48 protein-coding genes and 2 tRNA genes are annotated in these 49165 nt (G+C 51.5%); 30 read left to right on the forward strand and 20 right to left on the reverse strand.

Going from position 1 to position 49165, the window contains the following annotated elements; translation table 11 throughout:
* The first annotated feature begins 64 nt into the window (after nucleotides 1-64).
* The 6 genes from nanR to nanQ all read left to right on the forward strand — a co-directional run bounded on the left by nanR (nucleotide 65) and on the right by nanQ (nucleotide 5539).
* The gene (nanR, locus tag BEB54_RS19175) at nucleotides 65-856 is read left to right on the forward strand and encodes a transcriptional regulator NanR (protein WP_105276810.1); all 792 of its coding nucleotides are present in this window, start codon (nucleotides 65-67) and stop codon (nucleotides 854-856) included.
* A gap of 121 nt (nucleotides 857-977) precedes the next feature.
* Entirely contained in the window at nucleotides 978-1871 is an 894-nt protein-coding gene (nanA, locus tag BEB54_RS19180; protein WP_000224714.1) for an N-acetylneuraminate lyase, read from the forward strand.
* A 108-nt stretch (nucleotides 1872-1979) separates the two neighbouring features.
* Complete coding sequence (nanT, locus tag BEB54_RS19185) at nucleotides 1980-3470, forward strand: sialic acid transporter NanT (RefSeq protein ID WP_000108455.1); 1491 nt, start codon at nucleotides 1980-1982, stop codon at nucleotides 3468-3470.
* A 46-nt stretch (nucleotides 3471-3516) separates the two neighbouring features.
* A complete protein-coding gene (locus BEB54_RS19190) occupies nucleotides 3517-4206 on the forward strand; it encodes an N-acetylmannosamine-6-phosphate 2-epimerase (RefSeq protein WP_096983152.1) in 690 nt (229 codons plus the stop codon).
* A complete protein-coding gene (gene nanK / locus BEB54_RS19195; RefSeq protein WP_105276809.1) occupies nucleotides 4203-5078 on the forward strand; it encodes an N-acetylmannosamine kinase in 876 nt (291 codons plus the stop codon). Before BEB54_RS19190 ends, nanK begins: the two co-directional genes overlap by 4 nt.
* Complete coding sequence (gene nanQ / locus BEB54_RS19200; protein ID WP_000979880.1) at nucleotides 5075-5539, forward strand: N-acetylneuraminate anomerase; 465 nt, start codon at nucleotides 5075-5077, stop codon at nucleotides 5537-5539. The genes nanK and nanQ overlap by 4 nt, the downstream gene beginning before the upstream one ends.
* A 59-nt stretch (nucleotides 5540-5598) precedes the next feature.
* On the opposite strand, the gene BEB54_RS19205 is transcribed toward nanQ, so the two are convergent.
* The 3 genes from BEB54_RS19205 to gltB all read right to left on the reverse strand — a co-directional run bounded on the left by BEB54_RS19205 (nucleotide 5599) and on the right by gltB (nucleotide 12801).
* Nucleotides 5599-6726: a PDDEXK nuclease domain-containing protein gene (locus BEB54_RS19205; protein WP_105276808.1), complete on the reverse strand. Its 1128-nt coding sequence runs from the start codon at nucleotides 6724-6726 to the stop codon at nucleotides 5599-5601.
* Nucleotides 6727-6909: 183 nt separating this feature from the next.
* Nucleotides 6910-8328, reverse strand: coding sequence for a glutamate synthase subunit GltD (gene gltD / locus BEB54_RS19210; RefSeq protein ID WP_105276807.1), 1419 nt, complete (start codon nucleotides 8326-8328; stop codon nucleotides 6910-6912).
* Nucleotides 8329-8340: 12 nt separating this feature from the next.
* A complete protein-coding gene (gene gltB / locus BEB54_RS19215; protein WP_105271883.1) occupies nucleotides 8341-12801 on the reverse strand; it encodes a glutamate synthase large subunit in 4461 nt (1486 codons plus the stop codon).
* A gap of 674 nt (nucleotides 12802-13475) precedes the next feature.
* Between gltB and BEB54_RS19230 the strand changes: the two genes are divergently transcribed.
* The 4 genes from BEB54_RS19230 (at nucleotide 13476) to mtgA (ending at nucleotide 18445) form a co-directional block, all read left to right on the forward strand.
* Nucleotides 13476-14405: a TIGR01212 family radical SAM protein gene (locus BEB54_RS19230; RefSeq protein ID WP_032185237.1), complete on the forward strand. Its 930-nt coding sequence runs from the start codon at nucleotides 13476-13478 to the stop codon at nucleotides 14403-14405.
* 95 nt (nucleotides 14406-14500) lie between these two features.
* Entirely contained in the window at nucleotides 14501-16837 is a 2337-nt protein-coding gene (gene arcB, locus BEB54_RS19235) for an aerobic respiration two-component sensor histidine kinase ArcB (protein WP_105276806.1), read from the forward strand.
* A gap of 229 nt (nucleotides 16838-17066) precedes the next feature.
* Nucleotides 17067-17720 (forward strand): isoprenoid biosynthesis glyoxalase ElbB, encoded by a 654-nt coding sequence (gene elbB / locus BEB54_RS19240; RefSeq protein WP_001352908.1) that lies wholly within the window; start codon nucleotides 17067-17069, stop codon nucleotides 17718-17720.
* A complete protein-coding gene (gene mtgA, locus BEB54_RS19245) occupies nucleotides 17717-18445 on the forward strand; it encodes a monofunctional biosynthetic peptidoglycan transglycosylase (protein WP_105276805.1) in 729 nt (242 codons plus the stop codon). The genes elbB and mtgA overlap by 4 nt, the downstream gene beginning before the upstream one ends.
* Here the strand turns inward: mtgA and yrbL are convergent.
* The 12 genes from yrbL to BEB54_RS19305 form a co-directional block, all read right to left on the reverse strand.
* Entirely contained in the window at nucleotides 18442-19074 is a 633-nt protein-coding gene (gene yrbL / locus BEB54_RS19250; RefSeq protein WP_032185196.1) for a PhoP regulatory network protein YrbL, read from the reverse strand. The genes mtgA and yrbL overlap by 4 nt on opposite strands.
* A gap of 212 nt (nucleotides 19075-19286) precedes the next feature.
* The gene (gene npr / locus BEB54_RS19255) at nucleotides 19287-19559 is read right to left on the reverse strand and encodes a PTS phosphocarrier protein NPr (protein ID WP_000216791.1); all 273 of its coding nucleotides are present in this window, start codon (nucleotides 19557-19559) and stop codon (nucleotides 19287-19289) included.
* A complete protein-coding gene (rapZ, locus tag BEB54_RS19260; protein WP_000243741.1) occupies nucleotides 19556-20410 on the reverse strand; it encodes an RNase adapter RapZ in 855 nt (284 codons plus the stop codon). Before rapZ ends, npr begins: the two co-directional genes overlap by 4 nt.
* A 45-nt stretch (nucleotides 20411-20455) precedes the next feature.
* The gene (gene ptsN / locus BEB54_RS19265; protein ID WP_000183679.1) at nucleotides 20456-20947 is read right to left on the reverse strand and encodes a PTS IIA-like nitrogen regulatory protein PtsN; all 492 of its coding nucleotides are present in this window, start codon (nucleotides 20945-20947) and stop codon (nucleotides 20456-20458) included.
* Between the two features lie 117 nt (nucleotides 20948-21064).
* Nucleotides 21065-21352, reverse strand: a complete 288-nt coding sequence (hpf, locus tag BEB54_RS19270; protein WP_001176599.1) for a ribosome hibernation promoting factor — start codon at nucleotides 21350-21352, stop codon at nucleotides 21065-21067.
* 22 nt (nucleotides 21353-21374) lie between these two features.
* Nucleotides 21375-22808, reverse strand: coding sequence for an RNA polymerase factor sigma-54 (gene rpoN / locus BEB54_RS19275; protein WP_000809051.1), 1434 nt, complete (start codon nucleotides 22806-22808; stop codon nucleotides 21375-21377).
* A 47-nt stretch (nucleotides 22809-22855) separates the two neighbouring features.
* A complete protein-coding gene (gene lptB / locus BEB54_RS19280) occupies nucleotides 22856-23581 on the reverse strand; it encodes an LPS export ABC transporter ATP-binding protein (protein ID WP_000224099.1) in 726 nt (241 codons plus the stop codon).
* Nucleotides 23582-23587: 6 nt separating this feature from the next.
* On the reverse strand, nucleotides 23588-24145 hold the full coding sequence (gene lptA, locus BEB54_RS19285) for a lipopolysaccharide ABC transporter substrate-binding protein LptA (protein ID WP_032303842.1): 558 nt from the start codon (nucleotides 24143-24145) through the stop codon (nucleotides 23588-23590).
* Complete coding sequence (gene lptC / locus BEB54_RS19290; protein ID WP_032303841.1) at nucleotides 24114-24689, reverse strand: LPS export ABC transporter periplasmic protein LptC; 576 nt, start codon at nucleotides 24687-24689, stop codon at nucleotides 24114-24116. The genes lptA and lptC overlap by 32 nt, the downstream gene beginning before the upstream one ends.
* A complete protein-coding gene (gene kdsC, locus BEB54_RS19295; RefSeq protein WP_000030014.1) occupies nucleotides 24686-25252 on the reverse strand; it encodes a 3-deoxy-manno-octulosonate-8-phosphatase KdsC in 567 nt (188 codons plus the stop codon). Before kdsC ends, lptC begins: the two co-directional genes overlap by 4 nt.
* A 20-nt stretch (nucleotides 25253-25272) precedes the next feature.
* On the reverse strand, nucleotides 25273-26259 hold the full coding sequence (kdsD, locus tag BEB54_RS19300) for an arabinose-5-phosphate isomerase KdsD (protein ID WP_001295557.1): 987 nt from the start codon (nucleotides 26257-26259) through the stop codon (nucleotides 25273-25275).
* A 13-nt stretch (nucleotides 26260-26272) separates the two neighbouring features.
* The gene (locus BEB54_RS19305; protein WP_032185194.1) at nucleotides 26273-27250 is read right to left on the reverse strand and encodes a calcium/sodium antiporter; all 978 of its coding nucleotides are present in this window, start codon (nucleotides 27248-27250) and stop codon (nucleotides 26273-26275) included.
* A 209-nt stretch (nucleotides 27251-27459) separates the two neighbouring features.
* Between BEB54_RS19305 and mlaF the strand changes: the two genes are divergently transcribed.
* The 7 genes from mlaF (at nucleotide 27460) to murA (ending at nucleotide 32290) form a co-directional block, all read left to right on the forward strand.
* Nucleotides 27460-28269 (forward strand): phospholipid ABC transporter ATP-binding protein MlaF, encoded by an 810-nt coding sequence (mlaF, locus tag BEB54_RS19310; RefSeq protein ID WP_000438245.1) that lies wholly within the window; start codon nucleotides 27460-27462, stop codon nucleotides 28267-28269.
* 7 nt (nucleotides 28270-28276) lie between these two features.
* Nucleotides 28277-29059, forward strand: a complete 783-nt coding sequence (gene mlaE / locus BEB54_RS19315) for a lipid asymmetry maintenance ABC transporter permease subunit MlaE (RefSeq protein ID WP_000925795.1) — start codon at nucleotides 28277-28279, stop codon at nucleotides 29057-29059.
* A gap of 4 nt (nucleotides 29060-29063) precedes the next feature.
* Entirely contained in the window at nucleotides 29064-29615 is a 552-nt protein-coding gene (gene mlaD / locus BEB54_RS19320) for an outer membrane lipid asymmetry maintenance protein MlaD (RefSeq protein WP_001296448.1), read from the forward strand.
* 18 nt (nucleotides 29616-29633) lie between these two features.
* On the forward strand, nucleotides 29634-30269 hold the full coding sequence (gene mlaC, locus BEB54_RS19325) for a phospholipid-binding protein MlaC (protein WP_000476484.1): 636 nt from the start codon (nucleotides 29634-29636) through the stop codon (nucleotides 30267-30269).
* Complete coding sequence (gene mlaB / locus BEB54_RS19330; protein WP_072794418.1) at nucleotides 30269-30562, forward strand: lipid asymmetry maintenance protein MlaB; 294 nt, start codon at nucleotides 30269-30271, stop codon at nucleotides 30560-30562. Before mlaC ends, mlaB begins: the two co-directional genes overlap by 1 nt.
* 159 nt (nucleotides 30563-30721) lie before the next feature.
* Nucleotides 30722-30976: a BolA family iron metabolism protein IbaG gene (ibaG, locus tag BEB54_RS19335; RefSeq protein ID WP_000429656.1), complete on the forward strand. Its 255-nt coding sequence runs from the start codon at nucleotides 30722-30724 to the stop codon at nucleotides 30974-30976.
* A 54-nt stretch (nucleotides 30977-31030) separates the two neighbouring features.
* Nucleotides 31031-32290, forward strand: a complete 1260-nt coding sequence (gene murA / locus BEB54_RS19340; protein WP_105276804.1) for a UDP-N-acetylglucosamine 1-carboxyvinyltransferase — start codon at nucleotides 31031-31033, stop codon at nucleotides 32288-32290.
* A gap of 47 nt (nucleotides 32291-32337) precedes the next feature.
* Here the strand turns inward: murA and sfsB are convergent, their stop codons facing one another.
* Nucleotides 32338-32616 (reverse strand): DNA-binding transcriptional regulator SfsB, encoded by a 279-nt coding sequence (gene sfsB, locus BEB54_RS19345; protein ID WP_000445413.1) that lies wholly within the window; start codon nucleotides 32614-32616, stop codon nucleotides 32338-32340.
* A gap of 228 nt (nucleotides 32617-32844) precedes the next feature.
* The gene (ispB, locus tag BEB54_RS19350; RefSeq protein ID WP_001047336.1) at nucleotides 32845-33816 is read right to left on the reverse strand and encodes an octaprenyl diphosphate synthase; all 972 of its coding nucleotides are present in this window, start codon (nucleotides 33814-33816) and stop codon (nucleotides 32845-32847) included.
* 258 nt (nucleotides 33817-34074) lie between these two features.
* On the opposite strand from ispB, the gene rplU reads away from it, so the two are divergent.
* From rplU to cgtA, 4 genes are all read left to right on the forward strand, one after another.
* Nucleotides 34075-34386: a 50S ribosomal protein L21 gene (gene rplU, locus BEB54_RS19355; protein WP_000271401.1), complete on the forward strand. Its 312-nt coding sequence runs from the start codon at nucleotides 34075-34077 to the stop codon at nucleotides 34384-34386.
* A gap of 20 nt (nucleotides 34387-34406) precedes the next feature.
* A complete protein-coding gene (gene rpmA / locus BEB54_RS19360) occupies nucleotides 34407-34664 on the forward strand; it encodes a 50S ribosomal protein L27 (RefSeq protein ID WP_000940595.1) in 258 nt (85 codons plus the stop codon).
* 126 nt (nucleotides 34665-34790) lie between these two features.
* Complete coding sequence (locus tag BEB54_RS19365) at nucleotides 34791-35756, forward strand: DMT family transporter (RefSeq protein WP_000813040.1); 966 nt, start codon at nucleotides 34791-34793, stop codon at nucleotides 35754-35756.
* A gap of 15 nt (nucleotides 35757-35771) precedes the next feature.
* Nucleotides 35772-36944 (forward strand): Obg family GTPase CgtA, encoded by a 1173-nt coding sequence (cgtA, locus tag BEB54_RS19370; protein WP_000673561.1) that lies wholly within the window; start codon nucleotides 35772-35774, stop codon nucleotides 36942-36944.
* A 40-nt stretch (nucleotides 36945-36984) separates the two neighbouring features.
* Here cgtA and dacB read toward each other — a convergent pair whose 3' ends face one another.
* Nucleotides 36985-38418: a serine-type D-Ala-D-Ala carboxypeptidase gene (gene dacB, locus BEB54_RS19375; RefSeq protein WP_105276803.1), complete on the reverse strand. Its 1434-nt coding sequence runs from the start codon at nucleotides 38416-38418 to the stop codon at nucleotides 36985-36987.
* Between the two features lie 247 nt (nucleotides 38419-38665).
* Between dacB and greA the strand changes: the two genes are divergently transcribed.
* On the forward strand, nucleotides 38666-39142 hold the full coding sequence (gene greA / locus BEB54_RS19380; RefSeq protein WP_001148001.1) for a transcription elongation factor GreA: 477 nt from the start codon (nucleotides 38666-38668) through the stop codon (nucleotides 39140-39142).
* A 155-nt stretch (nucleotides 39143-39297) separates the two neighbouring features.
* Here the strand turns inward: greA and yhbY are convergent, their stop codons facing one another.
* On the reverse strand, nucleotides 39298-39591 hold the full coding sequence (gene yhbY / locus BEB54_RS19385; protein ID WP_001054420.1) for a ribosome assembly RNA-binding protein YhbY: 294 nt from the start codon (nucleotides 39589-39591) through the stop codon (nucleotides 39298-39300).
* A gap of 125 nt (nucleotides 39592-39716) precedes the next feature.
* On the opposite strand from yhbY, the gene rlmE reads away from it, so the two are divergent.
* The 7 genes from rlmE to BEB54_RS19420 all read left to right on the forward strand — a co-directional run bounded on the left by rlmE (nucleotide 39717) and on the right by BEB54_RS19420 (nucleotide 47390).
* Entirely contained in the window at nucleotides 39717-40346 is a 630-nt protein-coding gene (gene rlmE / locus BEB54_RS19390; RefSeq protein ID WP_000145975.1) for a 23S rRNA (uridine(2552)-2'-O)-methyltransferase RlmE, read from the forward strand.
* Nucleotides 40347-40445: 99 nt separating this feature from the next.
* Nucleotides 40446-42380, forward strand: coding sequence for an ATP-dependent zinc metalloprotease FtsH (gene ftsH, locus BEB54_RS19395; RefSeq protein ID WP_001107467.1), 1935 nt, complete (start codon nucleotides 40446-40448; stop codon nucleotides 42378-42380).
* Nucleotides 42381-42469: 89 nt separating this feature from the next.
* A complete protein-coding gene (folP, locus tag BEB54_RS19400) occupies nucleotides 42470-43318 on the forward strand; it encodes a dihydropteroate synthase (protein WP_000764731.1) in 849 nt (282 codons plus the stop codon).
* Entirely contained in the window at nucleotides 43311-44648 is a 1338-nt protein-coding gene (gene glmM, locus BEB54_RS19405; protein ID WP_000071137.1) for a phosphoglucosamine mutase, read from the forward strand. Before folP ends, glmM begins: the two co-directional genes overlap by 8 nt.
* A 227-nt stretch (nucleotides 44649-44875) precedes the next feature.
* On the forward strand, nucleotides 44876-45208 hold the full coding sequence (secG, locus tag BEB54_RS19410) for a preprotein translocase subunit SecG (RefSeq protein WP_001295556.1): 333 nt from the start codon (nucleotides 44876-44878) through the stop codon (nucleotides 45206-45208).
* Between the two features lie 13 nt (nucleotides 45209-45221).
* A tRNA-Leu gene (locus BEB54_RS19415) sits at nucleotides 45222-45308 on the forward strand.
* Between the two features lie 456 nt (nucleotides 45309-45764).
* Nucleotides 45765-47390 (forward strand): phosphoethanolamine transferase, encoded by a 1626-nt coding sequence (locus BEB54_RS19420; protein ID WP_077760079.1) that lies wholly within the window; start codon nucleotides 45765-45767, stop codon nucleotides 47388-47390.
* Nucleotides 47391-47397: 7 nt separating this feature from the next.
* Here BEB54_RS19420 and argG read toward each other — a convergent pair whose 3' ends face one another.
* Nucleotides 47398-48741, reverse strand: coding sequence for an argininosuccinate synthase (argG, locus tag BEB54_RS19425; protein WP_033869850.1), 1344 nt, complete (start codon nucleotides 48739-48741; stop codon nucleotides 47398-47400).
* A gap of 347 nt (nucleotides 48742-49088) precedes the next feature.
* Between argG and BEB54_RS19430 the strand changes: the two genes are divergently transcribed.
* Nucleotides 49089-49165 (forward strand) — tRNA-Met (locus BEB54_RS19430).

Consider the following 49165-nt stretch of genomic DNA (forward strand, 5'->3'; position numbering starts at 1 on the left):
TCCCCCTACTTTCAATCCTGTGATAGGATGTCACTGATGATGTTAATCACACTGACCTTACAGAATGGGCCTTATGAACGCATTTGATTCGCAAACCGAAGATTCTTCACCTGCAATTGGTCGCAACTTGCGCAGCCGCCCGCTGGCGCGTAAAAAACTCTCCGAAATGGTGGAAGAAGAGCTGGAGCAGATGATCCGCCGCCGTGAATTTGGCGAAGGTGAACAATTACCGTCTGAACGCGAACTGATGGCGTTCTTTAACGTCGGGCGTCCTTCTGTGCGCGAAGCGCTGGCAGCGTTAAAACGCAAAGGTCTGGTGCAAATAAACAACGGCGAACGTGCCCGCGTCTCGCGTCCTTCAGCGGACACCATCATCGGCGAGCTTTCCGGCATGGCGAAAGATTTCCTTTCTCATCCTGGCGGAATTGCCCATTTCGAACAATTACGTCTGTTCTTTGAATCCAGCCTGGTGCGCTATGCGGCTGAACACGCCACCGATGAGCAAATCGATTTGCTGGCAAAAGCACTGGAAATCAACAGTCAGTCGCTTGATAACAACGCGGCATTCATTCGTTCAGACGTTGATTTCCACCGCGTGCTGGCGGAGATCCCCGGTAACCCAATCTTCATGGCGATCCACGTTGCCCTGCTCGACTGGCTGATCGCCGCACGTCCAACCGTGGCTGATCAGGCTCTGCACGAGCATAACAACGTTAGCTATCAACAGCATATTGCGATCGTTGATGCGATCCGCCTCCACGATCCCGATGAAGCCGATCGCGCGTTGCAATCGCATCTCAACAGCGTCTCTGCTACCTGGCACGCCTTCGGTCAGACCACCAACAAAAAGAAATAATGCCACTTTAGTGAAGCAGATCGCATTATAAGCTTTCTGTATGGGGTGTTGCTTAATCGATCTGGTATAACAGGTATAAAGGTATATCGTTTATCAGACAAGCATCACTTCAGAGGTATTTATGGCAACGAATTTACGTGGCGTAATGGCCGCACTCCTGACTCCTTTTGATCAACAACAAGCACTGGATAAAGCGAGTCTGCGTCGCCTGGTTCAGTTCAATATTCAGCAGGGCATTGACGGCTTATATGTCGGGGGGTCGACCGGTGAAGCCTTTGTACAAAGCCTTTCCGAGCGTGAACAGGTACTGGAAATCGTCGCCGAAGAGGCGAAAGGCAAGATTAAACTCATCGCTCATGTAGGTTGCGTCAGCACTGCTGAAAGCCAACAACTTGCGGCATCGGCTAAACGTTATGGCTTCGATGCCGTCTCCGCTGTCACGCCGTTCTACTATCCTTTCAGCTTTGAAGAACACTGCGATCACTATCGGGCAATTATTGATTCGGCGGATGGGTTGCCGATGGTGGTGTACAACATTCCGGCGTTAAGCGGCGTTAAACTGACCCTGGATCAGATTAACACTCTGGTTACGTTGCCTGGTGTCGGCGCGCTGAAACAGACCTCTGGCGATCTCTATCAGATGGAGCAGATCCGTCGTGAACATCCGGATCTGGTGCTCTATAACGGTTACGACGAAATCTTTGCTTCTGGTTTGTTGGCGGGCGCTGATGGTGGTATCGGTAGTACTTACAACATTATGGGCTGGCGTTATCAGGGTATCGTGAAGGCGCTGAAAGAAGGCGATATCCAGACCGCGCAGAAGCTGCAAACCGAATGTAATAAAGTCATTGATTTACTGATCAAAACGGGCGTATTCCGCGGCCTGAAAACTGTCCTTCACTATATGGATGTCGTTTCTGTGCCGCTGTGCCGCAAACCGTTTGGTCCGGTCGATGAAAAATATCTGCCAGAACTGAAGGCGCTAGCCCAGCAGTTGATGCAAGAGCGCGGGTGAGTTGTTTCCCCTCGCTCGCCCCTACCGGGTGAGGGGAAATAAACGCATCTGTACCCTACAATTTTTATACCAAAGCGTGTGGGCATCGCCCACCGCGGGAGACTCACAATGAGTACTACAACCCAGAATATCCCGTGGTATCGCCATCTCAACCGCGCACAATGGCGCGCATTTTCCGCTGCCTGGTTGGGATATCTGCTTGACGGTTTTGATTTCGTTTTAATCGCCCTGGTACTCACCGAAGTACAAGGTGAATTCGGGCTGACGACGGTACAGGCGGCAAGTCTGATCTCCGCAGCCTTTATCTCTCGCTGGTTCGGCGGCCTGATGCTTGGCGCTATGGGCGACCGCTACGGGCGTCGTCTGGCAATGGTTACCAGTATCGTTCTCTTCTCGGCCGGGACGCTGGCCTGCGGCTTTGCGCCAGGCTACATCACCATGTTTATTGCTCGTCTGGTCATCGGCATGGGGATGGCGGGAGAATACGGCTCCAGCGCCACCTATGTCATTGAAAGCTGGCCAAAACATCTGCGTAACAAAGCCAGTGGCTTTCTGATTTCCGGCTTCTCGGTGGGTGCCGTCGTTGCCGCTCAGGTCTACAGCCTGGTGGTTCCGGTCTGGGGCTGGCGAGCGCTGTTCTTTATCGGCATTTTGCCAATCATCTTTGCTCTCTGGCTGCGTAAAAACATTCCGGAAGCGGAAGACTGGAAAGAGAAACACGCAGGTAAAGCACCAGTACGCACGATGGTAGACATTCTTTACCGTGGTGAACATCGCATTGCCAATATCGTAATGACGCTGGCGGCGGCTACTGCGCTGTGGTTCTGCTTCGCTGGTAACCTGCAAAATGCCGCAATCGTCGCTGTTCTCGGGCTGTTATGTGCCGCAATCTTTATCAGCTTTATGGTTCAGAGTACGGGCAAACGCTGGCCAACGGGCGTAATGCTGATGGTGGTTGTGTTATTTGCTTTCCTCTACTCATGGCCGATTCAGGCACTGCTGCCAACGTATCTGAAAACCGATCTTGCTTATGACCCGCATACTGTCGCCAATGTGCTGTTCTTTAGTGGCTTTGGGGCGGCTGTGGGTTGCTGTGTCGGCGGCTTCCTCGGTGACTGGCTGGGAACCCGCAAAGCGTACGTTTGTAGCCTGCTGGCCTCGCAACTGCTGATTATTCCGGTATTTGCGATTGGTGGCGCAAACGTCTGGGTGCTCGGTTTGTTACTGTTCTTCCAGCAAATGCTTGGACAAGGGATCGCCGGGATCTTACCGAAACTGATTGGCGGTTATTTCGATACCGACCAGCGTGCAGCGGGCCTGGGCTTTACCTACAACGTTGGCGCATTGGGCGGCGCACTGGCCCCAATCATCGGCGCGTTGATCGCTCAACGTCTGGATCTGGGTACTGCGCTGGCATCGCTTTCGTTTAGCCTGACGTTCGTGGTGATCCTGCTGATTGGGCTGGATATGCCTTCTCGCGTTCAGCGTTGGTTGCGCCCGGAAGCGTTGCGTACTCATGACGCTATCGACGGCAAACCATTTAGCGGTGCCGTGCCGTTTGGCAGCGCTAAAAACGATTTAGTCAAAACCAAAAGTTAATCCTGTTGCCCGGTCTTCTACCGGGCCTTTCGCTAAGGGAAGATGTATGTCGTTACTTGCACAACTGGATCAAAAAATCGCTTCTAACGGTGGCCTGATTGTCTCCTGCCAGCCGGTTCCGGACAGCCCACTCGATAAACCTGAAATCGTCGCCGCCATGGCATTAGCGGCAGAGCAGGCGGGAGCGGTTGCCATTCGTATTGAAGGTGTGGCAAATCTGCAAGCCACGCGTGCGGTGGTGAGTGTGCCGATTATCGGGATTGTGAAACGCGATCTGGAGGATTCTCCGGTACGCATCACGGCATATATTGAAGATGTCGATGCGCTGGCGCAGGCAGGCGCGGATATCATCGCGATTGACGGCACCGACCGACCGCGTCCGGTGCCTGTTGAAACGCTACTGGCACGTATCCACCATCACGGTTTACTGGCGATGACCGACTGCTCAACGCCGGAAGACGGCCTGGCATGCCAAAAGCTGGGAGCCGAAATTATTGGCACTACGCTTTCTGGCTATACCACACCTGAAACGCCAGAAGAGCCGGATCTGGCGCTGGTGAAAACGTTGAGCGACGCCGGATGTCGGGTGATTGCCGAAGGGCGTTACAACACGCCTGCTCAGGCGGCGGATGCGATGCGCCACGGCGCATGGGCGGTGACGGTCGGTTCTGCTATCACACGTCTTGAACACATTTGCCAGTGGTACAACACAGCGATGAAAAAGGCGGTGCTATGACCACACTGGCGATTGATATCGGCGGTACTAAACTTGCCGCCGCGCTGATTGGCGCTGACGGGCAGATCCGCGATCGTCGTGAACTTCCTACGCCAGCCAGCCAGACACCAGAAGCCTTGCGTGATGCCTTATCCGCATTAGTCTCTCCGTTGCAAGCTCATGCGCAGAGAGTTGCTATCGCTTCAACCGGAATTATTCGCGACGGCAGCTTATTGGCGCTAAATCCGCATAATCTTGGTGGATTACTACACTTTCCGTTAGTCAAAACACTGGAGCAGCTTACCGATTTGCCGACCATTGCCATTAACGACGCGCAGGCCGCAGCATGGGCAGAGTATCAGGCGCTGGAAGGCGATATAACCGATATGGTGTTTATCACCGTTTCCACTGGTGTTGGCGGCGGTGTAGTGAGCGGCGGCAAACTGCTTACCGGCCCTGGAGGTCTGGCGGGGCACATCGGGCATACGCTTGCCGATCCGCATGGTCCAGTCTGCGGCTGTGGACGCATAGGTTGCGTGGAGGCGATTGCTTCTGGTCGCGGCATTGCGGCGGCAGCGCAAGGGGAGTTGGCTGGTGCGAATGCGAAAACTATTTTCACGCACGCCGGGCAGGGCGATGAGCAGGCGCAGCAACTGATTCACCGCTCCGCACATGTGCTGGCAAGGCTGATCGCTGATATTAAAGCCACAACTGATTGTCAGTGCGTAGTGGTCGGTGGCAGCGTTGGTCTGGCAGAAGGGTATCTGGCGTTGGTGGAAACGTATCTGGCGCAGGAGCCAGCGGCATTTCATGTTGATTTACTGGCGGCGCACTACCGCCATGATGCAGGTTTACTTGGGGCTGCGCTGTTGGCCCAGGGAGAAAAATTATGATGATGGGTGAAGTACAGTCATTACCGTCTGCTGGGTTACATCCTGCGTTACAGGACGCGTTAACGCTGGCATTAGCTGCCAGACCGCAAGAAAAAGCGCCGGGTCGTTACGAATTACAGGGCGATAATATCTTTATGAATGTCATGACGTTTAACACTCAATCGCCCGTCGAGAAAAAAGCGGAATTGCACGAGCAGTACATTGATATCCAGCTGTTATTAAACGGTGAGGAACGGATCCTGTTTGGCATGGCAGGCACTGCGCGTCAGTGTGAAGAGTTCCACCATGAAGATGATTACCAGCTTTGCAGCGCCATTGAGAATGAGCAAACCATCATCCTGAAACCGGGAATGTTCGCCGTGTTTATGCCTGGAGAACCGCATAAGCCGGGATGCGTTGTCGGCGAACCTGGTGAGATTAAAAAGGTGGTAGTGAAGGTTAAGGCTGATTTAATGGCTTAAAACTTAGTTCGTTTTAAAGATTCTGCAGACACTGTCTGCAGAATTCGAAACCGCTGAAATTAACGGCGTCTATAGCCTTCCTCTAGCACCGCCTGTGTTCGAACGAGTTCATCCGCGAGTCGTTTTTCATCAGGTAGTTGCATCTTATATTCGCTTGCCAGAACGGTGTTAGGCAAACCAGCCAGTGCATAATGTGCTTCTCCGACTCCTTTTTCTGCACAGAGAACCAGACCGATGGGCGGATTTTCATCCGGTAGCGTCCAGTGCTCTTTGGCGTAGTTGAGATACATATTCATCTGTCCGGCATCGCTATAGCTGAATTTGCCCACTTTTAGATCGACGATTAGCAGGCAGCGTAAACGGCGGTGGAAAAACAGCAGATCGACACGAAACCAGTTGTCATCAATGCGTAACCTTCGCTGTCGACCAACAAAGGCAAAATCATCCCCAAGTTCCAGCATGAAATCCATCAGGTGGTTGATCAGCGCCTCCTCAAAATCGGATTCTGAGTATTCATCTTTCAATTCCAAAAATTCGAGCACAAAGGGATCGCGTATCGCCTGTTGCGGAAGAATATGCGTCTCGGCAGGGGCGTGTTGTTGCAGCATGGCTGATTTGTCATGTGACAGCAGTGTTCGTTCATAAAATTGGGTCGCAATTTGCCGCTCTAGCTGGCGGACAGACCAACCACAGCGGAGTGTCTCTTTCTCATAAAAGCTGCGGGCGTCAGCGTTTTTAACGGAAAGTAGACGGACGTAGGTGGACCAGGGCAGGGGGAAAGATTTGGCAGACAGCGTCTGCCAAATCTTTGCCGATGGGAATTCTGCAGACGGTGTCTGCGGAATTCCCAATGGTGTTAATTCGCCAGACACTGTCTGGCGAATTTCAACATGTTGAAAAAAGAGGTAAAAAAGCCTCATTTGGCGTAAGTTTTTTGCAGAGAACCCACGCTTATACCTTAGACTTAAATCCTTTGATAGTCGCTTGATTAGCTGCGCACCATACGCAGCTCTGGCCTCGCCACCTTGTTCAAATTCGACAATTCGTCGGCCAATTTCCCAGTATGTCGCGGTCATCAGCGCGTTAACGCTACGTACCGTTTCCGTTCGGGCGCTATCGACCAGATGAATAATGCCGTCGTGGATTTGCTGGTAGCCTGCTGTGGTTCCTTCTGAGAGCGATTCCATTATCTTTCCCTTTATATGGCGCAGTGTTGAATAATGGAATCAGCTATACGCCGGGCATCTGCCGGTAACAATCCAGATGTGCGTATTACATTGGTTTTCTTCAGATTATGCGAGGCGCTTTCCAGAACGAAAGGAGAATTTCAGCGCCGACTCTTTTCTGAGGAGGCGGCGCTGGGACAGAGCTTAAACTTCCAGCCAGTTCATAATGCCGTCTGCCGCCTTACGACCTTCAGCGATTGCGGTAACGACCAGATCGGAACCACGGACGATATCGCCGCCAGCAAAGATTTTCGGGTTACTGGTCTGGAAGGCGTTGTCGTTGCTTTCCGGGGCGATGATGCGGCCTTGCGAATCCAGCTCGACGCTGTGTTTTGCCAGCCATTCCATGCTGTGTGGGCGGAAACCAAACGCCATGATCACCGCATCTGCCGGAACGATATGTTCGGAACCTGCAACGATCTCCGCGCGGCGACGACCTTTGGCGTCCGGTTCACCCATTTCGGTGCGCACCATTTTCACGCCGCTGACTTTGCCGTTGCCGTTCACTTCAATACCCAGTGGCTGGACGTTGAATTTGAACTCAACACCTTCTTCCCGCGCGTTTTTCACTTCGCGGCGGGAACCCGGCATGTTCTCTTCATCACGACGATAGGCACAGGTGACGTGTTTCGCCCCCTGGCGCACAGACGTGCGTACGCAGTCCATCGCGGTATCGCCACCGCCAAGTACCACCACGCGTTTGCCTTCCATGCTGACGAACGGTTCTTCGCGGGTTTCGCCAAAGCCCATTAACTGTTTGGTGTTGGCGATGAGGAACGGCAGCGCTGCGTACACGCCATCGGCGTCTTCGTTTTCCAGTCCGCCGCGCATTGACTGATAAGTCCCGACGCCAAGGAACACCGCATCGTAATCACTCAGCAGATCGTCCAGCTGCACGTCGCGGCCCACTTGGGTATTGAGTTTGAATTCAATACCCATGCCGGTGAAGATTTCACGGCGGCGCGTCATTACCTCTTTTTCCAGCTTGAAAGCCGGAATACCGAAGGTCAGCAGGCCGCCGATTTCCGGGTGACGGTCGAAGACGACCGCTTTCACACCGTTGCGTGTCAGGACATCCGCACACGCCAGACCCGCCGGGCCTGCACCGATAATCGCCACTTTTTTACCGGTCTGTTTCACGCCAGACATATCCGGACGCCAGCCCATTTCGAACGCTTTATCATTGATATAACGCTCAATGTTGCCGATGGTCACCGCACCAAACTCATCGTTCAGGGTGCAGGAACCTTCGCACAGACGGTCTTGCGGGCAGACACGTCCGCAAACTTCCGGCAAGGTATTGGTCTGATGCGACAGTTCTGCCGCTTCAAAAATACGCCCCTCGTTGGCGAGCTTCAGCCAGTTCGGGATGTAGTTGTGTACCGGGCATTTCCACTCGCAGTATGGGTTGCCGCACGACAGGCAGCGGTCAGCCTGCGCTTTGGCCTGGCCTTCGGAAAACGGCTCGTAAATTTCAACAAACTCAATTTTGCGGATCTTCAGCGGTTTCTTTGGCGGATCAACGCGCTGCAGGTCGATAAATTGATAAACATTCTGACTCATTGTTACTACCCCTTACTGCGCCTGCACGCGCAACTCTGCTGCGCTACGACTACGGTGACCCAGCAGTGCTTTTACATCACTGGACTTCGGTTTAACCAGCGCAAATTTCGTGGCGAAGGTTGACCAGTTCGCCAGAATCTCTTCACCACGCTGGGAACCGGTATGCTGAACATGCTCGGTGATAAGACCACGCAGATGCTCTTCATGGATCGCCAGGGAGTCAACGCTTAAGACCTCGACCAGTTCCGGGTTAACGCGTTTGCGGAAATCGCCGCTTTCATCGAGAACGTAAGCGAAGCCGCCGGTCATGCCCGCGCCGAAGTTAACGCCGGTTTTACCCAGAATACAGACAATACCGCCCGTCATATATTCACACCCGTTGTCGCCAATACCTTCAACCACGGTAATCGCACCGGAGTTACGCACGCCGAAACGTTCACCCGCGCGGCCTGCGGCATACAGACGACCACCGGTCGCGCCATACAGGCAGGTGTTGCCGATAATACTTGCTTCATGGCTGCGGAAGGCTGAGCCAACCGGAGGGCGAATGGCGATTAAGCCGCCCGCCATGCCTTTACCGACATAGTCGTTGGCATCACCGGTCAGGTACAGTTCCACGCCGCCCGCGTTCCACACACCGAAGCTCTGGCCTGCGGTGCCGTTGAAGTACGCTTTAATCGGATCGGCTGCCAGCCCCTGATCGCCGTGCGTCTGGGCGATATAGCCCGAAAGCGATGCACCCACGGAACGGTCGGTGTTGCGAATATCGAACCAGAAGGTTTTGCTCTGACGCTCATCGACAAACGGTTTCGCCTGTTGCAGCAACTGCGCGTTTAGCAGGCCATTATCAAACGGCGGGTTGTTTTCGGTGCAGTAAAGTGCCTTACCAGCCTTAGGCTCGGCAGTCTCCAGCAGCTTCGACAGCGCCAGTTTCTGCTGTTTGGCGGTGAAACCGTCCAGCTCTTTGAGCAGGTCGGTACGGCCAATCAGATCCACCAGGCGCGTTACGCCCAGTTGCGCCATCAGCTCGCGGGTTTCACGGGCGATAAATTCAAAGTAGTTGGTCACTTTGAACGGCAAGCCGTGATAGTGGTTCTTACGCAGTTTGTCATCCTGAGTTGCTACACCGGTGGCGCAGTTGTTCAGGTGGCAGATTCGCAGGTATTTACAGCCGAGCGCCACCATCGGGCCAGTGCCGAAGCCGAAGCTTTCTGCGCCGAGAATCGCCGCTTTGATGATATCGACACCCGTTTTCAGGCCGCCATCGACCTGCAAACGGATCTTATGACGCAAGCCGTTGGCAACCAGCGCCTGTTGTGTTTCAACAAGCCCCAGTTCCCACGGGCAGCCTGCGTATTTCACCGATGAAAGCGGACTTGCGCCAGTGCCGCCGTCATAGCCTGCGATGGTGATTAAATCGGCATAAGCTTTCGCTACACCTGTGGCGATGGTACCAACGCCCGGTTCGGACACCAGCTTCACGGAGATCATCGCTTTCGGGTTAACCTGCTTGAGGTCGAAAATGAGCTGCGCTAAGTCCTCGATAGAGTAGATATCGTGGTGCGGCGGCGGGGAGATCAGCGTCACTCCGGGCACCGAATAGCGCAGTTTGGCAATGTAAGGAGTGACTTTATCACCCGGCAACTGACCGCCTTCGCCCGGCTTCGCGCCCTGGGCTACTTTAATCTGAATGACGTCAGCATTGACCAGGTACGCCGGAGTAACGCCGAAGCGACCAGAAGCCACCTGCTTGATGCGCGACACTTTGTTAGTGCCGTAGCGCGCCGGATCTTCACCACCTTCACCGGAGTTCGAGTTACCGCCGATGCTGTTCATCGCTTCCGCCAGCGCCTCGTGGGCTTCCGGGCTTAATGCGCCGATAGACATCGCGGCGGTATCGAAGCGTTTAAACAGTTCGCTTGCCGGTTCAACATCGGCAATGTTGACTGCGTTTTCACCCGGCGTAATTGCCAGCAGATCGCGCAGCGTGGTTGCCGGACGCTCATTAACCAGCTTCGCGTATTCCTGATAGTCGCTGTACTCGCCGCTTTGTACCGCCTGTTGCAGTGTGCGCACGACGTCCGGGTTGTAGGCGTGGTATTCGCCACCGTGCACGTATTTCAGCAAGCCGCCCTGGCTGATGGGCTTACGCGCCAGCCAGGCACGTTTCGACAGATTCAGCAGATCCTGCTGGAAGTCTTCAAAGCTTGCCCCACCAATGCGGCTAACCGCGCCCTGGAAGCACAGGCCCACTACATCATCGTGCAGACCGACCGCTTCAAACAGTTTCGAGCAGCGGTAAGACGCGATGGTGGAGATGCCCATTTTGGACATGATTTTGTACAAGCCTTTGTTGATGCCGTTACGGTAGTTGAGCATCACGGTACGATAATCTTTGGCAATCGCGTGGGTGTCTACCAGGCGGCCCAGCGTTTCATAGGCAAGGTATGGATAAATAGCCGTCGCGCCGAAGCCCAGCAACACGGCGAAGTGGTGCGGATCGCGGGCGCTGGCGGTTTCGACGATAATGTTGGCATCGCAACGCAGGCTTTGATCGACCAGACGGGTCTGGATCGCGCCAACCGCCATCGGGGCCGGAACCGGCAGGCGATCTTTAGCGATATTCCGGTCAGAAAGCACCAGCAGCACGGTGCCGCTACGCACCATCTGTTCTGCTTTGTCGCACAGCTCTTTGACCGTCGCTTCGAGCGTGGTTTTAGTGACGTCAAAGGTGATATCCAGCGTATTTGCGCGGTAGTGCTCCTCTTTCATCGTCGTGAGCTGTTTGAAATCGGAGTAGAGCAGAATCGGCGATTTAAAGCTTAAACGGTGCGCCTGGCCTTCTGCTTCACAGAAGACGTTCATTTCACGCCCGATGCTGGTGGCGAGCGACATAACATGCGCTTCACGTAGCGGGTCGATTGGCGGGTTAGTGACCTGCGCAAACTGCTGGCGGAAGTAGTCGTAAATAATGCGCGGCTGGCTGGAGAGCACGGCGAATGGGGTATCATCGCCCATCGAACCGACGGCTTCCTGGCCGTTTTCGCCCAGCACGCGGATCACAGAGTCCAGCTCTTCCGCGCTGTAATTAAACTGCTTCTGGTAGCTGGCAAGCGTGTCGTCGTCCAGTTCGCGGCTACCCACTTCTTCATCAGGCAGATCTTCAAACGGCACCAGGCGGCGGACGTTTTTCTCCATCCACTCTTTATAAGGGTGGCGGCTTTTCAGATCGTCATCGGTTTCTGCCGAGTGCAGAATGCGCCCACCGCGGGTGTCGATCACCATCAGTTCGCCAGGGCCAACGCGGCCTTTTTCCACCACTTCGTCAGGTTGGTAATCCCAGATACCCACTTCAGAGGCGCAGGTGATGAGCTTATCTTTGGTGATGACATAGCGCGCCGGACGCAGACCGTTACGGTCGAGGTTACAGGCGGCGAAGCGACCATCGGACATCACGATGCCCGCCGGACCATCCCACGGCTCCATATGCATGGAGTTAAAGTCGAAGAACGCGCGCAGTTCCGGGTCCATATCCGGGTTGTTCTGCCAGGCGGGTGGCACTAACAGACGCATGGCGCGGATGATATCCATCCCGCCAGCCAGCAGCAGTTCCAGCATGTTATCCATCGAACTGGAGTCAGAGCCGGTTTCGTTGACGAACGGTGCGGCGTCGTGCAGGTCAGGGATTAGCGGTGTCTGGAATTTATAGGTACGCGCACGCGCCCATTGGCGGTTACCGGTGATGGTGTTGATTTCACCGTTATGCGCCAGGTAGCGGAACGGTTGCGCCAGCGGCCAGCGCGGCACGGTGTTAGTGGAGAAGCGCTGGTGGAACAGGCAAATGGCCGATTCCAGACGCAGGTCCGCAAGATCCAGGTAGAAGCGCGGCAGATCCGCCGGCATACACAGACCTTTATAGATGTTCACCAGATTCGACAGGCTACAGACGTAGAAGTCTTTGTCAGCTTCGAGACGCTTTTCAATGCGGCGGCGGGCGATAAACAGACGGCGCTCCATATCGCGCGGACGCCAACCTGCCGGGGCGTTCACAAAAATTTGCTCAATGCGTGGCAGAGAGGAGAGGGCGATTTCACCCAGCACGCCTTCGTTAGTGGGGACATCACGCCAGCCGACAATCGACAACGTTTCGCGTTGCAGCTCTTCTTCAACGATGCGGCGTGCGGTCGCGGCGAGTTCAGGATCTTTATTCAGGAAAAGCATCCCGACGGCGTAGTTTTTCGCTAAACGCCAGCCTCGCTCCTGCGCAACAATGCGAAAAAAGCGATCCGGTTTTTGTAACAGCAAGCCGCAACCGTCACCGGTTTTACCATCGGCGAGAATCGCGCCACGGTGCTGCATGCGGGCCAGTGCGTGTATTGCAGTACGCACTACCTTGTGGCTAGGTTCGCCTTCTATGTGGGCGATCAGGCCGAAACCACAGTTATCCCTCTCAAGGGATTTATCGTACAACATATCGTGAACCTCCCCCAGGCTCTGCGGGAACCCCACTTCCGAACCGCTGCGCACGGGCACAGAAAGAGCGTGGCGACGGGGTTTGCGTTTCATACGCGCGCCTCGCATTCGCCCCCTTGTTGTCCTTTTCGCATCGATTAATACGGTGAAGAGGGGATCTCAATTACTGCATAAATATGATGAGCAGGCTGCTCATCCAGAAAGCTTCCAGCGGATTTCCAACTTATCGGGAAAGCTGATACAGGTCAAATGGCAAGCTTATTGGTACAGAAATGTGCTTTAGCGCAAAATTCTTTATTAATTTATTGAAATTAAAAAGGATTTGTTAATTAAGTTGAAAAGAGGCGTCGTTAGGGAAACAGTCAATTCCTGACTGTCATAAAGGCATGTTAACCCTTATCCTGCCTTGAACTGACGAGAAAGGCAGTATTTTATACTGCATTAATTGGTAATGACGTTTCATGCTACTGTTTTTGCCTAAAATCCATAACCTGATAAAAAAATCTGACACAAGATAAGCAAAAGTGATTTATGTGATTATGAATGAAATTTCGGTAATTTTGATTGATTATGCAGTTGATAAAGGCAGGCCGGGACGATTGATCCAGGTCATCGCCGAATTGAGCTAAAAATGGCAGGCTTTGGCCTCTTTTCAAGGCGCGGTCTATCAGATTATGCAGTTACAGAAATTAGTCAATATGTTTGGTGGTGATCTCACCCGTCGTTATGGGCAAAAGGTGCATAAGCTGACGCTGCACGGCGGTTTTAGCTGCCCTAACCGTGACGGTACCATCGGGCGTGGTGGCTGCACATTCTGTAATGTTGCCTCGTTTGCCGATGAAGCGCAGCAGCATCATTCCATTGCCGAGCAACTGGCGCACCAGGCGAATTTAGTTAACCGCGCTAAACGCTATCTGGCCTACTTTCAGGCGTATACCAGCACCTTTGCGGAAGTTCAGGTGCTGCGTTCTATGTATCAGCAGGCGGTGAGCCAGGCCAATATTGTCGGTTTGTGTGTTGGTACCCGCCCGGACTGCGTGCCGGATGCGGTGCTGGATCTGCTTTGCGAATATAAGGACCAGGGCTACGAAGTGTGGCTGGAGCTGGGGCTACAAACCGCCCACGACAAAACGCTGCATCGCATCAATCGCGGTCATAATTTTGCCTGCTATCAGCGCACGACGCAGCTGGCGCGTGAGCGCGGGCTGAAGGTGTGTTCTCACTTAATTGTCGGCCTGCCTGGCGAAGGGCAGACTGAATGTTTGCAAACGCTGGAGCGAGTGGTTGAAACCGGCGTGGACGGCATAAAGCTGCATCCGCTACATATAGTAAAAGGCAGCATTATGGCGAAAGCCTGGGAAGCGGGGCGTTTGAACGGTATTGAACTGTACGATTACACGCTCACTGCCGGAGAAATGATTCGCCATACGCCACCGGAAGTGATCTACCACCGCATTTCCGCCAGCGCCCGTCGCCCAACGTTGCTTGCTCCGCTGTGGTGCGAAAATCGATGGACGGGAATGGTCGAGCTGGATCGCTATCTGAATGAACATGGCGTACAGGGATCGGCGCTGGGACGTCCGTGGCTACCTCCAACGGCGTAGGCCATTGAGGGGAATTCCGCATTTCTCACACAATTTATAACGTAACTGTCAGAATTGGGTATTATTGGGGCAGGTTGTCGTGAAGGAATTCCCTAATGAAGCAAATTCGTCTGCTGGCGCAGTATTATGTTGACCTGATGATGAAGTTAGGTCTGGTGCGCTTCTCAATGTTGCTGGCGCTGGCCCTCGTCGTTCTTGCCATTGTGGTACAAATGGCAGTGACCATGGTGCTGCATGGTCAGGTCGAAAGCATTGATGTTATTCGTTCTATCTTCTTTGGTCTGCTGATTACGCCGTGGGCGGTCTACTTTCTATCGGTGGTCGTCGAGCAACTGGAGGAGTCACGACAACGTCTGTCACGGCTGGTGCAAAAACTGGAGGAGATGCGCGAGCGCGATTTGAGCCTCAACGTTCAGTTAAAAGATAATATTGCCCAGCTAAATCAGGAAATTGCCGTTCGTGAAAAAGCAGAAGCCGAACTGCAGGAAACCTTTGAACAACTGAAAATTGAAATTAAAGAGCGCGAAGAGACACAAATTCAGCTCGAGCAGCAATCCTCATTCTTACGTTCCTTCCTTGATGCTTCACCCGACCTGGTTTTTTATCGTAACGAAGATAAAGAGTTTTCCGGCTGTAACCGCGCGATGGAGCTGCTGACCGGAAAAAGCGAAAAACAACTGGTTCACCTGAAACCTGCTGATGTTTACTCACCGGAAGCCGCTGCGAAAGTCATTGAAACCGATGAAAAAGTGTTCCGTCATAATGTGTCACTGACCTATGAGCAGTGGCTGGATTATCCCGACGGACGCAAAGCCTGCTTTGAAATCCGTAAAGTGCCGTACTACGACCGCGTGGGTAAACGTCACGGTTTGATGGGCTTTGGTCGCGACATTACCGAGCGTAAGCGGTATCAGGATGCACTTGAACGCGCCAGCCGCGACAAAACGACGTTTATTTCCACCATCAGTCACGAATTGCGTACACCGCTGAACGGTATCGTCGGCCTGAGCCGCATTCTGCTGGATACCGAACTCACCGCCGAGCAGGAAAAATATCTCAAAACCATCCATGTTTCTGCCGTCACGCTGGGGAATATCTTCAACGATATTATCGACATGGATAAGATGGAACGGCGCAAGGTCCAGCTTGATAATCAGCCGGTTGATTTCACCAGCTTCCTTGCCGATCTGGAAAATCTCTCCGCATTGCAGGCGCAACAGAAAGGATTGCGCTTTAATCTGGAGCCGACGCTGCCATTACCGCATCAGGTCATTACCGACGGGACGCGTTTACGGCAGATCCTGTGGAACCTCATCAGTAACGCCGTCAAATTTACCCAGCAGGGCCAGGTTACCGTGCGCGTGCGCTACGATGAAGGCGATATGCTGCATTTTGAAGTGGAAGATTCCGGCATTGGCATTCCGCAGGATGAGCTGGATAAAATTTTCGCCATGTATTACCAGGTGAAAGACAGTCACGGCGGTAAGCCCGCCACTGGCACCGGTATTGGTCTGGCCGTTTCTCGTCGTCTGGCGAAAAATATGGGCGGCGATATTACGGTTACCAGCGAACAGGGCAAAGGTTCCACCTTTACGTTGACGATCCACGCACCGTCGGTAGCAGAAGAGGTTGATGATGCGTTTGATGAAGACGATATGCCTTTACCGGCGCTGAATGTGCTGCTGGTGGAAGACATTGAACTGAACGTGATTGTCGCACGCTCTGTGCTGGAAAAATTAGGTAACAGCGTTGATGTCGCCATGACCGGCAAGACGGCGCTGGAGATGTTTAAACCGGGCGAATACGACCTGGTGTTGCTGGATATTCAGTTGCCAGATATGACCGGGCTGGATATCTCTCGTGAACTGACGAAGCGTTATCCGCGCGAGGATTTACCGCCGCTGGTGGCCTTAACCGCTAACGTGCTGAAAGACAAACAAGAGTACCTCAATGCTGGAATGGATGATGTGCTGAGTAAGCCGCTTTCTGTTCCGGCGCTAACCGCGATGATCAAGAAATTCTGGGATACCCAGGATGATGAGGAGAGTACGGTGACGACAGAAGAGAACAGTAAATCAGAAGCATTGCTCGATATTCCCATGCTGGAACAGTATCTCGAACTTGTAGGACCGAAGCTGATCACCGATGGGTTAGCGGTGTTTGAGAAGATGATGCCGGGATATGTCAGCGTGCTGGAGTCAAATCTGACGGCGCAGGATAAAAAAGGCATTGTTGAGGAAGGACATAAAATTAAAGGTGCGGCGGGGTCAGTGGGGTTACGCCATCTGCAACAGCTGGGTCAGCAAATTCAGTCTCCTGACCTTCCAGCCTGGGAAGATAACGTCGGTGAATGGATTGAAGAGATGAAAGAAGAGTGGCGTCACGACGTAGAAGTACTGAAAGCGTGGGTAGCAAAAGCTACTAAAAAATGACCCCGGCTAGACCGGGGTGCGCGAATACTGCGCCAACACCAGGGAAATCTTGGCTGCGCCGTAAATTATTATGATGAGTTACAAGGGCACAGCACTGTTTTTCAGGCCGCACGCAGTTAAGATAGCAAAACTTAAATGATTTGTTACATGAATCAGTTAAATGTGTGATGCGTAGCATTTTTATTAAAAAAATTAATGTGTTTCAGTCAATTGCGAAAGGATGATCACAATGAAGAAAATTGGCGTAATTCTGAGCGGATGCGGCGTCTATGACGGTTCTGAAATTCATGAAGCGGTGTTGACGTTGTTAGCTATTTCACGCAGCGGTGCGCAGGCGGTCTGCTTTGCACCGGATAAGCAGCAGGTTGATGTTATCAACCATTTAACTGGCGAAGCGATGACGGAAACGCGCAATGTGCTGATTGAAGCGGCACGAATAACGCGCGGTGAAATCCGTCCTCTGGCTCAGGCCGATGCCGCTGAACTGGATGCGTTGATTGTGCCGGGGGGGTTTGGCGCGGCGAAGAATTTAAGCAATTTTGCCAGTCTTGGTAGCGAATGCACCGTTGACCGTGAATTAAAGGCGCTGGCACAAGCGATGCATCAGGCCGGAAAACCGCTTGGTTTTATGTGTATTGCCCCGGCGATGCTGCCGAAAATTTTCGATTTCCCGCTGCGTTTGACCATCGGTACTGATATCGATACCGCAGAAGTGCTGGAAGAGATGGGCGCGGAGCATGTGCCGTGTCCTGTCGATGATATCGTGGTTGATGAAGACAATAAGATTGTCACCACCCCGGCATATATGCTGGCGCAGAACATTGCAGAAGCGGCGAGCGGCATTGATAAGCTGGTTTCCCGCGTGCTGGTTCTGACTGAATGAGTAAAAGCCGCTTAACGGTGTTAAGTTTCGTTCGCCGTTTTCTTCTACGGTTAATGGTTGTCCTCGCCGTTTTCTGGGGCGGGGGCATCGCGTTGTTTAGCGTTGCGCCTGTTCCTTTCTCAGCGGTAATGGCCGAGCGACAAGTCAGCGCCTGGCTGCATGGCAATTTTCGTTACGTGGCACATTCTGACTGGGTCAGTATGGATCAAATCTCGCCGTGGATGGGACTGGCGGTGATTGCCGCAGAAGATCAGAAGTTTCCTGAGCACTGGGGCTTTGATGTCGCTTCCATTGAGCAAGCCCTGGCGCACAACGAGCGCAATGAAAACCGTATTCGCGGTGCTTCAACGATTTCTCAGCAGACAGCCAAAAATCTCTTTTTATGGGATGGGCGTAGCTGGGTTCGAAAAGGGCTGGAAGCTGGATTAACGCTGGGGATAGAAACAGTCTGGAGCAAAAAGCGTATCCTGACGGTTTACCTGAATATCGCCGAATTTGGCGACGGTGTGTTTGGCGTCGAAGCTGCGGCACAACGTTATTTCCACAAACCCGCGAGCAAACTTACCCGGTCGGAAGCTGCGTTACTGGCTGCCGTATTACCTAATCCACTGCGTTTCAAAGTCTCCGCGCCATCGGGCTATGTGCGTAGCCGTCAGGCGTGGATTTTACGGCAGATGTATCAGTTAGGCGGTGAGTCGTTTATGCAACAACACCAGCTGAATTAAGCTTCGCGCGAAGTGAGGGCCAGCGTTTTGCTCTCACGTGGTTGCAGATCTTTCTGTAGGGCAATAGCCAGTGCCGGCTGGGCGATAAACCGTTTCCATAACCGCTCTTGCTTTCGCTGACAACACCACTTTGACCAGGTCGCCAGTGGAATCAACGTGCTTTCACCAATGTTGTCGCAGACGACGGGGATAACCTCTGACTCACTGATGCGGTGACAGAGGATATTCTGCGGCTTCAACGACATCGTCACGATATGGTTATCCTGCAAATAACGTTTCAGCTGTTTCAGTAACTGGCGCAGCTGTGCAACGTCTTCTTCGTAACGGCATTGTTCTGCAAATTCGGTCAGCGTAACGGAGGGCTTACCGTCGAAATCGGCAATCACATCGTAGACATAACCCGTTCCGCAATCCGTCTCCACGGTACCGTGATAGCGCGGTATTCCACTCCAGTCTTTTAACCGGCGACCAAGATGCGCGTAATACTTTAACTCACGGCGGATCTCTTTATCACCACCATCACCACGGTGGTAGACAATCTTGATACAGCGTTGGGCATCTTCCGGATGCGCATAACATTTCCGATGTCTTCCGGTGCCCAGGGGATTTTTTTCAGATAAGCGAATCATACCATCTCCTGGAAATATTTTCTGACGATCTCCAGTATGGTCGAATAACTTAAACAAAACCTAAACAATGCCTCTTAAGGTTTTCTTAAGGTTCTTCTGAAAGTGAAAAGCGCACAAAATGTACAATTTCCGTCATTAATAACGATTTCAGTACGCGCTTTTTTTATTGTCGGGGGGAGCTTGAAGGGATTTGTATGTCAAAGTGATGAAAATTAATCTTCATCAAAACCAGAGTTAAAGAGAGCGATAACGGCGGCCAGTGCTTCCTCTTCCTGTGGACCGGTCGCTTCGACTTCAATCTGCCGTCCTTTGGCAGAATCCAGCATCAGCAGCGCAATAACGCTGTTGGCTTCAGCTTCAGTGCCTTCATCGTTACGTAACAGCACTTCAGCGTCAAAACCCTGCATTAATTCAAACAGCTTCATTGCAGGCCGGGCATGCATGCCCAGCTTGTTTGTGATTTCAACAGTTTGCTTGACGGTCATGGTTTACGTTTTTCCAGCGTACGATGGCGTGACTGGACGTTTTTACCGCGTGAACGGAAGTAGTCTGCCAACTGCTCTGCAATATACACCGAACGGTGCTTCCCGCCAGTACAACCAATGGCGACCGTCAGGTAGCTACGGTTGTTGGTTTCCAGCATAGGTAACCATAGCTCAAGATAGCTTCGCGTCTGGTAAATAAAATTGTGTACTTCTGTGTGGCGGTCGAGGAACGCGGCGACAGGCTTATCAAGACCTGTCATCGGACGCAGTTTTGGATCCCAGTGCGGGTTCGGCAAGAAGCGCACGTCAAAGACGTAATCTGCATCGATAGGGATACCGTGTTTGAAGCCGAAAGACTCAAAGACCATGGTCAGTTCGCGTTCACGTTTACCCAGTAAACGGGTACGCAACATTTCTGCCAGCTCGTGAACGGACATTTCTGAGGTATCGACAATCAGATCCGCTCGCGAACGCAGTGGTTCCAGTAGATCGCTTTCTTTGTCGATAGCACTTTCCAGCGACAGGTTTTTGCTGGAAAGCGGATGCAGGCGGCGCGTGTCACTGTAACGACGAATTAAGGTATTACGGTCGGCATCCAGGAACAGGAGTTGCGGTGAGAAAGCGTCAGGTAGGTTACTCATCGCCTGTTCGAATATTTCTGGTGACTCCGGCATATTACGAACATCAATGCTGACGGCGGCAGAAATCTCGCGATCGGCCAGAGTTCGAGCCAGATCGGGTAACAACACTACGGGGAGGTTATCCACGCAGTAAAAACCCATATCTTCCAGCGCACGAAGGGCGACAGATTTACCTGAACCTGAACGTCCGCTGACGATCATCAGTACCATGTACTGTTTCTCCTCACAACGTCTAAAAGAGACATTACCGAATAACTACGCTTCATCCGGAGTACCTTCGGTATCCGTAATGATTTGATACAGCTCTTCATCGCTCTGGGCTGCGCGTAAACGGCGGCAGATGGTTTTATCCGCCAGACGTTTCGCCACCAGCGACAGAGTATGCAGGTGCGTTTTGGTTTGGTCAGCCGGAACCAGCAACGCAAACAGTAAATCTACTGGTTGGTTGTCAATGGCATCGAAAGCTATGGGCGTTTCGAGCTGAACGAAAACGCCAACGGCGCGCAGAGTATCTTCTTCCAGTTTGCCATGCGGAATGGCTATACCATTGCCGATACCGGTACTGCCCATTTTTTCCCGCGTCAGGATAGCTTCAAAAACCACCTGAGGCGGCAGGCTAAGTTGTTTCGCCGCCAGCTCGCTGATGATTTCCAGGGCGCGTTTTTTGCTCTGACAGTGGACGCGGCTTCGCGTACATTCCCTGTTAAGAACAGTGCTAAGCTGTAGAGTTGTATCATTATTTGTCATAATTTCACCTAAGAACCTGCTCACTCAAACGGTGGAACAGGTTCGGAGCATTAACTGTACAAATGGCCCGTTGTGCCGCACAACAGGCCGCCATGCACATGCTAATTGCCCGGACAATTAGTGTTGTTTCAGTTTATCTTTATGTTTGGTCAACTGGCGTGCCAGCTTATCAATTAAGCCATCAATGGCAGCGTACATGTCCTGACCTTCCGCGCTGGCATGAATTTCACCACCGTTTACATGCAGTGTTGCATCTGAGGTATGGGTGACTTTCTCCACTTTCAGAACAACATAGACCTGGTTGATTCGGTCAAAATATTGCTCAAGTTTGGCAAATTTAGCAGTAACAAATTCGCGCAGTGCCTCGGTGATCTCGACGTTATTTCCGGTAATGTTGAGCTGCATAGTGTCTTCCTTATCGGTTGGGTCAAACGAGCTGTTTACGCTGGTTTGACGGCGGAATGGATAAAGACTCTCGGTACTTCGCAACAGTGCGGCGTGCCACCATGATACCTTGTTCTGACAGCAAAGAGGTTAACTTGCTGTCGCTTAGCGGTTTCGCTGGGTTTTCCGCCGCGATTAATTTCTTCACCAGCGCACGAATTGCCGTTGAGGAAGCTTCGCCGCCGCCCTCGGTATTGACGTGACTGGAAAAGAAATACTTCAGTTCAAAAATGCCTCGTGGACTATGCAGGTATTTTTGCGTGGTCACGCGAGATATCGTCGATTCATGCATTTCGACAGCCTGGGCGATATCGGCCAGTACCATCGGTTTCATATATTCTTCGCCTTGCTCAAAGAAGGCTTGCTGCTGTTCAACGATACAGCGACTCACGCGTAGTAGCGTATCGTTACGGCTTTCCAGACTCTTGATCAACCATTTGGCATCCTGCAGATTGCTGCGGATAAACTGGCTGTCACCGTCGTTGCGCGCGTTATTGCACATCGAAGCGTAGTGTTGGTTAATTTGCAGACGCGGAATGCTGTCGCTGTTGAGTTCTACCGTCCAGTGACCGTTATGCTTACGCACCAGTACATCTGGAATAACATACTCCGGTTCACCAGTCTGGATCGACTGTCCGGGGCGTGGATCGAGCGACTGGATCAGATTGACGGCTTCTTTCAGCACATCTTCTTTCAGTCGCGTGACGCGCATTAAGGTGCGGAAGTCGTGATTGGCTAACAGATCGAGATGATCGCTAATGATCAGTCTCGCCTCTTCCAGCCACGGCGTAGTTTTGTCGAATTGGGAGAGTTGGATCAGCAGGCAGTCACGCAGATCTTTCGCCGCTACGCCGACCGGATCAAACCGTTGGATCCGCTTCAGGACGGCTTCAACTTCATCGATGTCGATTTCTTCATCGCCCATACTTTCGAGAATATCTTCCAGCGGAACAGTCAGATAACCGGTGTCATCAACGGCATCGACGATAGAGGTAGCAATAGCGCGGTCTGTGTCGGAAAACGGTGTCAGCTCGACTTGCCACATCAGGTAATCTTGCAAGGTCTGCGTTGTTTCGCCCTGATAGACCGGCAGCTCGTCGTCAATGTAGTCACCGCTGGTGCCGGAGGGTGTACCAGCGGTGTAAATGGTGTCCCAACTGGCATCGAGCGGCAGCTCTTCCGGCATCTCTTTTTGTTCGAGTGCGTCGGCGGTGTCCAGTGTTTCACTGTCTTGCGTTTCGCGGGTGTCGATTTCTTCATGAGTGTCGATTTGCTCAAGCAGCGGATTACTCTCCAGCGCCTGCTGTAGCTCCTGCTGAAGTTCCAGCGTCGACAACTGCAACAGACGAATAGCCTGTTGGAGCTGTGGCGTCATCGCCAGTTGTTGGCTAAGCCTGAGTTGCAAACCTTGCTTCATGTTCAGAATCGTACTCTCCTGATAAAACGTCGCAAACTTCTACCCTATCAGAGTCTGAAGTCTTCCCCAAGGTATACACGCTTAACATGTTCGTCTTGTAAGATTTCTGTAGGCGTGCCGTGGGCGATCAAATGCCCCTGACTGACGATATAAGCGCGTTCACAAACCGCCAGCGTTTCACGCACGTTATGGTCGGTGATCAGCACGCCCAGGCCGCTGTCGCGCAAGTGCTCAATGATGCGTTTGATGTCGATAACCGAGATCGGGTCAACCCCGGCAAACGGTTCATCAAGCAGAATAAATTTCGGATTCGCAGCCAGTGCACGGGCAATTTCTACACGGCGACGTTCACCCCCGGAGAGTGACTGCCCCATGCTGTCACGCAGGTGTTCGATGTGAAACTCTTCCATCAGCTCGTTCGCGCGGTCTTCACGTTGTTCAGCAGACAAGTCGTCACGAATTTGCAGTACCGCCATCAGGTTATCGTAAACGCTGAGGCGACGAAAAATGGAGGCTTCCTGCGGCAGATAGCCGATACCGCGGCGCGCGCGCGCATGCAGAGGCAGCAGACTGATATCGTCATCATCAATAATGATATTGCCCGCATCGCGCGGCACAATGCCAACAACCATGTAGAAAGTGGTGGTCTTACCGGCACCGTTTGGCCCCAGCAGACCGACAATTTCCCCGGAGTTGACGGTCAGGCTAACGTCTTCTACCACGCGGCGGCCTTTATAGGCTTTTGCAAGGTTCTTTGCAGTTAATGTTGCCATAACGAATTAATTACCCTTCTTCTGTGCCGGGGTCTGGCCTTTGTTGTTTTTGTCCTGCAGCTGCGACGGCACCAGAACGGTGGTTACGCGCTTGCCTTTGTCGCTGAACGCCTGCATTTTCTGCTCTTTCACCAGGTAAGTGATCTTATCACCCTTAATGTTGCTATCGACCTGCTGCAGATAAGCATTACCCGTCAGAACGACAAAATCTTTTGCCAATTCGTAGTGCATCTGGGAAGCGTGACCTTCAACGGGTTTACCGTTGTCCTGCATCTGGTAGAACGTTGCCGGTTTACCGTAGCCGTCAATCACTTCTTTACCTTGTTCGCCGCCCGGACGGGTAACGACCACTTTGTCGGCATTAATTTTGATGGTGCCCTGGGTGACGATGACATTACCGGTAAAGGTAACCACGTTGCCTTGCATATCAAGAGATTGCTGGTCCGATTCAATGTGGATCGGCTGATCAGTGTCTCCGGTTACGGCAAATGCCGGAATGGTGGCGGCCAGAAGTGAGCTGGCAAGCACAAGATTAAGGCTGAGTTTGTTTGTTTTGAATTTCATAGGATGTTCTAACCTTTTCAATCAGCTCGGCGTTCTTGCTGCGTAAGTTGCCGCGCATTTTCAGACCGCTGGAGTTAAATGTTGTTCCGTATAACGTGACAAGGTCTTCAGAGGTAACATCCTGCGTCACCAGATTGATCTGCGCGTTATCCGTCGTGATTCTGCGAAGTTGAGAGTCCGGCACGAGTGCGTTGACTTCAACGTGTCCATATAAATAGAGCATCCGGTCATTGGTCAGCTTGGCTTTATCTGCTTTTACGGACCATGTCGGGATTTTATCCTTATCAAACGTGGTAAGTACCGGCTGCGTAAACCACGAAACGGCCTGATCGGAATAATATTCAACGTGTTGAGCAATCAATCGATAGCTTAGTGCCCCTTCTGGGTTATAGACGAGCGTGTCCGTATGCTCGCTTTTATAGGTGGGATCATTATTGTTGATGACCACCTGGGCGGTATCGTCTTTTTCGGCCATATTAATGCCGATCATCACCAGAACCGCCAGTGATAGCACAATGATAACCCAACGTCTGGCTTTACTCATATCGATTGCCCTTTGGCTTCATCCAGTTTGCCCTGCGCCAGGAGTAATAAGTCGCAAACTTCTCGCACTGCGCCACGACCGCCAGCAATGCGCGTCACGTAATCGGCGCGCGGGAGCAACAGTGGATGCGCATCGGCCACGGCGATGCTTAAACCCACTTTTTCCATTACCGGCCAGTCAATGAGATCATCGCCGACATAAGCCACATTTTCCGGGGCAATTGCCAGTTTTTCCAGCAGATCGCTAAAGGCGATCAGTTTGTTTGACTGCCCCTGATACAAGTGAGTGATCCCCAATGTGGCACAACGATCTTCTACCAGTTTAGCCTTTCGCCCGGTAATGATAGCGACTTCAATATCAGAGGTGAGCGCACAACGAATGCCATAACCGTCACGAACGTTGAACGCTTTCAGCTCTTCGCCATTATTGCCCATATAAATCAGGCCATCTGACAGTACGCCATCAACGTCGAGGATCAGCAGACGAATGTTCTCTGCTTTTGCCATAACGTCGGCGCTGACAGGGCCGTAACAGGTCGCAAGCGACGCACCTGCTTTGCTCATTGTTGTTTATCCTTGAATCTTTACACTACGCCTGCACGCAGTAAATCATGCATATGTAACACACCGAGTAAATGGTCGCCATCGGCAACCATCACGGAGGTGATATGGCGGGACTGCATTAAGTTCAGTGCCTCAACGGCCAGAATGCCAGGGCGTACACGTATTCCCCCCGGCGTCATCACATCGGCAATACTTAACTGACGAACATCCACACCCATATCGAAGACACGGCGTAAATCACCGTCGGTAAAGATGCCTTCAATCATCATATTGTCATCGCAAATGACCGTCATACCAAGATTTTTGCGGGTAACTTCCAGCAACGCGTCGCGCAGGCTGGCCGTTTTCTTAACATGCGGGATCTCATCGCCCGTATGCATAATATCGTTTACGCGCAGCAGAAGTTTACGACCCAGTGCGCCGCCGGGGTGTGAGAGCGCAAAATCTTCAGCAGTAAAGCCGCGTGCTTTTAACAGCGCGACAGCGAGCGCATCGCCCATAACCAGCGTGGCGGTCGTGCTGCTGGTCGGTGCCAGCCCTAACGGACAGGCTTCTTTCGCTACTTTAACACACAGATGCACATCTGCGGCGCGCGCCATGCTGCTCTCCGGGCGACCGGTGATGCAGATTAACGGCACGTGAAGACGCTTAAGCACTGGAATTAAGGCCGTGATTTCGCTGGATTCACCGGAGTTAGAGATAGCAATCACCACGTCCTGCGGGGTGACCATACCCAAATCACCATGAGCAGCTTCACCTGGATGGACGAAAAATGAAGGTGTACCAGTGCTGGCAAACGTTGCCGCCATTTTGCGCCCAATATGCCCCGATTTCCCCATCCCCATGACGACAACTTTCCCTTTACACCAGAACATCTTTTCACAGGCAAGCGTGAAATTCTGATTGATGTATTGATCAAGCTCCGCCAGGCATTCACGTTCAATCGCCAGGACTTCTTTACCTGCTTGCTGAAAGTCAAAACCCGGTTGTAACTCTACGTGCGACATAATGCGTTTCCAGTTATTCAACGAGTATTGGCGATAACCAGTACAACATCGCCAGCCATACGATAAATCCGCCAGTTAATAATACCCCTACACCACGGCCCGGTTGCGGGGAGCGCCGCCAGCACAGCAACGCAAAAATAATGCTCACCAGCAACATCACGCTGTAGTCACGACTGTACGCCAGTGGATCAATCTCTCCAGGCGTTATCAGCGCGGGTAAACCCAACACGATGACAATATTAAAAATGTTTGCGCCAATGATATTCCCGACAGCAATGTCGTTTTCACCTTTGCGAACCCCCGCGATTGCGGTTGCCAGTTCTGGCAGACTGGTTCCGATAGCGATTGCCGTCAGACCCATCGTCAACTCGCTGATGGCAAAGTAATTCGCCAGCACCGTGGCGTTATCAACCACCATCCGCGTGGCCACTGGCATGATGATCAGCGCAATGCCGAGCCATAAAAACGCGACGGGCAATCCGCCTTCACGCGGCAGCTCTGCAAGCTGCTCTCTGGTCAGGCTGTCAGTCCCCTGACGTTCAGCCAGACGTGCAAGTTTAACAATGAACAGCAGCCATAGCACAGCCAGAAAGAGGAGAAAGATACCATCGCTGCGACTAAGTTGTCCGTCATAGAGTACGGAACCGGCCACCACACTGACCAACAACATTAAGGGTAATTCGCGGCGCAGAACATCGGAATGGACGGTAAAAGGACGTACCAGCGCAGCCAGACCGAGGATCAGCAAAATATTGATAATGTTTGATCCGAGGGCTACACCAACGGCTAAATCGCGTTGTTCGTGCAGTGATGCGGCAAGCGAAACGATGATTTCTGGTAACGATGTGCCAATACTGACCACCGTCATGCCGATGATCAGTGGCGGTATGCCAAAGGATCGGCAAAGAATGGACGCGGCAAATACCAGGCGGTCGGCACTGTAAACGACCAAAAGTAAACCAACAATTAACAGTGCCGTAGCTAAAAGCATCTAACGTCCTTTCTTCAGGTATACTCGCCGGTCCGCTGAAGATTTTCAGAAAGCCGTAACGGATTCTTAATTTTGACTTTATGCGGCTAAAAAGTAAAACAAATGCCAGCTTTCGCTAACCACGGCGAGTAATATTCTGTAAATATGTTGGGTTCAAGGTTAAATTGAGCGCCATGCTTAGAAAATCAACGCAAGACGAAGGGTGAATTATGGAGCAGTCTGTGGCGAATTTAGTCGATATGCGCGATGTCAGTTTTACGCGTGGCAATCGCTGCATCTTCGATAATATTTCCCTGACCGTGCCGCGAGGGAAGATCACGGCGATCATGGGACCATCGGGCATCGGTAAAACGACGCTACTCCGTCTGATTGGCGGGCAAATCGCACCAGATCATGGTGAGATCCTTTTCGATGGTGAGAATATTCCGGCGATGTCTCGTTCGCGCCTGTATACAGTGCGCAAACGGATGAGCATGTTATTTCAGTCCGGGGCGTTGTTCACTGATATGAACGTATTTGACAACGTTGCCTATCCACTGCGCGAACATACCCAACTTCCCGCACCTTTATTGCATAGCACAGTGATGATGAAGCTGGAGGCCGTGGGGCTGCGCGGAGCGGCTAAACTGATGCCTTCTGAACTTTCCGGAGGGATGGCGCGGCGTGCAGCGCTGGCGCGAGCAATTGCGCTGGAGCCGGATCTCATCATGTTTGATGAACCCTTTGTTGGGCAAGATCCCATCACCATGGGCGTACTGGTGAAGCTGATTTCTGAGCTGAACAGCGCGCTGGGCGTGACTTGTGTGGTGGTTTCTCACGATGTGCCGGAAGTGTTAAGTATTGCGGATCACGCCTGGATCCTAGCGGACAAAAAAATTGTCGCTCATGGCAGTGCTCAGGCGTTGCAGGCGAATCCTGATCCGCGCGTACGTCAGTTTCTGGACGGGATAGCTGACGGGCCTGTTCCGTTCCGCTATCCTGCCGGCGATTATCACGCTGATCTTTTACCAGGGAGTTAAGCCACTCATGCTGTTAAATGCGCTGGCGTCGCTCGGACATAAAGGGATTAAAACCCTGAGAACGTTCGGGCGGGCCGGGTTAATGTTATTCAATGCGCTGGTCGGCAAACCGGAATTTCGCAAACATGCGCCGCTGCTGGTGCGCCAGCTCTATAATGTCGGCGTCCTGTCGATGCTGATTATTGTGGTTTCTGGCGTGTTCATCGGAATGGTGTTGGGGCTGCAAGGTTATCTGGTTCTGACCACTTATAGTGCGGAAACCAGTCTGGGTATGCTGGTGGCGTTATCACTACTGCGTGAACTGGGGCCGGTGGTTGCCGCGTTGTTGTTTGCCGGACGTGCCGGTTCGGCGTTAACCGCAGAAATCGGCCTGATGCGCGCTACAGAGCAACTCTCCAGTATGGAGATGATGGCGGTGGATCCGTTGCGTCGGGTTATTTCTCCCCGTTTCTGGGCTGGGGTTATTTCATTGCCACTGCTGACGGTCATCTTCGTCGCCGTGGGGATCTGGGGCGGATCACTGGTCGGCGTCAGTTGGAAAGGCATTGATAGCGGGTTCTTCTGGTCGGCAATGCAAAATGCCGTCGACTGGCGTATGGATCTGGTCAATTGTCTGATTAAGAGCGTGGTGTTCGCCATCACGGTGACGTGGATTTCGTTGTTTAACGGCTACGACGCCATCCCGACGTCTGCCGGGATTAGCCGGGCAACCACTCGCACCGTTGTCCACTCGTCTCTGGCTGTTCTGGGGCTGGATTTTGTGCTGACCGCATTGATGTTTGGGAATTGAGTTCATGCAAACGAAAAAAAATGAAATTTGGGTGGGTATCTTTTTATTAGCAGCACTGCTGGCGGCGCTGTTTGTTTGCCTGAAGGCGGCGAACGTGACGTCCATACGTACTGAACCGACCTATACGCTTTATGCGACGTTCGATAACATTGGCGGCCTGAAAGCGCGCTCTCCGGTCAGCATTGGTGGCGTTGTTGTGGGCCGGGTGGCGGATATTACGCTGGACCCGAAAACCTATCTGCCACGCGTAACGCTGGAAATTGAACAACGTTATAACCACATTCCTGATACCAGTTCGCTGAGCATCCGTACTTCCGGCCTGCTGGGGGAACAATATCTGGCATTAAACGTCGGTTTTGAAGACCCGGAACTGGGGACTGCTATCCTGAAGGATGGCGATACAATCCAGGACACTAAGTCTGCGATGGTGCTGGAAGATCTCATTGGTCAGTTCCTTTACGGTAGTAAAGGCGATGACAATAAGAATAGTGGCGATGCGCCAGCTGCTGCGCCAGGTAATAATGAAACCACTGAACCTGTGGGTACAACGAAATAATTTCAGGAGAACCGACGCATGTTTAAACGTTTAATGATGGTCGCTTTGCTGGTGATTGCACCGCTGAGTGCGGCAACCGCGGCAGACCAGACCAATCCGTATAAGCTGATGGACGAGGCGGCGCAGAAAACGTTCGATCGCCTGAAGAATGAGCAACCGCAAATTCGGGCCAACCCGGATTATCTGCGTACCATTGTTGATCAGGAACTGCTGCCATACGTACAGGTGAAATACGCCGGTGCGCTGGTGCTGGGTCAGTATTACAAGAGTGCGACCCCAGCTCAACGTGATGCTTACTTTGCCGCTTTCCGTGAGTACCTGAAGCAGGCTTACGGTCAGGCGCTGGCGATGTATCACGGTCAAACCTATCAGATTGCGCCAGAACAGCCGCTGGGTGATAAAACCATTGTGCCTATTCGCGTGACCATTATTGACCCGAATGGCCGCCCGCCGGTGCGTCTGGACTTCCAATGGCGTAAAAACTCCCAGACGGGCAACTGGCAGGCTTACGACATGATTGCAGAGGGTGTCAGCATGATCACCACCAAACAAAATGAGTGGGGGACGCTGCTGCGTACCAAAGGTATCGACGGCCTGACTGCGCAACTGAAATCGATTTCTCAACAGAAAATCACTCTGGAAGAGAAAAAGTAATGAGCGAGTCACTGAACTGGATGCAGACGGGTGACACGCTGGCGTTATCCGGAGAGCTGGATCAGGACGTTCTGCTACCGCTTTGGGAAATGCGTGAGGAGGCGGTGAAGGGGATTACCTGCATCGATCTTAGCCGTGTATCCCGCGTTGATACAGGTGGACTGGCGCTGCTGCTCCATCTTATCGATCTGGCGAAAAAGCAGGGCAACAATGTGACGCTTCAGGGGGTAAACGACAAAGTGTATACCCTGGCGAAATTGTATAATTTGCCTGCTGATGTTCTGCCTCGTTAAATTTTTTCAGGCCGGATAAGGCGTTAACCGCCTGTCCGGCAAACCTGCCTGCAAGTTGAGCCTTGTCTGATTTATCAGCGAGGCTTTTTGCTTATTTATGCCAGCGCAACTTTGCTCTAAGATGTTTCGCTGGTTTATTAACTGATGATTGAAGATCCCATGGAAAATAATGAAATTCAGAGCGTGTTGATGAACGCTCTCTCCCTCCAGGAAGTCCACGTTTCCGGCGATGGCAGCCACTTTCAGGTTATTGCCGTGGGTGAGTTGTTTGACGGCATGAGTCGGGTTAAAAAACAGCAGACGGTCTATGGCCCGCTGATGGAATATATTGCGGATAACCGCATTCATGCTGTGTCGATCAAAGCGTATACCCCTGCGGAGTGGGCGCGCGATCGCAAACTGAACGGCTTTTGAGCTATGGGCGATTCGCCGGTAGCGGATATGAATTGTTAACTGAGAACAAACTAAATGGATAAATTTCGTGTTCAGGGGCCAACGAAGCTCCAGGGCGAAGTCACAATTTCCGGCGCTAAAAATGCTGCTCTGCCTATTCTTTTTGCCGCACTACTGGCGGAAGAACCGGTAGAGATCCAGAACGTCCCGAAACTGAAAGACGTTGATACATCAATGAAGCTGCTAAGCCAGCTGGGTGCGAAAGTAGAGCGTAATGGTTCTGTGCATATTGATGCCCGCGAGGTTAATGTATTCTGCGCACCTTACGATCTGGTTAAAACCATGCGTGCCTCTATCTGGGCACTGGGGCCGCTGGTAGCGCGCTTTGGGCAGGGGCAAGTTTCACTGCCTGGCGGTTGTACGATCGGTGCGCGTCCGGTTGATCTACACATTTCTGGCCTCGAACAATTAGGCGCGACCATCAAACTGGAAGAAGGTTACGTTAAAGCTTCCGTCGACGGTCGTCTGAAAGGCGCACATATCGTGATGGATAAAGTCAGCGTTGGCGCAACGGTGACCATCATGTGTGCTGCAACCCTGGCGGAAGGCACCACGATTATTGAAAACGCAGCGCGTGAACCGGAAATCGTCGATACCGCGAACTTCCTGATTACGCTGGGTGCGAAAATTAGCGGTCAGGGCACCGATCGTATCATCATCGAAGGTGTGGAACGTTTAGGCGGCGGTGTCTATCGCGTGCTGCCGGATCGTATCGAAACCGGTACTTTCCTTGTGGCTGCGGCGATCTCTCGCGGCAAAATTATCTGCCGTAACGCACAGCCAGATACTCTTGACGCTGTGCTGGCGAAATTGCGTGACGCTGGAGCGGACATTGAAGTCGGCGAAGACTGGATTAGCCTGGATATGCATGGCAAACGGCCGAAAGCTGTTAACATACGTACCGCGCCGCATCCGGCATTCCCGACCGATATGCAGGCCCAGTTCACACTGCTGAACCTGGTGGCAGAAGGCACCGGATTCATCACCGAAACGGTCTTTGAAAACCGCTTTATGCACGTACCAGAGCTGAGTCGTATGGGCGCGCATGCCGAAATTGAAAGTAATACCGTTATTTGTCACGGTGTGGAAAAACTTTCTGGCGCACAGGTTATGGCAACCGATCTACGTGCTTCAGCAAGCCTGGTGCTGGCTGGTTGTATTGCGGAAGGGACAACGGTGGTTGATCGTATTTATCACATCGATCGTGGCTACGAACGTATTGAAGACAAACTGCGCGCTTTAGGTGCAAATATTGAGCGTGTGAAAGGCGAGTAATCGTCCGAGAGCTGGCAGCCCCGTTCGCGGGGCTACCGCCAGACCACTCATTTTTTCGGTTTAGTGTAGCTACGCATCAACTGCGTTCTGTCGATAAACTCATGGGTCTGCGGATCATGGTAGCGTGATGGCCAGATAACCCAGGGGTCAGTTCCCAGTGCTTTCGCAATAATCATCTCTCCTTTTGGCCATGGGCGCGATAATGCGTTCGCCAGCGTTGAGGAACTCAAACCATTTCTGCGAGATTCCGCCGCCATTGACGTTCCTTTCTTGCGTAAACCCGCAATGATGTCAGCGGGATGCCAGTCAATGAAATTACTTTCCATCTTTCCTCACTCCTTAAGTTAGTCGCTTTCATTCAGAACACTTCTTCTGTCGAGCATCACTATACTCCTGATGGCCTATTGCTCTAAAAAGTTCCTGTAAAGAGTGTGAATATTCAGAATATATAAAGATACATACACTGGTTTTTCAGGCGTTATTACGCTGAATAAGTGTTTTTATGGAACTTATTGGAATCATCCCGCGCACTGCGCGGGATGAGGGGGAGGGGATTAACGATCGCGTTGAACAGCGATGTGCGCGAGGCCGATGAGTGCTTCTCGCCACGGGGTGTCCGGGAGCACCTGTAACGCTGCGATGGCTTTGTCTGCTTCTTCCTCGGCACGCTGACGCGTCCATTCAAGAGAGCCACAAGCGTTCATTGCTTCCAGAACCGGTTCCAGAAGATGACGACCGTTACCCTGTTCGATGGCGGTACGAATCATCTGTGCCTGTTCTGGTGTGCCATGATGCATTGCATGCAGCAGCGGCAGCGTCGGTTTACCTTCGTTCAGATCGTCGCCGACGTTTTTACCTAACTGTTCGCCATCGGCATTGTAATCGAGTAAATCGTCGATCAACTGGAAAGCGGTGCCGAGATAACGCCCATAATCCTGCAGGCCTTTCTCCTCCTCCGGCGTACAGCCAGCCAGAATCCCGGAACACTGCGCGGCAGCCTCAAACAGACGCGCGGTTTTGCTATAGATAACGCGCATGTAGTTTTCTTCAGTGATGTCCGGATCGTTAACGTTCATCAGTTGCAGAACTTCACCTTCTGCGATGACGTTTACGGCTTCTGACATGACTTCCAGCACTTTGAGCGAACCGAGGCTGGTCATCATCTGGAACGCGCGGGTATAAATAAAATCGCCTACCAGCACGCTGGCGGCATTGCCAAATGCGGCGTTGGCGGTAGCTTTACCCCTGCGCATATCTGATTCATCCACAACGTCGTCGTGCAGCAGAGTCGCCGTGTGGATAAACTCGATCAGGGCAGCAATGGTGACATGCGCATTTCCCTCATAGCCAACAGCTCGTGCAGCCAGTACAGCAATCATCGGACGAATACGTTTACCGCCGCCGCTGACGATGTAATAGCCTAACTGATTGATCAGTTGGACGTCGGAATTAAGCTGCTCGAGAATTGCCGCATTAACACCCGCCATATCTTGCGCGGTTAACTCATTGATTTTTTCTAAATTCATCGCAAAAGCCGGGCTTTTCGCCCCGATTACCTTACTGTGAACAAAGGCAACTTAGGGTTTATGGTTAGGAATATAGGGTGATTGTACTGAAAAAATGGCACAGATAAACGTTACCGTACAAGTTGTGTTTTTTTTCTTCGTGTATTGACTGTAGCACTTGTCAAAGGCGTGCGTTTTGCGTAATATTCGCGCCCTATTGTGAATATTTATAGCGCACTCTGAATCATTGAAAAGGTGTGCGCGGAAGCGGAGTTTTATATGTACGCGGTTTTCCAAAGTGGTGGTAAACAACACCGAGTAAGCGAAGGTCAGACCGTTCGCCTGGAAAAGCTGGACATCGCAACTGGCGAAACTGTTGAGTTCGCTGAAGTGCTGATGATCGCAAACGGTGAAGAAGTCAAAATCGGCGTTCCTTTCGTTGATGGCGGCGTAATCAAAGCTGAAGTTGTTGCTCACGGTCGTGGCGAGAAAGTTAAAATCGTTAAGTTTCGTCGTCGTAAACACTATCGTAAGCAGCAGGGCCATCGTCAGTGGTTCACTGATGTGAAAATTACTGGCATCAGCGCCTAAGACCTGAGGAGAGATTTCAAATGGCACATAAAAAGGCTGGCGGCTCCACACGTAACGGTCGCGATTCAGAAGCTAAACGCCTGGGCGTTAAGCGTTTCGGTGGCGAATCCGTTCTGGCGGGTAGCATCATCGTTCGTCAACGTGGTACCAAATTCCACGCTGGCGCTAACGTAGGTTGCGGTCGTGACCACACTCTGTTTGCTAAAGCAGACGGTAAAGTGAAATTCGAAGTTAAAGGCCCGAAAAACCGTAAATTTATCAGCATCGAAGCTGAATAAGTTTTTCGCGTCCCGGTAACGGATGAAAGCCCCGCAACACGTTGCGGGGCTTTTTACATTCGATAACCGGTAAAAATGCGCATCGTGCGGCGTTAACTCGCAAATGCGTTTTGTAGGGAATACGGTATGAAGCAGCAGGCAGGCATTGGCATTCTTTTGGCGCTCACCACAGCAATATGCTGGGGGGCGTTGCCAATTGCAATGAAGCAGGTGCTGGAGGTGATGGAACCTCCGACAATCGTGTTTTACCGTTTCTTGATGGCGAGTATTGGCCTTGGTGCCATTCTTGCGGTGAAGAAGAGGTTGCCGCCATTACGCGTGTTTCGTAAGCCACGCTGGTTGATTTTGTTGGCAGTGGCGACCGCCGGGCTGTTTGGGAACTTCATCCTGTTCAGCTCATCCTTGCAATACCTGAGTCCGACCGCTTCGCAGGTGATTGGGCAACTCTCGCCAGTTGGCATGATGGTTGCCAGCGTATTTATCCTGAAAGAGAAAATGCGCAGCACCCAGGTAGTGGGGGCATTGATGCTCCTGAGCGGCCTGGTGATGTTTTTTAACACCAGTCTGGTTGAGATATTTACAAAGCTCACCGATTACACCTGGGGAGTTATCTTTGGGGTCGGTGCGGCGACGGTTTGGGTGAGTTATGGCGTAGCGCAGAAGGTTTTATTGCGTCGGCTGGCCTCACCGCAGATCCTGTTTTTGCTGTACACTTTATGTACAATTGCGCTCTTCCCTCTGGCAAATCCTGGAGTGATAGCGCAGCTTAGCCACTGGCAGCTCGCATGTTTAATTTTTTGCGGACTGAATACATTGGTAGGATATGGCGCCCTGGCGGAAGCGATGGCTCGCTGGCAGGCAGCGCAGGTGAGCGCGATCATCACGCTCACCCCACTGTTTACGCTGTTTTTTTCAGATCTTTTATCACTGGCCTGGCCCGATTTCTTCGCCAGACCGATGTTAAACCTTTTAGGTTATCTCGGTGCGTTTGTCGTGGTTGCGGGCGCGATGTATTCCGCCATTGGTCATCGTATTTGGGGCGGATTACGTAAGCATACAACGGTGGTATCGCAACCCCGCGCAGGCGAATGATTTACGGAGAATAAAATGAAGTTTGTTGATGAAGCATCGATTCTGGTCGTTGCAGGTGATGGCGGTAATGGTTGCGTGAGTTTCCGCCGCGAAAAATATATTCCGAAAGGCGGCCCGGATGGCGGCGACGGCGGTGACGGTGGTGACGTATGGATGGAAGCCGACGAGAACCTGAACACACTTATCGATTATCGTTTTGAAAAATCTTTCCGTGCAGAGCGCGGTCAGAACGGCGCAAGCCGCGATTGTACCGGTAAGCGCGGTAAAGACGTGACGATTAAAGTGCCAGTAGGTACGCGTGTAATCGACCAGGGTACCGGTGAAACCATGGGCGATATGACTAAACACGGTCAGCGTCTGCTGGTTGCTAAGGGCGGCTGGCACGGTCTGGGCAATACCCGTTTCAAATCGTCCGTTAACCGTACACCACGGCAGAAAACCAACGGTACGCCGGGCGATAAGCGCGAGCTGCTGCTGGAGCTGATGCTGCTGGCTGACGTCGGTATGCTGGGAATGCCGAATGCGGGTAAATCGACCTTTATCCGCGCGGTCTCGGCGGCTAAACCGAAAGTGGCGGATTATCCGTTTACCACTCTGGTACCGAGCCTGGGTGTGGTTCGTATGGATAACGAAAAGAGCTTCGTTGTTGCCGATATTCCAGGACTGATTGAAGGCGCTGCGGAAGGTGCAGGACTGGGGATTCGCTTCCTGAAGCACCTGGAACGTTGCCGCGTCCTGTTGCACCTCATCGATATCGATCCGATTGACGGTACCGATCCGGTTGAAAACGCGCGTATTATTATCAGCGAGCTGGAAAAATACAGCCAGGATTTGGCGGCAAAACCACGTTGGTTAGTCTTCAACAAGATCGACCTGCTGGATAAGGCAGAAGCTGAAGAGAAAGCCAAAGCGATCGCGGAGGCGCTGGGCTGGGAAGATAAATATTATCTGATCTCTGCGGCGAGCGGACTGGGCGTGAAAGATCTCTGCTGGGATGTGATGACTTTTATCATTGAAAACCCAGTTGTGCAGGCCGAAGAGGCGAAACAGCCAGAGAAAGTCGAATTCATGTGGGATGATTATCACCGTCAGCAGCTTGAAGAGATTGCTGAAGAGGATGATGAAGACTGGGATGACGACTGGGACGAAGACGACGAAGAAGGCGTTGAGTTCATTTACAAGCGTTAATCAGCTAAACCCCGGCCATGTGCCGGGGTTTCTCTTTAGACTAATTATTCTGATAAATATCTTTATACAAACGGCTTTCAAAACGCACTAACGGAATGCGGCGATTACGCTGATCCGCGGGTTCTACCGCATAGCCAGAAAGATATTGTACAAACGCCATTCGTTGCCCGCTCGCTGTGGTAATGAATCCCGCCAGGTTATATACCCCCTGCAAAGAGCCGGTTTTTGCTGAGACTTTTCCGTCCACGCCAGCCTGATGCAGGCCCGCACGGTACTGCAAAGAGCCGTCATAGCCTGCAAGCGGCAGCATAGAGATAAAGTTAAGTTCATTGTCATGTTGGGCAATGTATTGCAGCACCTGCATCATGGTGGCAGGTGCAATCAGGTTATGCCGCGAAAGCCCTGAACCATCGGCAATAATCGAGTTACCAATATCGATACCAGCTTGCTGACGCAGGATCTGACGTACGGCGTCCGATCCGGCCCGCCATGTTCCGGGCACATTGAAGCGCGCATGGCCTATCATGCGGAAAACCGTATCGGCAATCATGTTGTCTGACTTTTTCAGCATAATCTTAAGCAGATCGTGCAACGGGGCCGACTGTTTACTGGCAACTACCGTTCCGGGTTCATTAACCTGAGTCTGGCGCAGTAGTGTTCCGCTCCAGGTGATACCTGCCTGTTTTAACTCATCTTTCAGAATTGCACCGGCATAGCTGGCTCCATCCTGTATGGCAAAAGCCAACGGGAGCGGCTCAGAACGTTGTGGCAGGCATCCGGTCAGCGTAAAGCGGTTCAGGTCGCCTGGCACCACATCCAGCTCGCAATATTGCGCTTCGGCAGAACCACGGGGGAGGGTGCGTACCTGGCTGAACATCGTAACAGGGTAATAAGATGCCACGCGTATAAAGGCCATATCACCGGGTTTTTGGGCACTGTAGAGCGAGACGGAGAAACAGTTGCGGTCAACTATGGCGGCGGCAGGCGGAGCGCTAAAGCATTGTGTCATGTCATTCCACGGCCAGCCGGGGGCTTTATCGTGGCTGGCAAAAATGGAGGTGTCTATCAACACATTACCATCAATTTGGTTGACGCCAGATTTTTTCAAAGTCGTGACCATATTGCGAATATCCTGACGTTTTAACGTCGGATCGGCACCAAATCGCGCCACTAAGTCACCCTTGAGTACGCCGTTTTCCACATTGCCTTTGGTTTCAAGCGTAGTAGTAAAACGAAAATCGGGGCCGAGTTGAATCAACGCCGCCAGCGCAGTAATCACTTTCTGCGTACTGGCGGGCAGCGCCATCTGCTGACTGTGGTAATCAATAGCGGGGGCCGATGCGCCGACTTTTTGCACCATCAGGGCAAGGTTGGCGCCAGCGGGGAGTTGAGTAATGTACTCATCTACATTCGCGGCCTGAACACTGAACGCTATACAGCTGGTCAATCCGATGATAAATCTGGAAAATCGCATAATCTCGCGCTAACAACCTGGAATCGAGCCGTCATACTACGGCGCAACGCCCTATAAAGTAAACGATGACCCTGCGGGAACTTCAGGGTAAAATGACTATCAAAATGTGAATTGCAGCTGACCTGGGACTTGTACCCGGGTCGGTATTTTTTTGCTTCTGGTCCCGGTGAGGAGTTATGCCGGGCAGGCCGAACAGCTGGGGTGGGTGGAGACTCGCCCCATCAGGAATATTCAAGAGGTATAACAAATGCAAGCTATTCCGATGACCTTACGCGGCGCTGAAAAATTACGCGAAGAGCTGGATTTTCTGAAATCTGTGCGCCGTCCTGAAATTATTGCTGCTATCGCGGAAGCGCGCGAGCATGGCGACCTGAAAGAAAACGCCGAATACCACGCAGCTCGTGAACAGCAGGGTTTCTGCGAAGGTCGTATCAAAGATATTGAAGCCAAACTGTCGAACGCCCAGGTGATTGATGTCACCAAAATGCCTAACAATGGGCGCGTTATTTTTGGTGCTACCGTAACGGTGTTGAATCTGGATTCTGACGAAGAGCAGACTTATCGCATCGTTGGCGATGACGAAGCTGACTTTAAACAGAACCTGATTTCTGTAAACTCGCCTATTGCCCGTGGCCTGATCGGCAAAGAAGAAGATGATGTTGTGGTCATCAAAACGCCGGGCGGCGAAGTAGAATTTGAAGTAATTAAGGTGGAATACCTGTAAGAATTACCCAATACTCAAGATGTTGATGTATTGTAAAGAAAGGAAAAAGGCCGCTATGCGGCCTTTTATCAACGAACAGAGCGTGGCATTTTGCTCTCCTGCCTGCGGAAAACCCCTCGTTTTACACAGCAAATGTGTGTAACTTTAGGATAATCTTAGCGTGGCAACGAGATTTTACGTTCTTTAGTTGGGCGATAAAGCACCAGCGTTTTACCGATGACCTGTACATTACAGGCGCCGGTTTCGCGCACGATAGCTTCCACGATCAAGGTTTTAGTTTCGCGATCTTCGGTGGCGATTTTCACCTTGATGAGTTCATGGTGCTCTAACGCTTGTTCAATCTCGGCCAGTACCCCTTCGGTCAAACCATTACTGCCAAGCAGAACAACTGGCTTGAGCGGATGTGCCAGACCTTTCAGGTGCTGTTTTTGTTTAGTACTCAGATTCATCGTATTTTTTGCTTACGTTGGGATTGAAAACGGGTCATTCTACCGCCATCTCCCATATATCACCAAATAGGCGCGTAAAAATTTACGCAATTGGTTACGATGAGTTATCCCCATGGGAAAGTTAAATGACAGGTAAGAAGCGTTCTGCCAGCTCCAGCCGCTGGCTTCAGGAACACTTTAGCGATAAATATGTTCAACAGGCACAGAAAAAGGGGTTACGTTCCCGTGCCTGGTTTAAACTTGATGAAATACAGCAAAGTGACAAACTCTTTAAACCGGGAATGACGGTTGTCGACCTTGGTGCTGCTCCGGGTGGTTGGTCACAATATGTGGTCACCCAAATTGGCGGCAAAGGCCGCATCATCGCTTGCGATCTTTTACCTATGGATCCTATCGTTGGTGTGGACTTTCTTCAGGGCGATTTTCGTGATGAACTGGTGATGAAAGCACTGCTGGAGCGCGTTGGCGACAGCAAAGTCCAGGTTGTCATGTCCGATATGGCACCAAACATGAGCGGAACACCGGCGGTGGATATCCCCCGTGCCATGTATCTGGTGGAACTGGCGTTAGAAATGTGTCGTGATGTATTAGCGCCAGGTGGCAGTTTTGTAGTGAAGGTGTTCCAGGGCGAAGGTTTCGATGAGTATCTAAGGGAAATTCGCTCCCTGTTTACGAAGGTCAAAGTTCGTAAGCCGGACTCTTCTCGTGCACGTTCGCGGGAAGTGTATATTGTAGCGACCGGGCGTAAACCCTAACCGGGAGATTTCAGACGAAAGTTTGAAAGATGCTGGATATAGAGTATCCTGACGCTGTTTTTAACACAGTTGTAATAAGAGGTTAATCCCTTGAGTGACATGGCGAAAAACCTAATTCTCTGGCTGGTCATTGCCGTTGTGCTGATGTCAGTATTCCAGAGCTTTGGGCCCAGCGAGTCTAATGGCCGTAAGGTGGATTACTCTACCTTCCTACAAGAGGTCAATAACGACCAGGTTCGTGAAGCGCGTATCAACGGACGTGAAATCAACGTTACCAAGAAAGATAGTAACCGTTATACCACTTACATTCCGGTTCAGGATCCGAAATTACTGGATAACCTGTTGACCAAGAACGTCAAGGTTGTCGGTGAACCGCCTGAAGAACCAAGCCTGCTGGCTTCTATCTTCATCTCCTGGTTCCCGATGCTGTTGCTGATTGGTGTCTGGATCTTCTTCATGCGTCAAATGCAGGGCGGCGGTGGCAAAGGTGCCATGTCGTTCGGTAAGAGCAAAGCGCGCATGCTGACGGAAGATCAGATCAAAACGACCTTTGCTGACGTTGCGGGCTGCGACGAAGCAAAAGAAGAAGTTGCTGAACTGGTTGAGTATCTGCGCGAGCCGAGCCGCTTCCAGAAACTCGGCGGTAAGATCCCGAAAGGCGTCCTGATGGTCGGTCCTCCGGGTACCGGTAAAACGCTGCTGGCGAAAGCGATTGCAGGCGAAGCGAAAGTTCCGTTCTTTACTATCTCCGGTTCTGACTTCGTAGAAATGTTCGTCGGTGTGGGTGCATCCCGTGTTCGTGACATGTTCGAACAGGCGAAGAAAGCGGCTCCGTGCATCATCTTTATCGATGAAATCGACGCCGTAGGCCGCCAGCGTGGCGCAGGTCTGGGCGGTGGTCACGATGAACGTGAACAGACTCTGAACCAGATGCTGGTTGAGATGGATGGCTTCGAAGGTAACGAAGGTATCATCGTTATCGCTGCGACTAACCGTCCGGACGTTCTCGACCCGGCGCTGCTGCGTCCTGGCCGTTTCGACCGTCAGGTTGTGGTTGGCTTGCCAGATGTTCGCGGTCGTGAGCAGATTCTGAAAGTTCACATGCGTCGCGTACCATTGGCACCCGATATCGACGCGGCGATCATTGCCCGTGGTACTCCTGGTTTCTCCGGTGCTGACCTGGCGAACCTGGTGAACGAAGCGGCACTGTTCGCTGCTCGTGGCAACAAACGTGTTGTGTCGATGGTTGAGTTCGAGAAAGCGAAAGACAAAATCATGATGGGTGCGGAACGTCGCTCCATGGTGATGACGGAAGCGCAGAAAGAATCGACTGCTTACCACGAAGCAGGTCACGCGATTATCGGTCGCCTGGTGCCGGAACACGATCCGGTGCACAAAGTAACGATTATCCCGCGCGGTCGTGCGCTGGGTGTGACCTTCTTTTTGCCTGAGGGCGACGCAATCAGCGCCAGCCGTCAGAAACTGGAAAGCCAGATTTCTACACTGTACGGCGGTCGTCTGGCAGAAGAGATCATCTACGGGCCAGAACATGTTTCTACCGGGGCGTCCAACGATATTAAAGTTGCGACCAACCTGGCGCGTAACATGGTTACCCAGTGGGGCTTCTCTGAGAAACTCGGTCCGCTGCTGTATGCGGAAGAAGAAGGTGAAGTGTTCCTCGGTCGTAGCGTAGCGAAAGCGAAACATATGTCCGATGAAACGGCACGTATCATCGACCAGGAAGTGAAAGCACTGATCGAGCGTAACTATAATCGTGCGCGTCAGCTTCTGACCGACAATATGGATATTCTGCATGCGATGAAAGATGCTCTCATGAAATATGAGACTATCGACGCACCGCAGATTGATGACCTGATGGCACGTCGCGATGTACGTCCGCCAGCGGGCTGGGAAGAACCAGGCGCTTCTAACAATTCTGGCGACAATGGTAGTCCAAAGGCTCCGCGTCCGGTTGATGAACCGCGTACGCCGAACCCGGGTAACACCATGTCAGAGCAGTTAGGCGACAAGTAAGTTCCCGCATTAGATGACTGTATTTGTACCGAAAACCCCGGGGCGTGCTCCGGGGTTTTTTCTTATCAATTCATACCAGGGATAACATCATGAAACTCTTTGCCCAGGGCACTTCACTGGACCTTAGCCATCCTCACGTAATGGGGATCCTCAACGTTACGCCTGATTCCTTTTCGGATGGCGGCACGCATAACTCGCTGATAGATGCGGTGAAACATGCGAATCTGATGATCAACGCTGGTGCGACGATCATTGACGTTGGTGGCGAGTCCACGCGCCCAGGGGCGGCGGAAGTTAGCGTTGAAGAAGAGTTGCAGCGTGTTATTCCTGTGGTTGAGGCAATTGCTCAACGCTTCGAAGTCTGGATCTCAGTAGATACTTCCAAACCAGAAGTCATACGTGAGTCAGCGAAAGTTGGTGCTCACATTATTAACGATATTCGCTCTCTTTCCGAACCTGGCGCTCTGGAAGCTGCTGCAGAAACCGGTTTGCCAGTTTGCCTGATGCATATGCAGGGAAATCCAAAAACCATGCAGGAAGCCCCGAAGTATGACGATGTCTTTGCGGAAGTGAATCGCTACTTTATTGAGCAGATAGCTCGTTGTGAGCAGGCGGGTATCGCAAAAGAGAAATTGTTGCTCGACCCCGGATTCGGTTTCGGTAAAAATCTCTCCCATAACTATTCATTACTGGCGCGCCTGGCTGAATTTCACCATTTCAACCTGCCGCTGTTGGTGGGTATGTCACGAAAATCGATGATTGGGCAATTGCTGAACGTGGGGCCGTCCGAGCGCCTGAGCGGTAGTTTGGCCTGTGCGGTCATTGCCGCAATGCAAGGTGCGCACATCATTCGTGTTCATGACGTCAAAGAAACCGTAGAAGCGATGCGGGTGGTGGAAGCCACTCTGTCTGCAAAGGAAAACAAACGCTATGAGTAATCGTAAATATTTCGGTACCGATGGGATTCGTGGTCGTGTAGGGGATGCGCCGATCACCCCTGATTTTGTACTTAAGTTGGGTTGGGCCGCCGGTAAAGTGCTGGCGCGCCACGGCTCGCGTAAGATCATTATTGGTAAAGACACGCGTATTTCTGGCTATATGCTGGAGTCAGCACTGGAAGCGGGTCTGGCGGCTGCGGGCCTTTCCGCACTCTTTACAGGCCCGATGCCTACACCTGCCGTGGCTTATCTGACGCGTACCTTCCGCGCAGAGGCCGGGATTGTAATTTCTGCATCGCATAACCCATTCTACGATAACGGCATTAAATTCTTTTCTATTGACGGTACTAAGCTGCCGGATGCAGTTGAAGAAGCCATCGAAGCGGAAATGGAAAAAGAGATCAGCTGTGTTGATTCGGCAGAACTGGGTAAAGCCAGCCGTATCGTTGATGCTGCGGGTCGCTATATCGAGTTTTGCAAAGCCACGTTCCCGAACGAACTTAGCCTCAGTGAACTGAAGATTGTGGTGGATTGTGCAAACGGCGCGACTTATCACATCGCGCCGAACGTGCTGCGTGAACTGGGGGCGAACGTTATCGCTATCGGTTGTGAGCCGAACGGCGTAAACATCAATGCCGAAGTGGGGGCAACAGATGTTCGTGCGTTACAGGCGCGCGTACTGGCTGAAAAAGCAGATCTTGGGATCGCCTTTGACGGTGACGGCGACCGCGTGATTATGGTTGACCATGAAGGCAATAAAGTCGATGGCGACCAGATTATGTATATCATCGCGCGCGAAGGTCTGCGTCAGGGCCAACTGCGTGGTGGCGCGGTGGGTACATTGATGAGCAACATGGGGCTGGAACTCGCCCTGAAACAGCTAGGAATTCCGTTTGCTCGTGCGAAAGTGGGTGATCGCTACGTACTGGAAAAAATGCAGGAGAAAGGCTGGCGTATCGGTGCAGAGAATTCTGGTCATGTGATCCTGCTGGATAAAACCACAACCGGTGACGGCATCGTTGCTGGTTTGCAGGTGCTGGCGGCGATGGCGCGTAACCATATGAGCCTGCACGATCTTTGCAGCGGCATGAAAATGTTCCCGCAGATTCTGGTTAACGTGCGTTACACCGCAGGTAGCGGCGATCCGCTGGAGCATGAATCAGTCAAAGCTGTAACCGCAGAAGTTGAAGCGGCGCTGGGTAGCCGTGGACGTGTGCTGTTGCGTAAATCCGGCACCGAACCGTTAATTCGCGTGATGGTAGAAGGCGAAGACGAAGCGCAGGTGACTGAATTTGCACACCGCATCGCCGATGCAGTAAAAGCCGTTTAACGCGTTATATAACTGTCTAAAAAGGCGGCGATTGTCGCCTTTTTTCTCGGTGAACATATCGGTTTTGCTGTTTTTTTCCGCAGTTGATACAATGCGATAAAATTGCCCTTGCGAAGGTCATTCGCTTTGGTTAGTATTCACACCCGCTTCAGTGGGAAAGATTAGAAATTCCCGCTTTATTGGTTGAAGCATTGGTACGCGGCAACTCCGCAAGGAACAGGTTGATTATGTACGAAGCTCTTTTAGTAGTTTTCCTTATTGTGGCAATTGGCCTTGTTGGTCTGATCATGCTGCAGCAAGGTAAAGGCGCTGATATGGGAGCCTCCTTCGGAGCAGGCGCTTCCGCTACGCTGTTTGGTTCAAGTGGTTCTGGTAACTTCATGACCCGCATGACGGCGCTGCTGGCAACGTTATTCTTCATCATCAGTCTGGTGCTGGGTAACATCAATAGCAACAAAACCAATAAAGGTAGTGAATGGGAAAACCTGAGTGCACCGGCCAAAACCGAACAAACTCAGCCAGCTGCTCCGGCTAAGCCGACCAGCGATATCCCGAACTAAAAGTAGTATCCGTGCCGAGGTGGTGGAATTGGTAGACACGCTACCTTGAGGTGGTAGTGCCCAATAGGGCTTACGGGTTCAAGTCCCGTCCTCGGTACCAAATTCCAGAAAAGAGACGCTGAAAAGCGTCTTTTTTCGTTTTGGTCCTGGTCTGAGGAATGGTTGTCAGATATCTGTATCTCGTCCAGTTGCTTTACTCGTAGCTGGTACTTTGAAACGATGGTGCCGGTACGCCTTAGTTATAAACTTTTCCCTACTGCTGACATAATTGGCACTTTATTGTGTCAACTCCAGTTCCGGTACGAATACGGATATGTTTACTTCTCGATAAACCATCCTGCTCCTGTCAGTATAACTACTGATGGCTACGTTCTGCGTAATGTTTAGAGACGCATTGATAATGTTATTTAATTACTGAGAACAATGGCCGCATCATTTAAAAAGAAAAAACTAACAGTGTTTCGGTCTGATATGGATCAGCATTGAAAAACATGTCTGATATAAAATTGAACATTGTTGATAATTGTTTATATTGGTTGTGAACTTGGATTTCTGGATGACAGTATTCAACAAATTTGTTAGAAGTTTTAAATCTCATTGGTTGTTGTATCTTTGTGTTATTGTTTTTGGTATTACGAACTTAGTCGCCTCTTCCGGAGCGCATATGGTTCAGCGATTGCTGTTCTTCGTTCTGACCATCCTGGTTGTTAAACGTATATCATCCCTTCCGCTTCGCCTGCTTGTTGCCGCACCATTTGTGTTACTGACAGCGGCAGACATGAGTATTAGCCTCTATTCATGGTGTACCTTTGGTACAACTTTCAATGATGGATTTGCGATTAGTGTGCTGCAGAGTGATCCGGATGAAGTTGTCAAAATGCTGGGGATGTATATCCCTTATCTATGTGCTTTTGCCTTTTTATCCCTTCTTTTTTTGGCAGTAATAATAAAATATGATGTTTCCTTGCCGACGAAAAAAGTGACAGGAATATTATTGCTGATTGTCATTTCGGGCAGTTTATTTTCCGCTTGTCAATTTGCTTATAAAGATGCAAAAAATAAAAAAGCGTTCAGTCCATATATACTAGCGTCGCGATTTGCTACCTATACACCGTTTTTCAATCTCAATTATTTTGCTTTAGCAGCGAAAGAGCATCAAAGATTACTCTCAATTGCAAACACGGTGCCGTATTTTCAATTATCAGTCAGGGATACAGGTATTGATACCTACGTGTTGATTGTGGGGGAGTCTGTACGTGTCGACAATATGTCTTTGTATGGATATACACGCTCTACGACACCGCAAGTCGAAGCACAAAGAAAACAGATCAAACTGTTTAATCAAGCAATAAGCGGTGCACCTTACACTGCGCTGTCGGTTCCCCTTTCTTTAACTGCTGATTCTGTTTTGAGTCATGACATTCATAATTACCCGGACAACATTATTAATATGGCTAATCAAGCAGGATTTCAGACTTTCTGGCTAAGCTCGCAATCCGCTTTTCGGCAGAATGGTACAGCAGTTACCAGTATCGCCATGCGCGCCATGGAAACAGTCTATGTCAGAGGATTTGATGAATTGTTGTTGCCGCATTTATCGCAAGCGTTACAGCAAAAGACGCAGCAAAAGAAACTGATTGTTCTTCATTTAAATGGAAGCCATGAACCGGCTTGTAGCGCCTATCCGCAATCCAGCGCCGTGTTTCAACCACAGGACGATCAGGATGCCTGCTATGACAACTCCATTCATTACACAGATAGTTTGCTAGGTCAGGTTTTTGAATTATTAAAAGATCGCCGAGCCTCGGTCATGTATTTTGCCGACCATGGCCTGGAACGCGACCCGACGAAGAAGAACATTTATTTTCATGGAGGCAGGGAGGCCAGCCAGCAGGCATATCATGTTCCGATGTTTATCTGGTATAGCCCCGTTCTTGGGGATGGCGTGGATCGCACAACGGAAAACGATATCTTTTCCACTGCTTACAATAATTACCTTATTAATGCGTGGATGGGGGTAACAAAGCCGGAACAGCCGCAAACGCTGGAGGAAGTGATTGCACACTATAAAGGAGATTCACGGGTTGTAGATGCAAACCATGATGTTTTCGATTTTGTGATGCTAAGAAAGGAGTTTACTGAGGATAAGCAAGGTAACCCCACCCCTGAAGGGCAGGGTTGATGTCGAATTACTGGCCTTTATTTTCCAGATTCTCCACCTGCGGCACGCCTGAAGCGGCAGAGGAGGAAAGCAGGCCAGTTTTGGCATAGCCGAAAAGTTTCTCGCGGGTATCGGTGATATCCAGGTTGCGCATGGTCAGTTGACCGATACGATCGTCTGGCGAGAACACCGAGTCGCCTTTTTCCATCGTCAGACGCTCTGGCTTGTAGGTCAGATTCTCTGAGATGGTATTAAGGATGGAGTAATCGTTCCCGCGGCGTAGCTCCAGGGTAACTTCACCAGTGATCTGGCTGGCAACCCAGCGTTGCAGGGAGTCACGCAGCATCAGCGCCTGGGAATCAAACCAACGTCCCTGGTACAGCAAACGGCCCAACTGACGACCATGTGCGTGATACTGCTCAATGGTGTCTTCGTTGTGAATACCGGTCAGCAGACGTTCATAAGCGATATGTAGCAGCGCCATCCCCGGAGCTTCGTAAATACCACGGCTTTTCGCTTCGATGATACGGTTTTCGATCTGGTCGCTCATGCCCAGGCCATGACGACCGCCGATGCGGTTAGCTTCCAGCATCATTTCTACGTCATCGCTAAAGGTTTTACCGTTCAGCGCCACCGGATGACCTTGCTCAAAGCGTACTGTGACTTCTTCTGCCGGGATCTTCACGCTCTCATCCCAGAACTTCACGCCCATAATCGGGTTGACGATTTTGACGCTGGAGTTGAGGTATTCCAGATCCTTCGCTTCGTGTGTTGCACCAAGCATGTTAGAGTCCGTGGAGTAGGCTTTTTCGACAGACATTTTGTAGTCGAAACCGCAGGCAATCATAAATTCAGACATTTCATGACGGCCGCCCAGTTCATCAATAAAATCAGTATCAAGCCACGGTTTGTAAATCTGAAGTTCAGCATTGGTCAGCAGACCGTAACGATAGAAACGTTCGATATCGTTTCCTTTATAGGTACTGCCGTCTCCCCAGATATTCACGCCATCTTCTTTCATGGCCGCAACCAGCATTGTGCCAGTCACGGCGCGGCCCAGCGGCGTCGTGTTGAAATAGGTCAGGCCGCCGGTGGTGTTATGAAATGCGCCACACTGAATAGCGGCAATACCTTCGGCAACCAGTTGTTTGCGGCAGTCGATCAGACGTGCGTTCTCCGCGCCGTATTCCATGGCACGACGAGGGATCGCATCATAATCCTCTTCGTCTGGCTGGCCCAGGTTTGCAGTATATGCATAAGGAACCGCTCCCTTTTGTCGCATCCACAGCAGTGCGGCACTGGTGTCCAGACCGCCGGAAAAAGCGATACCAATACGTTGACCTACCGGGAGATGCTTGAGAATCGTCGTCATAAAATAACACCCTGCTTAATTAACTGATGATGAGCCTGGATTTCCGCTCTCACTGAATTTTTATGCAAAATAAATGAGTTTTCATTTAATCATCTTTTATCGGTGACAGGAAGAGTTTAGTGTGTTTTTTGTAAAATAATGCGCTTAAGGAGGAGCAGTAGAGGGCAAAAGTATTCGACAAAAGAAAGTGAACTGGATATTCATTCACGCGATTAGCAATAAATGTTGACAAAATGTGGCGTGGATCACTATAATGCCTGCAGATTTTACGTCCCGTCTCGGTACACCAAATCCCAGCAGTATTTGCATTTTTTACCCAAAACGAGTAGAATTTGCCACGTTTCAGGCGCGGGGTGGAGCAGCCTGGTAGCTCGTCGGGCTCATAACCCGAAGGTCGTCGGTTCAAATCCGGCCCCCGCAACCA

This window comes from Escherichia sp. MOD1-EC6021 (assembly GCF_002965245.1).
Classification (GTDB): Bacteria; Pseudomonadota; Gammaproteobacteria; order Enterobacterales; family Enterobacteriaceae; genus Escherichia; species Escherichia coli_F.

Bases quoted from the DNA above. Each gene is read 5' to 3' on its own strand.
- lptC (WP_032303841.1), bottom strand. From the start codon at position 24,689: ATGAGTAAAGCCAGACGTTGGGTTATCATTGTGCTATCACTGGCGGTT.
- mtgA (WP_105276805.1), top strand. From the start codon at position 17,717: ATGAGTAAAAGCCGCTTAACGGTGTTAAGTTTCGTTCGCCGTTTTCTT.
- gltD (WP_105276807.1), bottom strand. From the start codon at position 8,328: ATGAGTCAGAATGTTTATCAATTTATCGACCTGCAGCGCGTTGATCCG.
- murA (WP_105276804.1), top strand. From the start codon at position 31,031: ATGGATAAATTTCGTGTTCAGGGGCCAACGAAGCTCCAGGGCGAAGTC.
- BEB54_RS19205 (WP_105276808.1), bottom strand. From the start codon at position 6,726: ATGGAATCGCTCTCAGAAGGAACCACAGCAGGCTACCAGCAAATCCAC.
- rapZ (WP_000243741.1), bottom strand. From the start codon at position 20,410: ATGGTACTGATGATCGTCAGCGGACGTTCAGGTTCAGGTAAATCTGTC.
- BEB54_RS19365 (WP_000813040.1), top strand. From the start codon at position 34,791: ATGAAGCAGCAGGCAGGCATTGGCATTCTTTTGGCGCTCACCACAGCA.
- ibaG (WP_000429656.1), top strand. From the start codon at position 30,722: ATGGAAAATAATGAAATTCAGAGCGTGTTGATGAACGCTCTCTCCCTC.
- rpmA (WP_000940595.1), top strand. From the start codon at position 34,407: ATGGCACATAAAAAGGCTGGCGGCTCCACACGTAACGGTCGCGATTCA.
- ptsN (WP_000183679.1), bottom strand. From the start codon at position 20,947: ATGACAAATAATGATACAACTCTACAGCTTAGCACTGTTCTTAACAGG.
- gltB (WP_105271883.1), bottom strand. From the start codon at position 12,801: ATGTTGTACGATAAATCCCTTGAGAGGGATAACTGTGGTTTCGGCCTG.
- BEB54_RS19305 (WP_032185194.1), bottom strand. From the start codon at position 27,250: ATGCTTTTAGCTACGGCACTGTTAATTGTTGGTTTACTTTTGGTCGTT.
- yrbL (WP_032185196.1), bottom strand. From the start codon at position 19,074: ATGATTCGCTTATCTGAAAAAAATCCCCTGGGCACCGGAAGACATCGG.
- argG (WP_033869850.1), bottom strand. From the start codon at position 48,741: ATGACGACGATTCTCAAGCATCTCCCGGTAGGTCAACGTATTGGTATC.
- hpf (WP_001176599.1), bottom strand. From the start codon at position 21,352: ATGCAGCTCAACATTACCGGAAATAACGTCGAGATCACCGAGGCACTG.
- sfsB (WP_000445413.1), bottom strand. From the start codon at position 32,616: ATGGAAAGTAATTTCATTGACTGGCATCCCGCTGACATCATTGCGGGT.
- dacB (WP_105276803.1), bottom strand. From the start codon at position 38,418: ATGCGATTTTCCAGATTTATCATCGGATTGACCAGCTGTATAGCGTTC.
- nanA (WP_000224714.1), top strand. From the start codon at position 978: ATGGCAACGAATTTACGTGGCGTAATGGCCGCACTCCTGACTCCTTTT.
- mlaD (WP_001296448.1), top strand. From the start codon at position 29,064: ATGCAAACGAAAAAAAATGAAATTTGGGTGGGTATCTTTTTATTAGCA.
- yhbY (WP_001054420.1), bottom strand. From the start codon at position 39,591: ATGAATCTGAGTACTAAACAAAAACAGCACCTGAAAGGTCTGGCACAT.
- ispB (WP_001047336.1), bottom strand. From the start codon at position 33,816: ATGAATTTAGAAAAAATCAATGAGTTAACCGCGCAAGATATGGCGGGT.
- mlaC (WP_000476484.1), top strand. From the start codon at position 29,634: ATGTTTAAACGTTTAATGATGGTCGCTTTGCTGGTGATTGCACCGCTG.
- BEB54_RS19230 (WP_032185237.1), top strand. From the start codon at position 13,476: ATGCAGTTACAGAAATTAGTCAATATGTTTGGTGGTGATCTCACCCGT.
- rlmE (WP_000145975.1), top strand. From the start codon at position 39,717: ATGACAGGTAAGAAGCGTTCTGCCAGCTCCAGCCGCTGGCTTCAGGAA.
- cgtA (WP_000673561.1), top strand. From the start codon at position 35,772: ATGAAGTTTGTTGATGAAGCATCGATTCTGGTCGTTGCAGGTGATGGC.
- lptB (WP_000224099.1), bottom strand. From the start codon at position 23,581: ATGGCAACATTAACTGCAAAGAACCTTGCAAAAGCCTATAAAGGCCGC.
- greA (WP_001148001.1), top strand. From the start codon at position 38,666: ATGCAAGCTATTCCGATGACCTTACGCGGCGCTGAAAAATTACGCGAA.
- nanQ (WP_000979880.1), top strand. From the start codon at position 5,075: ATGATGATGGGTGAAGTACAGTCATTACCGTCTGCTGGGTTACATCCT.
- arcB (WP_105276806.1), top strand. From the start codon at position 14,501: ATGAAGCAAATTCGTCTGCTGGCGCAGTATTATGTTGACCTGATGATG.
- npr (WP_000216791.1), bottom strand. From the start codon at position 19,559: ATGACCGTCAAGCAAACTGTTGAAATCACAAACAAGCTGGGCATGCAT.
- ftsH (WP_001107467.1), top strand. From the start codon at position 40,446: ATGGCGAAAAACCTAATTCTCTGGCTGGTCATTGCCGTTGTGCTGATG.
- lptA (WP_032303842.1), bottom strand. From the start codon at position 24,145: ATGAAATTCAAAACAAACAAACTCAGCCTTAATCTTGTGCTTGCCAGC.
- nanK (WP_105276809.1), top strand. From the start codon at position 4,203: ATGACCACACTGGCGATTGATATCGGCGGTACTAAACTTGCCGCCGCG.
- BEB54_RS19420 (WP_077760079.1), top strand. From the start codon at position 45,765: ATGACAGTATTCAACAAATTTGTTAGAAGTTTTAAATCTCATTGGTTG.
- glmM (WP_000071137.1), top strand. From the start codon at position 43,311: ATGAGTAATCGTAAATATTTCGGTACCGATGGGATTCGTGGTCGTGTA.
- BEB54_RS19190 (WP_096983152.1), top strand. From the start codon at position 3,517: ATGTCGTTACTTGCACAACTGGATCAAAAAATCGCTTCTAACGGTGGC.
- folP (WP_000764731.1), top strand. From the start codon at position 42,470: ATGAAACTCTTTGCCCAGGGCACTTCACTGGACCTTAGCCATCCTCAC.
- mlaE (WP_000925795.1), top strand. From the start codon at position 28,277: ATGCTGTTAAATGCGCTGGCGTCGCTCGGACATAAAGGGATTAAAACC.
- rplU (WP_000271401.1), top strand. From the start codon at position 34,075: ATGTACGCGGTTTTCCAAAGTGGTGGTAAACAACACCGAGTAAGCGAA.
- mlaB (WP_072794418.1), top strand. From the start codon at position 30,269: ATGAGCGAGTCACTGAACTGGATGCAGACGGGTGACACGCTGGCGTTA.
- nanR (WP_105276810.1), top strand. From the start codon at position 65: ATGGGCCTTATGAACGCATTTGATTCGCAAACCGAAGATTCTTCACCT.
- secG (WP_001295556.1), top strand. From the start codon at position 44,876: ATGTACGAAGCTCTTTTAGTAGTTTTCCTTATTGTGGCAATTGGCCTT.
- nanT (WP_000108455.1), top strand. From the start codon at position 1,980: ATGAGTACTACAACCCAGAATATCCCGTGGTATCGCCATCTCAACCGC.
- elbB (WP_001352908.1), top strand. From the start codon at position 17,067: ATGAAGAAAATTGGCGTAATTCTGAGCGGATGCGGCGTCTATGACGGT.
- kdsD (WP_001295557.1), bottom strand. From the start codon at position 26,259: ATGTCGCACGTAGAGTTACAACCGGGTTTTGACTTTCAGCAAGCAGGT.
- rpoN (WP_000809051.1), bottom strand. From the start codon at position 22,808: ATGAAGCAAGGTTTGCAACTCAGGCTTAGCCAACAACTGGCGATGACG.
- kdsC (WP_000030014.1), bottom strand. From the start codon at position 25,252: ATGAGCAAAGCAGGTGCGTCGCTTGCGACCTGTTACGGCCCTGTCAGC.
- mlaF (WP_000438245.1), top strand. From the start codon at position 27,460: ATGGAGCAGTCTGTGGCGAATTTAGTCGATATGCGCGATGTCAGTTTT.